Annotated in this window: 50 protein-coding genes and 3 pseudogenes (1 of these 53 running past the window's edge); 27 read left to right on the top strand and 26 right to left on the bottom strand. The window is 60.1% G+C overall.

Annotated features, from left to right (window positions below):
• Positions 1–647 carry the beginning of an AMP-binding protein gene (locus GZ093_RS04800; protein WP_296482829.1) on the bottom strand. It extends 751 nt beyond the left edge of the window, so the window shows 647 of its 1,398 coding nt (coding positions 1–647); its start codon is at positions 645–647; the stop codon falls past the left edge of the window.
• Positions 648–778: 131 nt separating this feature from the next.
• On the opposite strand from GZ093_RS04800, the gene GZ093_RS04795 reads away from it, so the two are divergent.
• From GZ093_RS04795 to GZ093_RS04780, 4 genes are all read left to right on the top strand, one after another.
• The gene (locus GZ093_RS04795; protein ID WP_296482826.1) at positions 779–1,090 is read left to right on the top strand and encodes a DUF883 family protein; all 312 of its coding nucleotides are present in this window, start codon (positions 779–781) and stop codon (positions 1,088–1,090) included.
• A 24-nt stretch (positions 1,091–1,114) separates the two neighbouring features.
• On the top strand, positions 1,115–1,516 hold the full coding sequence (locus tag GZ093_RS04790; protein ID WP_296482823.1) for a phage holin family protein: 402 nt from the start codon (positions 1,115–1,117) through the stop codon (positions 1,514–1,516).
• The gene (locus GZ093_RS04785) at positions 1,503–1,808 is read left to right on the top strand and encodes a YqjK-like family protein (RefSeq protein WP_296482820.1); all 306 of its coding nucleotides are present in this window, start codon (positions 1,503–1,505) and stop codon (positions 1,806–1,808) included. The genes GZ093_RS04790 and GZ093_RS04785 overlap by 14 nt, the downstream gene beginning before the upstream one ends.
• Positions 1,809–1,873: 65 nt before the next feature.
• The gene (locus tag GZ093_RS04780) at positions 1,874–2,737 is read left to right on the top strand and encodes a TIGR00730 family Rossman fold protein (RefSeq protein ID WP_296482817.1); all 864 of its coding nucleotides are present in this window, start codon (positions 1,874–1,876) and stop codon (positions 2,735–2,737) included.
• A 51-nt stretch (positions 2,738–2,788) separates the two neighbouring features.
• Here GZ093_RS04780 and GZ093_RS04775 read toward each other — a convergent pair whose 3' ends face one another.
• The 4 genes from GZ093_RS04775 to GZ093_RS04760 all read right to left on the bottom strand — a co-directional run bounded on the left by GZ093_RS04775 (position 2,789) and on the right by GZ093_RS04760 (position 4,570).
• Positions 2,789–3,148 carry a hypothetical protein gene (locus GZ093_RS04775; protein ID WP_296482814.1) on the bottom strand — a complete coding sequence of 120 codons (360 nt, stop codon included), beginning with the start codon at positions 3,146–3,148 and terminating at the stop codon, positions 2,789–2,791.
• 60 nt (positions 3,149–3,208) lie between these two features.
• Positions 3,209–3,979, bottom strand: a complete 771-nt coding sequence (rlmB, locus tag GZ093_RS04770) for a 23S rRNA (guanosine(2251)-2'-O)-methyltransferase RlmB (RefSeq protein ID WP_296482812.1) — start codon at positions 3,977–3,979, stop codon at positions 3,209–3,211.
• A 107-nt stretch (positions 3,980–4,086) separates the two neighbouring features.
• On the bottom strand, positions 4,087–4,272 hold the full coding sequence (locus GZ093_RS04765; RefSeq protein ID WP_296482809.1) for a hypothetical protein: 186 nt from the start codon (positions 4,270–4,272) through the stop codon (positions 4,087–4,089).
• A gap of 58 nt (positions 4,273–4,330) precedes the next feature.
• A complete protein-coding gene (locus tag GZ093_RS04760; protein WP_296482807.1) occupies positions 4,331–4,570 on the bottom strand; it encodes an L-histidine N(alpha)-methyltransferase in 240 nt (79 codons plus the stop codon).
• 127 nt (positions 4,571–4,697) lie between these two features.
• Here GZ093_RS04760 and GZ093_RS04755 point away from each other — a divergent pair, with 127 nt between their 5' ends.
• The 5 genes and pseudogenes from GZ093_RS04755 (at position 4,698) to GZ093_RS20815 (ending at position 8,817) form a co-directional block, all read left to right on the top strand.
• Positions 4,698–5,564 (top strand): putative selenate ABC transporter substrate-binding protein, encoded by an 867-nt coding sequence (locus GZ093_RS04755; RefSeq protein WP_296482803.1) that lies wholly within the window; start codon positions 4,698–4,700, stop codon positions 5,562–5,564.
• Positions 5,565–5,634: 70 nt separating this feature from the next.
• Positions 5,635–6,465: an ATP-binding cassette domain-containing protein gene (locus GZ093_RS04750; RefSeq protein ID WP_296482799.1), complete on the top strand. Its 831-nt coding sequence runs from the start codon at positions 5,635–5,637 to the stop codon at positions 6,463–6,465.
• Between the two features lie 10 nt (positions 6,466–6,475).
• On the top strand, positions 6,476–7,303 hold the full coding sequence (locus tag GZ093_RS04745; RefSeq protein ID WP_296482796.1) for an ABC transporter permease subunit: 828 nt from the start codon (positions 6,476–6,478) through the stop codon (positions 7,301–7,303).
• A 104-nt stretch (positions 7,304–7,407) separates the two neighbouring features.
• A complete protein-coding gene (gene phnE / locus GZ093_RS04740) occupies positions 7,408–8,187 on the top strand; it encodes a phosphonate ABC transporter, permease protein PhnE (RefSeq protein WP_296482857.1) in 780 nt (259 codons plus the stop codon).
• A 91-nt stretch (positions 8,188–8,278) separates the two neighbouring features.
• Positions 8,279–8,817 (top strand): annotated as a pseudogene (locus GZ093_RS20815) (alpha/beta fold hydrolase).
• 322 nt (positions 8,818–9,139) lie between these two features.
• Here GZ093_RS20815 and asd read toward each other — a convergent pair.
• Both asd and GZ093_RS04725 read right to left on the bottom strand, forming a co-directional pair.
• Positions 9,140–10,003, bottom strand: coding sequence for an archaetidylserine decarboxylase (gene asd, locus GZ093_RS04730; protein ID WP_296482855.1), 864 nt, complete (start codon positions 10,001–10,003; stop codon positions 9,140–9,142).
• A gap of 1 nt (position 10,004) precedes the next feature.
• Positions 10,005–10,466, bottom strand: coding sequence for a hypothetical protein (locus GZ093_RS04725; RefSeq protein WP_296482790.1), 462 nt, complete (start codon positions 10,464–10,466; stop codon positions 10,005–10,007).
• 189 nt (positions 10,467–10,655) lie between these two features.
• Between GZ093_RS04725 and GZ093_RS04720 the strand changes: the two genes are divergently transcribed.
• The 4 genes from GZ093_RS04720 (at position 10,656) to GZ093_RS04705 (ending at position 13,727) form a co-directional block, all read left to right on the top strand.
• A complete protein-coding gene (locus GZ093_RS04720) occupies positions 10,656–11,297 on the top strand; it encodes a peroxiredoxin (RefSeq protein WP_296482787.1) in 642 nt (213 codons plus the stop codon).
• An 84-nt stretch (positions 11,298–11,381) separates the two neighbouring features.
• Positions 11,382–11,891 carry a DUF1269 domain-containing protein gene (locus GZ093_RS04715; protein WP_296482784.1) on the top strand — a complete coding sequence of 170 codons (510 nt, stop codon included), beginning with the start codon at positions 11,382–11,384 and terminating at the stop codon, positions 11,889–11,891.
• A gap of 50 nt (positions 11,892–11,941) precedes the next feature.
• Positions 11,942–12,682, top strand: coding sequence for a ZIP family metal transporter (locus tag GZ093_RS04710; RefSeq protein ID WP_296482780.1), 741 nt, complete (start codon positions 11,942–11,944; stop codon positions 12,680–12,682).
• 49 nt (positions 12,683–12,731) lie between these two features.
• A complete protein-coding gene (locus tag GZ093_RS04705) occupies positions 12,732–13,727 on the top strand; it encodes a glutaredoxin domain-containing protein (protein ID WP_296482777.1) in 996 nt (331 codons plus the stop codon).
• 274 nt (positions 13,728–14,001) lie between these two features.
• Here GZ093_RS04705 and GZ093_RS04700 read toward each other — a convergent pair.
• Positions 14,002–14,577, bottom strand: a pseudogene (locus tag GZ093_RS04700) (FAD-dependent oxidoreductase); the annotation flags it as partial.
• Between the two features lie 59 nt (positions 14,578–14,636).
• On the opposite strand from GZ093_RS04700, the gene GZ093_RS04695 reads away from it, so the two are divergent.
• Together GZ093_RS04695 and GZ093_RS04690 are read left to right on the top strand one after the other, a co-directional pair.
• Positions 14,637–14,942, top strand: a complete 306-nt coding sequence (locus GZ093_RS04695) for a type II toxin-antitoxin system RelE/ParE family toxin (RefSeq protein WP_296482775.1) — start codon at positions 14,637–14,639, stop codon at positions 14,940–14,942.
• Positions 14,926–15,255, top strand: coding sequence for a Fis family transcriptional regulator (locus GZ093_RS04690; protein ID WP_296482773.1), 330 nt, complete (start codon positions 14,926–14,928; stop codon positions 15,253–15,255). Before GZ093_RS04695 ends, GZ093_RS04690 begins: the two co-directional genes overlap by 17 nt.
• 64 nt (positions 15,256–15,319) lie before the next feature.
• Here GZ093_RS04690 and GZ093_RS04685 read toward each other — a convergent pair whose 3' ends face one another.
• The 5 genes and pseudogenes from GZ093_RS04685 to aceE form a co-directional block, all read right to left on the bottom strand.
• Entirely contained in the window at positions 15,320–15,502 is a 183-nt protein-coding gene (locus GZ093_RS04685; protein WP_296482859.1) for a hypothetical protein, read from the bottom strand.
• A gap of 19 nt (positions 15,503–15,521) precedes the next feature.
• Positions 15,522–16,273, bottom strand: a pseudogene (locus tag GZ093_RS04680) (N-6 DNA methylase); the annotation flags it as partial.
• A gap of 141 nt (positions 16,274–16,414) precedes the next feature.
• A complete protein-coding gene (gene lpdA / locus GZ093_RS04675) occupies positions 16,415–18,274 on the bottom strand; it encodes a dihydrolipoyl dehydrogenase (protein WP_296482770.1) in 1,860 nt (619 codons plus the stop codon).
• Between the two features lie 24 nt (positions 18,275–18,298).
• On the bottom strand, positions 18,299–19,984 hold the full coding sequence (gene aceF / locus GZ093_RS04670; RefSeq protein WP_296482768.1) for a dihydrolipoyllysine-residue acetyltransferase: 1,686 nt from the start codon (positions 19,982–19,984) through the stop codon (positions 18,299–18,301).
• Between the two features lie 137 nt (positions 19,985–20,121).
• Entirely contained in the window at positions 20,122–22,833 is a 2,712-nt protein-coding gene (aceE, locus tag GZ093_RS04665) for a pyruvate dehydrogenase (acetyl-transferring), homodimeric type (protein WP_296482765.1), read from the bottom strand.
• A 204-nt stretch (positions 22,834–23,037) separates the two neighbouring features.
• Here aceE and GZ093_RS04660 point away from each other — a divergent pair, with 204 nt between their 5' ends.
• The 5 genes from GZ093_RS04660 to GZ093_RS04640 all read left to right on the top strand — a co-directional run bounded on the left by GZ093_RS04660 (position 23,038) and on the right by GZ093_RS04640 (position 30,001).
• Positions 23,038–25,602 (top strand): PAS domain-containing sensor histidine kinase, encoded by a 2,565-nt coding sequence (locus GZ093_RS04660; protein WP_296482762.1) that lies wholly within the window; start codon positions 23,038–23,040, stop codon positions 25,600–25,602.
• Positions 25,599–26,225, top strand: a complete 627-nt coding sequence (locus GZ093_RS04655) for a response regulator (protein ID WP_296482760.1) — start codon at positions 25,599–25,601, stop codon at positions 26,223–26,225. The genes GZ093_RS04660 and GZ093_RS04655 overlap by 4 nt, the downstream gene beginning before the upstream one ends.
• Positions 26,226–26,300: 75 nt before the next feature.
• Positions 26,301–27,161: a bifunctional methylenetetrahydrofolate dehydrogenase/methenyltetrahydrofolate cyclohydrolase FolD gene (gene folD, locus GZ093_RS04650; protein WP_296482758.1), complete on the top strand. Its 861-nt coding sequence runs from the start codon at positions 26,301–26,303 to the stop codon at positions 27,159–27,161.
• Between the two features lie 126 nt (positions 27,162–27,287).
• Positions 27,288–29,327 carry a M3 family metallopeptidase gene (locus GZ093_RS04645; protein ID WP_296482757.1) on the top strand — a complete coding sequence of 680 codons (2,040 nt, stop codon included), beginning with the start codon at positions 27,288–27,290 and terminating at the stop codon, positions 29,325–29,327.
• A gap of 14 nt (positions 29,328–29,341) precedes the next feature.
• Positions 29,342–30,001: a glutaredoxin family protein gene (locus GZ093_RS04640; protein WP_296482754.1), complete on the top strand. Its 660-nt coding sequence runs from the start codon at positions 29,342–29,344 to the stop codon at positions 29,999–30,001.
• A gap of 46 nt (positions 30,002–30,047) precedes the next feature.
• Here GZ093_RS04640 and rpiA read toward each other — a convergent pair whose 3' ends face one another.
• A complete protein-coding gene (gene rpiA, locus GZ093_RS04635) occupies positions 30,048–30,752 on the bottom strand; it encodes a ribose-5-phosphate isomerase RpiA (protein ID WP_296482751.1) in 705 nt (234 codons plus the stop codon).
• 46 nt (positions 30,753–30,798) lie between these two features.
• Here rpiA and GZ093_RS04630 point away from each other — a divergent pair, with 46 nt between their 5' ends.
• From GZ093_RS04630 to dnaG, 3 genes are all read left to right on the top strand, one after another.
• Positions 30,799–31,872, top strand: a complete 1,074-nt coding sequence (locus GZ093_RS04630) for a quinone-dependent dihydroorotate dehydrogenase (RefSeq protein WP_296482748.1) — start codon at positions 30,799–30,801, stop codon at positions 31,870–31,872.
• 142 nt (positions 31,873–32,014) lie between these two features.
• A complete protein-coding gene (locus tag GZ093_RS04625; protein ID WP_296482747.1) occupies positions 32,015–32,773 on the top strand; it encodes a 3-hydroxyacyl-CoA dehydrogenase in 759 nt (252 codons plus the stop codon).
• A gap of 169 nt (positions 32,774–32,942) precedes the next feature.
• A complete protein-coding gene (dnaG, locus tag GZ093_RS04620; RefSeq protein WP_296482744.1) occupies positions 32,943–34,820 on the top strand; it encodes a DNA primase in 1,878 nt (625 codons plus the stop codon).
• Between the two features lie 32 nt (positions 34,821–34,852).
• Here the strand turns inward: dnaG and def are convergent, their stop codons facing one another.
• From def to smc, 4 genes are read right to left on the bottom strand one after another with little or no spacing between them, the layout of a single operon-like run.
• Entirely contained in the window at positions 34,853–35,413 is a 561-nt protein-coding gene (gene def, locus GZ093_RS04615) for a peptide deformylase (protein WP_296482740.1), read from the bottom strand.
• On the bottom strand, positions 35,400–37,472 hold the full coding sequence (gene ligA, locus GZ093_RS04610) for an NAD-dependent DNA ligase LigA (RefSeq protein ID WP_296482737.1): 2,073 nt from the start codon (positions 37,470–37,472) through the stop codon (positions 35,400–35,402). The genes def and ligA overlap by 14 nt, the downstream gene beginning before the upstream one ends.
• A 27-nt stretch (positions 37,473–37,499) precedes the next feature.
• On the bottom strand, positions 37,500–38,546 hold the full coding sequence (locus tag GZ093_RS04605) for a cell division protein ZipA C-terminal FtsZ-binding domain-containing protein (protein ID WP_296482853.1): 1,047 nt from the start codon (positions 38,544–38,546) through the stop codon (positions 37,500–37,502).
• Positions 38,547–38,551: 5 nt separating this feature from the next.
• Positions 38,552–42,067, bottom strand: coding sequence for a chromosome segregation protein SMC (gene smc, locus GZ093_RS04600; RefSeq protein WP_296482734.1), 3,516 nt, complete (start codon positions 42,065–42,067; stop codon positions 38,552–38,554).
• A gap of 269 nt (positions 42,068–42,336) precedes the next feature.
• Between smc and GZ093_RS04595 the strand changes: the two genes are divergently transcribed.
• Positions 42,337–42,774 (top strand): universal stress protein, encoded by a 438-nt coding sequence (locus tag GZ093_RS04595; RefSeq protein ID WP_296482731.1) that lies wholly within the window; start codon positions 42,337–42,339, stop codon positions 42,772–42,774.
• Positions 42,775–42,824: 50 nt separating this feature from the next.
• Here the strand turns inward: GZ093_RS04595 and GZ093_RS04590 are convergent, their stop codons facing one another.
• The 7 genes from GZ093_RS04590 to ppsA form a co-directional block, all read right to left on the bottom strand.
• Positions 42,825–45,734, bottom strand: coding sequence for an adenosylcobalamin-dependent ribonucleoside-diphosphate reductase (locus GZ093_RS04590; RefSeq protein WP_296482728.1), 2,910 nt, complete (start codon positions 45,732–45,734; stop codon positions 42,825–42,827).
• Between the two features lie 314 nt (positions 45,735–46,048).
• Positions 46,049–46,501, bottom strand: coding sequence for a 50S ribosomal protein L9 (gene rplI, locus GZ093_RS04585; protein ID WP_296482726.1), 453 nt, complete (start codon positions 46,499–46,501; stop codon positions 46,049–46,051).
• Between the two features lie 11 nt (positions 46,502–46,512).
• On the bottom strand, positions 46,513–46,797 hold the full coding sequence (rpsR, locus tag GZ093_RS04580) for a 30S ribosomal protein S18 (protein ID WP_011464487.1): 285 nt from the start codon (positions 46,795–46,797) through the stop codon (positions 46,513–46,515).
• Positions 46,798–46,826: 29 nt separating this feature from the next.
• Complete coding sequence (gene priB / locus GZ093_RS04575; protein ID WP_296482723.1) at positions 46,827–47,126, bottom strand: primosomal replication protein N; 300 nt, start codon at positions 47,124–47,126, stop codon at positions 46,827–46,829.
• A 23-nt stretch (positions 47,127–47,149) separates the two neighbouring features.
• Positions 47,150–47,515: a 30S ribosomal protein S6 gene (gene rpsF, locus GZ093_RS04570; RefSeq protein ID WP_296482719.1), complete on the bottom strand. Its 366-nt coding sequence runs from the start codon at positions 47,513–47,515 to the stop codon at positions 47,150–47,152.
• A 120-nt stretch (positions 47,516–47,635) separates the two neighbouring features.
• Positions 47,636–49,945: a VC_2705 family sodium/solute symporter gene (locus tag GZ093_RS04565; RefSeq protein ID WP_296482718.1), complete on the bottom strand. Its 2,310-nt coding sequence runs from the start codon at positions 49,943–49,945 to the stop codon at positions 47,636–47,638.
• Positions 49,946–49,990: 45 nt separating this feature from the next.
• Entirely contained in the window at positions 49,991–52,384 is a 2,394-nt protein-coding gene (gene ppsA / locus GZ093_RS04560; protein ID WP_296482713.1) for a phosphoenolpyruvate synthase, read from the bottom strand.
• A gap of 220 nt (positions 52,385–52,604) precedes the next feature.
• Between ppsA and GZ093_RS04555 the strand changes: the two genes are divergently transcribed.
• The 3 genes from GZ093_RS04555 to GZ093_RS04545 all read left to right on the top strand — a co-directional run bounded on the left by GZ093_RS04555 (position 52,605) and on the right by GZ093_RS04545 (position 55,646).
• Positions 52,605–53,426, top strand: coding sequence for a pyruvate, water dikinase regulatory protein (locus tag GZ093_RS04555; protein ID WP_296482710.1), 822 nt, complete (start codon positions 52,605–52,607; stop codon positions 53,424–53,426).
• 63 nt (positions 53,427–53,489) lie between these two features.
• Positions 53,490–54,374: an ion transporter gene (locus tag GZ093_RS04550; protein WP_296482707.1), complete on the top strand. Its 885-nt coding sequence runs from the start codon at positions 53,490–53,492 to the stop codon at positions 54,372–54,374.
• Between the two features lie 57 nt (positions 54,375–54,431).
• Complete coding sequence (locus tag GZ093_RS04545; RefSeq protein WP_363260183.1) at positions 54,432–55,646, top strand: serine hydrolase domain-containing protein; 1,215 nt, start codon at positions 54,432–54,434, stop codon at positions 55,644–55,646.
• Positions 55,647–55,838: 192 nt separating this feature from the next.
• Here GZ093_RS04545 and GZ093_RS04540 read toward each other — a convergent pair whose 3' ends face one another.
• Complete coding sequence (locus GZ093_RS04540; protein WP_296482705.1) at positions 55,839–56,891, bottom strand: NADP-dependent oxidoreductase; 1,053 nt, start codon at positions 56,889–56,891, stop codon at positions 55,839–55,841.
• Positions 56,892–57,227: the final 336 nt, after the last annotated feature.

Raw genomic sequence — 57,227 nt, 5'->3', positions numbered from 1 at the left:
ATCACAGTCGGTGCAAACGCATTGAGCTCATCGAGCAAAGCGCTGTTTGACTGCAAAATGGAAAAGCAACGCAAGCTCTGCGCCATGAACGGATTGAGCTGGCGCAGCCGCTGCATGCTCACCATGCTGGCAAAGTGGCCCGTGGTGGCACCCACAAAGGCGATGCGCTCCGCCAGCAACAGAGGATCAAACAAGCGCTGCAATGGCCGCAGCGTGCTGCGCCGCAACGCCTCCAGGGCATCGTAAACCGCCATCGCGCGTGCATCCTGGACGAACATACCCGGTTGATGGCTGGTGCCAGAACTTTCCCAGACCAGGTACTTGCCCAGGTAGGGCTCGCCTATGCGCTTGGCATCGGCGGTGAAGCTGCGAAGCTCCTGCAACTTGAGTTGTGGGTCAGTCACCCAATCCTCAAAGCGCGCCATCAGCTCGGCTCGGCCCAGCACCGGTAGCGCGCTCAGAGGGGTGGCGGGTGGCATGCCTTGCAGGCGCTCCCGGAAGATTCGGGACCCGCGCACAGCGGCATCAAGCAGATGAGCCAGTCTGGACTGTTGGCGCGCGGCGATCGCGTCCGGCGTTGCACGACCACTGGCCAAGACATCGAGCGCCACAGCACTCAAGCGCAAGGGATCAAAAACTGTCCTCATAGGCACAACATGCTAGTGCGACTTCAAAACCTCAAATTTGTGCATGATCAATGCCTGTGATTTTTATCAAGTCATGGCACCGAATCAGTCAGTATTGTTCGATTGGGTTTCAATTCCAATGGAGGTTTGCAATGGATGACATCACGACGGTTCAAAAAGACAAATTAATGAGCGACCTGAACACGGTAATTGCCGACGCTGGAGAGGTGCTGCGCATGACGGCTGACCAAGCAGGTGAAAGCGCCGCCGATCTGCGTGGCCGCGTGCAAGCCCGAATGAACCAGGCCAAGGACGAACTGCGTCATTTACAGGAGGCAACCGTTGCCAAAGCCAAGGCAGCAGGCCACGCTGCTGACGATTTTGTGCATGTCAACCCCTGGAAATCAATCGGTATCGCGGCGGGCATCGGGCTAGTCGTCGGCCTGCTGATCAGTCGTCGTTAAGTCGGCAGCTTTTCTGCCCAATGCATGAGCAACACGGGAAAGAGTAGCGGTCTGTTCGCCTCGGTGCGCCGCCTGCTGGGTACGGTACTTGAGATTGCCCAGGTAAGACTGGAACTGCTGGGCACCGAGCTCGAACTGGAGAAGCGGCGTCTCTTTGACGCCCTGCTCTTCGGCTTGATTGCCCTCCTGGCGGTGGGTGTCGGCGTGGTGTTGTTGTGCGGCTTCATCATCCTGCTGTTTTGGGAGGGTTATCGCCTGCCCGCAGTGGGCGTTCTGACGCTGCTATTTTTCGCTGCCGGCGCCTGGTTGGCGTTCGCGGCGCGAAAACGACTGCAGAGTGCGACGGGCATATTTGAAGCGAGCCTGGCTGAGTTGAAGCTCGATCGCGCTGGCCTTCAAACCTCAGGTTCCCATGAACAACGATGAACTGGTCGTGCGCCAACAGCAGTTGCTGGCGCACAGTGCGCGCTTGCGCCTGGTCCTGGCCGATCAGGCGCAGGTTTTGCAGCGACCTCTGGCCATGATCGACCAGGCACGAGGCGGTCTGCAATGGATTTATCGCAACCCACAGTGGCCGCTCGGCGTTCTGGCACTTTCGGTTCTGGTGCGACCGCGACGTGCGATGGTGTGGGGCGGGCGCCTGTGGTGGGCCTGGAAGGCTTACAGGCAAACACAGCATTGGTTGGCTAAACAACCCATCCGAAGACAGCTTCCTTGAATTAAGTCGATCCGCCGCGGGTTGGCCAGGCGATGTGTCACAGTTTTTCGCACACAATCGCAGCCATGGACACCACTGAAAACCTTTCCGAACCTCGCCTGCCTGATTCCGAAACGGAGTTGAAAAGCCAGGCTGACATCGCCCCTCTGTTGGAGGCAGATGCCTACCGCCTGGCATTTGCCGACCCAGAATTTTTGGTGCGGCGAGAAACACGCGGCATCCGCTTTCAACTTGAAATGCTCAAGCCCGATCTGGACCAGGCCGAGCAAGGTGTCGACAGCACTATTGTGGTTTTTGGCAGCGCCCGCTCGCCCTCGCCCGAGACTGCCCAGGCGAGTCTGCAGCAAGCGCAAGCCAGCGGGGATGCCAACGCGCTGCGTGTCGCCCAGCGACAGATGCGCAACGCCCACTACTACGACCAGGCGCGCCTGTTTGCCCGGCAGGTCGCGGGGTACAGCGCGCACCGACGGCATGAAGAGCGCCTCTTCATTGCCACCGGCGGCGGCCCTGGCATCATGGAGGCCGCTAACCGTGGCTCGCACGAAATGGGCGCCCTGAGCGTGGGCCTGAATATTTCCCTGCTGCACGAGCAGAACCCCAACCCCTACATCACGCCAACCTTGAGCTTCAAGTTTCACTACTTTGCGCTGCGCAAGATGCATTTCATGATGCGGGCCAAGGCCCTGGTGGCGTTCCCCGGCGGCTTTGGCACGCTCGATGAATTGTTTGAAGTAATCACCCTGGTGCAGACCCGCAAGTCCAAACCGGTGCCGATTGTCTTGTTTGGCACCGACTACTGGAAGCGACTGATCAACATGGATCTGATGGTCGAAGAAGGCGTGATCTCGGCGCAGGACCTGGACCTGTTCACTTACGTGGATGATGCCGCTGCGGCATGGGAAGTCATACGCGCCTTTTATGACCTCTAGGTTGGGGCTGGCTTGGACCAGCTCAAAACCAGCGCGTCCAACGCCTTTTGATCAGCGCGGGCTCTCAAAGAACAGGTAGTTGGAGCCGTAGTCGCTGATCTCAAAGTAGACTTTTTTCTCGCCTGGATCCGCGACAAAATTCAAGTTCTCGTCCAGCACGCCATAACCATAGCGATAAGGACGCGGTTTGTTGTCATCCGTGCCCATGCCGGTGCTGAGCTTGTCGATCTTGAGGAAACGACGCATCACCTTGTCGCCCGCATAGACCTCCAGCACGCCGTTGGTTCCGGTCCAGTTCTGGATGTCGCGGCTGATCTTGTTCTGCTGCTCCTGTGTGCAACTTGTAAGAAGAAATAACGCGCTAGCCCCCGCCAATAAAGCATGAGTAGCTCTGAATTTAGTAGTAACCATAAAACCCCCAAGAGGTGGGAAAGACAGACTGAAGTGCAACGCAGCGCCCACGCGCCGTCGTCAATTCAATCGCTGGCGCAGCGCCTCATACAAACACACACCGCTGGCCACCGACACATTGAGGCTCTCAACGGCGCCGCGCATCGGGATGCTCACTAATTCATCACAGGTTTTGGCGGTCAGCGCGCGCATGCCGTCGCCCTCGGCACCCAGCACCAGCGCCACCGGACCTCTGAGGTCGGCCTGGTAAATGGTTTTAGGTGCCACGTCGCTGGTGCCGATGATCCAGATATGGCGTTCCTTGAGCTCATTCAAGGTGCGCGCCAGATTGGTCACCATGAAGTAGGGCACGGTCTCGGCCGCGCCGCTGGCAACCTTGGCCACTGTGGCATTGATGCCGGCGGCGTGGTCTTTGGGGGCGATCACGGCGTGCACGCCAGCGCCGTCGGCCACACGCAGGCAGGCACCCAGGTTGTGGGGATCGGTGACGCCATCGAGCACAAGAATCAACGGTGCTTCACGCTCGGCCACGGGCTTGTCCGCTTGCGCGGCTTCGAGTTGTTCCAGCAATTCGTCCAGCGAGTGAACTTGGGCCAGTTCCTGCACCCGCGCCGCCACGCCCTGGTGACCGTGGCCGCCACACAGCTTGGCCAGACGGATGCCATCGGACTCGATCAGGCGCGCACCGGCCTCATTGGCTTTGTCCAGAAACTGGCGCATGCGCGCATCGCGCCGTGTCGGCTCGAAATAAATCTCGATGATGGATTTGGGCGCAGTTTTGAGACGCACGCCGACGGCATGGAAGCCGAATAAGACTTTGGTTGAAGACATGGCTGAATTATCGTGGCTTGCGCTCTTGGCAAGAGCCACCCACGGCCTATTTATAAAACGGAGTGGCTGGTTTCAACACCGTGCGTCGCCGTTTTGTGTCGTGCGACTCAGGACGACACCGGGCCCTCAGCGCCGGGCTCAGTCGATTGAGCCGCTTCATTTTCATCGGGCACATCGCCTTCAGCACCCTCACCCACCTTGCGATCGGCTTTGTGCTTAAGCTTTTCTTCTTTTTTCTTCTTTTTCGCCAGTTCTTTCTGACGCTTCTCGTATCCGTAATTCGGTGTTGCCAAAGTATTCTTTCAGGTTGTTAGAGGCACTTTACCAGAAGTTTCAATCATCTTCGTCGCGTCAAACTGATCTGCCACCATGAGAAGTTGGGGTATTTTGGTCACCCGTGGGGCAGTACTCGGGAAACTCGGTGATGGCTTCAACCAAGCGCGAACCCAAAGCGTCGTAAGGAAACTTGGGCGAGACGTCTGCACCACCGGGCTGCGGGTCGGCGGTCAACCCTTGAATGAGTTCGTGGCGAATGACCTCGGCGTGGTCATGGTGGTCATGGTGAAGCTGGACAAATTCTGGGGTTTTCATGCGGCGCGGCGACTGGCAAGGGCCTGATCGTGGCGTTTCAGGCCATCAACCCAATTCCCATTAACATTGCGCCCGCCTTGGCGCACCTTTACATGCGCTGGCTAACTCAAACTCTGGAAAGCTCTTAATGCTCAACACCTCACGCCGCTTGACACTTCAAGCACTGATCGCCTGCGCTGCCTTCGGGTTCGCAACCCAAACGCTCGCCGAGCAGGTCTTCAAAATCACCGCCATCCCTGACGAGTCGCCCACCGAACTGGCCCGCAAGGCCGCGCCACTGGTGAAATACCTGGAACAAAGGCTGGGCATAAAGGTCGAGTTCACCCCCGTGTCTGACTACGCCGCCGCGGTGGAAACCCTGGTCAACAAGCAAGTGGACATGGCCTGGTTCGGCGGCTTCACCTTTGTGCAGGCCCATGTCCGCTCCGGGGGCAAGGCCGAGCCGCTGGTGCAGCGCGCGGAGGATGAAAAGTTCAAGTCGATCTTCATCACCTCGAACGCTGACATCCATTCGCTGGCTGACCTGAAAGGCAAAACACTCAGCTTTGGCGCAGCGTCGAGCACGTCCGGGCACCTGATGCCACGCAGTTTCATGCTGGAAGCCAAGGTCGACCCTGACAAAGACCTCAAACGTGTGGCTTTCTCGGGCGCACACGATGCCACCATTGCGGCGGTCGCCGCCGGCAAGGTGGATGCCGGTGCGCTGAACATCTCGGTGTGGGAAAAGTTTGTGGCCGACAAAAAGGTCGACAGCGCCAAGGTCCGGGTGTTCTACACCACACCCGCTTACTTTGACTACAACTGGACGGTGCACGCCGACATGCCCCAAGCCCTGAAGGACAAAGTCACCCGCGCCTTTCTCGACCTGAACAACAGCACGCCAGAGGGCAAGCAACTGTTGGAATTGCAGCGCGCCAGCCGGTTTATTCCGACCCAAGCCGCCAATTACAGGGGCATTGAGACCGCCGCACGCAGTGCAGGTTTGCTCAAGTAACGGCCTGGAGCAATTCCGTTTTGATAGCTACAAGCCCATATGAATCGGGGGCTGCAAGCCATTTTCATCTATGAAAGTGGTGCTGCAGAACTGTTCGGCAAGTCACCCTGCAGCCAAGTCCGCCACCGCCCCTGCTCTGAAGGCACTGAGCTTGCGCGTGGCGTCTGGTGAGCAGCTGGCCATCATCGGTCCTTCTGGCGCCGGTAAAACCACGCTGCTGCAGCTCTTGGCCTGCGCCCTGCCACCAACACAGGGCGACTTGTTGCTGGATCAGCGCAACCCCTGGGCTCTGCGCACGCCTGATCTGCAGCGCCTGCGCGGTCAGTTGTTTCTGGCGCCGCAGGTGCCGCCGCTGCCCCCGCGCCAACGGGTGGTCACCGCTGTGCTGGCGGGCCGGTTGCCTGGCATGGGGCTGTGGGCCAGCTTGAGCAACCTGTTCTACCCTCAACGGCTTGACCTGGCTTATGACGCGCTGGCGCGTTTTGACTTGTCAGAAAAGCTGTTTGACCGCGTCGATCGGCTCTCAGGTGGTGAGCGCCAGCGCGTTGGTTTGGCGCGGCTGGCCGTGTCCAAGGCGACGCTGTTGCTGGTGGATGAGCCCTTGTCGGCGCTGGATCCCGAACGCGCCCGCCAAGCCTGCGAGTCACTGACCGCGGTGGCGCGTGAGCACAAGGCCACGCTGGTTGCCACCTTGCACCACGTGGAAATGGCTTTGCAGCACTTTCCCCGGATCGTGGGGCTGCGCGAAGGCGAGATTGTCTTTGACCTGCCCGCAGACCAAGTAAGCCCCGCGCGGCTGACCGATTTGTACGCCCGCCATCTTGACGAACTGGCTGGCACCGCACCCGTGGTCGAGCTGTCTGCTGCAGCCATGTCAACGCTGGTGGCCACATACCGGTGAAAGACGAACCATGTCGTTGAGGGTCGCCCCGCGCCGCGACCCCGCCTGGATCGGCCGCGTGTTTGCGCTATGGGCGACGCTGGCCGTGGCCTGGCCGCTGCTGGTGCTGGCTGAATTCAAGCCCTGGGCGCTGTTGAGCCCGCAAAGCCTGCAACCCACCTTGCACTTTTTGGGCGACTTTTTTCCGCCCAGGCTGGAGCCTGAATTTTTGTGGATGGTGGCGCGCGAGACCTGGCGCACCGTGGCCATCGCCACCGCAGGCATCACGCTGGCTCTGGGGTGGGCGGTGCCACTGGCGCTGATCGCATCGCGCACCTTGTCGGTGTCGGCACTGGTCGGCCGCATGGCGTTTCTTCCCGCATCTGTCCGCCAAGCCGTGCGCTGGTTGCTGATGCTGCTCAGGAGCGTGCCCGAGCTGATCTGGGCGCTGATCTTTGTGCGTGTGGTGGGGCTGGGACCGACCTCGGGCGTGTTGGCCATTGCGCTCACCTACGCCGGCATGCTAGGCAAGGTGTATGCCGAGATTCTGGAATCGGGCGATGCGCAGCCAACACAGGCACTGCTGCGCAACGGTGCGGGACGACTGCAGGCTTTTTTCTACGCCTTGTTGCCGCAACGCGCCACGGAGCTCACCAGCTACACGATTTACCGCTGGGAGTGCGCCATTCGCTCCTCTGCCGTGCTCGGCTTTGTGGGTGCCGGGGGTTTGGGTCAGCAAATGGACGCGTCCATGAAAATGTTCAACGGCAGTGAGGTCGCCACCATGCTGTTGGTGTTCATGGCACTGGTCTGGTTGGCTGACCGAGTCAGTGCCCTGCTCAGAAGTGCCCTCGCATGATCAAGCCAACGCGCGAACCTGGGCTGCCAGAGCGGGTGTCCGGGCCCACCTGTGAAAGCGCTGGGCAAACAATAACCCGGCCGGCACTGGGACGACCGCCCCCCATTTGGAACCTGCACTGCACAGCGTGCTGGCTGACTCTGGGCTTGGTCATTCTGGTGCTGAGCAGCTTTGCTTCGCTGGACTTGCAATGGCGCAAGTTTTTGTCGGGTGACGCGCTGGCATCCATGGGGCGTTTCATCCAGGAATTGACACAGCCGCAAGCCGACTTGGCCTTTCTGCGCAAAATCTTTTGGGCTAGCCTGGAAACCCTGGCCATGTCAGCGGTGGGCACGGCCCTGGCTGCGCTGGCTGGTCTGGCGCTGGCACTGCCTGCTGCGAAGACCCACCCCGATGACCCGGCCCGCTGGCGTGACCTCACACGGCTGCTGCTCAACGCCCTGCGCAGCGTTCCGGAGCTGGTGTGGGCCGCGCTGTTGTTGATATCTGCGGGTCTGGGCCCCCTGGCCGGCACCCTGGCGCTGGCGCTGCACACCACCGGGGTGCTCGGCCGCTTGTTTGCCGAGAGTTTTGAGAACCAGCCGCAAGGCCCTGCCGAGGCGCTGCGCTTGCGGGGCGTGCGGCCCGCCCAGGTGTTTTGGTACGCCGACCTGCCCCAAGCCCTGCCCCAACTGGTGAGCTACACGCTGTACCGCTGGGAGAACAATATCCGCGCGGCCGCCATTCTGGGCGTGGTCGGCGCGGGTGGCCTGGGGCAAATGCTGGCTTTTCACATGGGCTTGTTCCAGATGATGGAAACCAGTTCGGTGCTCATCGCCACGATGATTCTGGTGGCGCTGGTGGACGGTTTGAGTTATCTCACCCGCCTGGGGCTGCAGCGTTAGGCTTGGGTTGGCATGGTTGGAGTGGATGGTGAATCAGCGGCCCTAAAAGCTGTCATCTGATCTTGATTTCAAATGTTTTTCTCTCAGGCAAATGAATGAAGATTGCAGCAGGAAGATCGAGGCAGCTCGGGCTGTGGCATCGGCGCCCATCCTAATCGCCATTGCCTTTGACACTTGTCAAGCGCAGCCATACGCCAGCAGGTCCAATCGACTCTCCAAACCGGTGCACAAAATGAACTTGGAAGTCCTGTCACAGCAGCCGTTGCGGGAGTCAAGCAAGAGTCCGGTGTTGCTGGTGCACGGCGCTTGGCATGGAGCATGGTGTTGGAAGGTGTATTTTGCGGACTACCTTGCACAGCAGGGGTTCCAGGTGCATGCGATCAGTCTTCGAGGACACGGGAACAGCGAGGGTCGCCGGCGTTTGCGCTGGACCGCTTGGCAGATTATGTGGGCGATGTGGCCCAAGTTGCCCGCCAGTTAAGTGCCGCGCCCATCGTCATCGGCCATTCCATGGGCGGACTGGTGGTTCAAAAGTATCTGCAAATGCATGGTGCACCGGCGGGCGTGCTCATGGCGTCCATACCCCCCACGGGGGTGCTGCGAACCGCTTTGCATCTGGCCCGGCTCTAGCTTGCCACCAACTCAAGCGCTGATCGGCATCAGAATCGGGTGCGGATTGCGCTGCCAGATCCGAATCCTCCCACAGCGGTGGCCCGCGCGCGGCGCTGCAAGGTGCCGGAGTTCGCCAAAGCCATCGGGCACGAAGAAAAAATGGAAACGCCATAGCAACTGCCCATGGCAGTCTGCGTGACGGCAGACCTTTGTTTGCTGCGTTTTATATAGCTACATAACTAATCAACACGCGGTCTACAGTCATATTCTTTACAAATTTTGTGCCATTTTCCTGCAAGCCATGGAACACACTTCGCGCGCCCGATGGCGTGTCAACGGGCTACGCAGGCGCTGTTGACGCTGAAAACATGGCCATGGCCTCACCCATGTGGACGGTGCGCGCCGGCACCCAGTCTGCGCGAAGGTGCAGCATGTTCTTCGGGAACAGCATGACCACCGTGGAGCCGAGAAGAAAGCGGCCCATCTCCTCGCCCTGGCGCAACGAAATGGCCTGCTCGTCGTACTGCCACTCCCGTACCGCAGCCAGGCGCGGCGGGTTCACCACCCCATGCCAGACGGTGGCAATGCTGCCGACGATGGTGGCGCCGACCAAGGTCAGCACGAACGGGCCACGGGCCGAATCGAACACGCAGACCACGCGTTCGTTGCGCGCAAACAGCCCGGGCACGCCGCGCGTCGTGGTCGGGTTGACCGAAAACAGGTGGCCCGGCACATAAATCATCCGCACAAGGCGTCCGTCGCAGGGCATGTGGATGCGGTGGTAGTCCTTCGGGCTCAGGTAAAGGGTCGCAAACTGGCCGTCATCGAACCGGGCTGCGAGTCGGGCGTCGCCGCCGACCAGCGCGCGGGTGCTGTAGCGGTGGCCCTTGGCCTGCAGCAGCTGGTCGCCCTCGATCTGGCCGCACTGGATAATCGCGCCGTCCACCGGGCTGACGAAATCAGCCTGCGCCAGCGGGCGGACCCCGTCGCGCAGCGCGCGCGTGAAGAAGTCGTTGAAGCAGGCGTAGCCACCAGCGCCGGGGTCGGCTGCCTCGGCCATGTTCACGCCGTAGCGCGCAATGAACCAGGGGATCACACTGCGCGTCCACCAGCGTGCATGGGAGGCAGCGCATTTGCCAGCAAAGGCGGTCAACATCCTCTTGGGCAAGAGATACTGCGGCAGCACTGCCAGAAGGTCGAGCAGATCAGACACCTTCGCGATTCCCTGCACCCCGCCCACCGCGGCCAACTCCACCTGCCGCACCGCGCTGCGCGCAACGCTGGAATGCCGCCAAGTGGCGCTGCTGCGACGCCTCCTGCAAATGGCGCAGCACCGTGAGGATGTCGGTGCGCTGGGTCTGCCCCAGCAGCCGCTCGTACATTTCGCCGTTGGCGATCTCGGCAGTCACACCCGCTTCACAGGCTGCTTGCAGGCTGGCGTAGCGCTCAACCTTGCCCGGCCACGGGTTGGCCGGCACGGGCAGCCCGTAGCGCGCGAACAAGTCCAAAAGCGCCTCGATATGGCGCGCCTCGGCCTGGCGGATGTTGATGAACGGCCGGACCTCGCCGAAATCGGCGATCACCTGGTCGTAGATAGCCCAAGCTTGGTACTCGTCATCAAGTGCCTCATGGAGCACGCGGATTTCGAGGCCGGTGAGTTCGTTCATGATCAGTGTCCGGTGCAGAAGAATTTCATCAAAGCAAAAATTAGTCTCAACCATCCCTGCATGTGCACGGTTGCTTTTTGTCAATGAGCGGCAAAGGATTCAACGGGAAAATAATTCACAACCATCAGGAGCGGCACGGGGTTGTGTGTCGCATCAAGCCACACCACACCAAACCCCAAGGAGATCGTCATGTCCGAAATTCTCAGCCAGTTCCCCCATCTCAATGAACCAGCCCCCGGCTTCAAGGCCAAGACCACGCACGGTGATCGCAGCTTGGCAGACTACAAGGGCAAGTGGCTGATTCTGTTCTCCCATCCTGCCGACTTCACGCCCGTATGTACCACCGAGTTCATCGGTTTCGCCAACGCAGCCGACACTTTCAAGAGCATGAACTGCGAGTTGCTCGGCCTGTCGATCGACAGCCTGTTCTCGCACCTGGCCTGGACGCAGAACATCCAAGAGAAGTTTGGTGTGCACATCCCATTCCCGATCATCGAAGACATCAAGATGGAAGTTGCCAGCGCTTATGGCATGGTGCACCCCGGTGCCGCCGACACACAGGCCGTGCGCGCCACCTTCTTCATCGATCCCGACGGTGTGCTGCGCGCGATGGTCTACTACCCGATGAGCAACGGCCGCTCCATCAACGAGTTCATCCGCTTGTTGCAGGCGATGCAGACGAGTGACAAGAATTCCGTGGCGACTCCCGAGGGCTGGACGCCGGGCTGCGACGTCATCGTGCCGCCGCCCAAGACCCCAGAGGCCATCGCCAAGCGCGCAACCGAGGGCTACAAAACGGTCGACTGGTACTACTCAACCAAGAGTCTGTAACGCTCACTGGGGCAACAGGTTGGCGAGCTGTTGCCTGCAGTCGCGAACGATCGACGGGTGGGGGCTTTCATCAGGAGAAGCATGATGCGCAGAATCTATTTCCTTGTCCCGTCGGTCGCGTCAGCGCAAGCAATCGTCGACGAGTTGTTGCTGGCCCGGATTGATGCGAGCCACATTCACATGCTTGCCCGCGAGGACACGCCGCTGGAGGATCTGCCGAGAGCGAGTGTGGCGCAAAGCTCCGATCTCGTGCCGGCCCTGCAGCGCGGTGTTGCTGCAGGAGGCCTGGCCGGCTTGCTCGCCGGCCTGCTCGCCATCACCTTCCCGCCCGCGGGGTTTGTGTTCGGTGGTGGCGCTCTGCTCGGCATGACCGCGTTCGGCGCCGGCTTCGGGGCCTGGATGTCAAGCATGGTTGGCGCCGGACTGCCTAATAGCCGCATCGAGAAATTTGAAAAGGCCATTGCAGAGGGTCAATTATTGATGATGATTGACGTGTCGTCGCCGCGCGTCCAGGAGATCGAGTCACTCGTCACCCGTCACCATGCAGAAGCGGAGCTTGAGGGCGTAGACCCCAACATCCCGATCTTCCCGTGACTGACTACCGCGCGGTGACATTGCGATCCTGATCTTGCCTGCGTCAAGTGTTGTTGCTCTGGATCGTCACCTTCTCGCTTATTGGCAGTGTCGGGGCAGCTGCCGGTGCTGCGCTGTTGCTGGTGTTTCCGCTGGCAGTCCGGGACGCGCTCGTCCCAGCGTTGATCAGCTATGCCGCAGGCGTGCTGCTTGGCGCCGCCTTCCTGGGTATGATTCCAACCGCACTGGTGCGCGGTGACGCCAGACTGATCCTGCCGACGGTGCTGAGTGGGTTGGTCTTGTTTTTCGTGCTGGAGAAGCTTGTGCTGTGGCGCCATTGCCACGACAGGGACTGTCCAGCCCATATTGGCCGCACTGGCGCGCTGATTCTGATCGGTGACGCCTTCCACAACTTCGTCGACGGCGTCGTCATTGCGGCCGCGTTTCTCGTTTCGGTGCCACTGGGCATTGCCACCGCCCTGGCGGTGATCGCCCATGAGGTGCCGCAGGAAGTGGGTGATTTCGCTATCCTGCTCGACAGTGGCTACGGCCGGGCCAAGGCGTTCTGGCTCAACATGCTGTCGGCCAGCGCAACGCTGCCGGGGGCATTAGCTGGTTATTTCTGGCTGGCGCATATACAGGTGGCAATTCCCTACATCCTGGCGCTGTCCGCAGCGAGCTTTATCTACATCGCATTGGCAGACCTCGTCCCGTCGCTGCATCGTCGAACGACATCGTGGCAGTCAGCCCTCCAATTGCTACTGCTGCTGGCCGGCATCGGAACCATCGCCTTCATGCATCACGCGCGCTGACTGGAGTCAACACCATTGCGCTCGTCCCATTCGCACATTGAAGAACGGCATGATTTTCCGAAGTTGGGTGCTGGGCCTGCTTCTGTGGTGTGGACTGCCATGGCTGGCTTTGGCAGAGGCACCCCCGCCGCAGAGCCCTGAGGCCCCGGTGCTGGAAGTGTTCGTGCGCCAGGACTGCCCGCACTGCGCCGAGGCCAAGGCTTACCTGCCCCTATTCGCCCGCGAGCGACCGTGGCTGCGCGTCGTCTATCGTGCGGTGGACGAGGATGCCAACGCCCGTGATGCCCTGGTGCGCATCACCGAGCAGGCGGGTTACTGGCCACCGGGTGTGCCTACCTTTGTGTTTCAGGGCCGGGTGCTGGTGGGTTTTGCCGATGCGCAGCAGTCCGGCCCCGAGTTGGCCGCGTTGGTGGACTGTGCGGCACCGGGCCAGCTGTCCACCCCCGCGTCAACGCCGCCGCCAAACACAATCGACGCTGGCCGGTGGGGCACCCTGACCGTTACCGAACTGGGCTTGCCGCTGTTCACGCTGGCGATCGGCCTGCTTGACGGCTTCAACCCCTGCGCCATGTGGGTGCTGTTGTTTCTACTGTCGCTGCTGGTGCACCTGCACGCTCGCCGGCGCATGGCGCTGATTGCGGGTACCTTTGTGCTGGTCAGCGGCGCTGTCTACTACATCTTCATGGCCGCCTGGCTGAATGTGTTTCTGGCCGTGGGTCTGTCAGATGCGGTACGCATGGGGCTGGCGGTATTGGCGCTGCTCATTGCGGCGGTGAACATCAAGGACTTCGCAGCTGGCCCTCAAGGCCTGTCCCTGTCGATTCCTGCTGCGGCCAAGCCGGGGTTGTACGCCCGCATGCGCCAGGTGGTGCAGGCGCGTTCGCTGCCACTGGCCTTGCTGGGCGCGGCGACCCTGGCCGTGGTGGTGAACTTCATCGAACTGTTGTGCACGGCCGGCTTGCCCGCCATGTACACCGCGATTCTGACGCAACAAGCCCTCGGCCCCGCAACCCACTACTCCAGCCTCACCTCGCCCTCCCATTGACGCGCTGATCGAACTCGTCGTCTGCTGCAGATTGGGCTGCCAGTTCCCATGCTCAGGTCCGACCTGTCACGTTGCAGGATGGGGCGCAGCCTTGGCACAGATAGCACCCACTGGCGCACCGCCAGGCGGGGGCAGAAGTGGGCCGTCAGGTGTGGGCGGTCGCACACCGGCACACTCCTACGGCCTCGGCACCTTTGCTCACGTCATGCGACCAGATAGCAAGAAGCCCGAACCGGCGACGGTTCGGGCTTCTTGCTGGGGAACAAAGCGGGAACTATTTGCGTGCCGGCGGCAGATCCGTACAACTCCCATGCGCCACTTCCGCCGCCATGCCGATGGATTCCCCAAGGGTTGGGTGCGGGTGGATCGCTTTGCCGATGTCGATGGCGTCAGCGCCCATCTCGATCGCCAGCGCAATCTCGCCGATCATGTCGCCGGCATGGGTGCCGACCATGCCGCCGCCCAGGATCTTGCCGTGGCCGTGCGCCTCGTCGCCGTCGTCAAACAGCAGCTTGGTGACGCCTTCGTCGCGGCCGTTGGCAATGGCCCGGCCGGAGGCAGTCCAGGGGAACAGGCCCTTCTTGACCTTAATGCCTTGCGCCTTCGCCTGGTCTTCGGTGAGGCCGACCCAGGCCACTTCGGGGTCGGTGTAGGCCACGCTCGGGATGACACGGGCGTTGAACGCAGCGGCTGCCAGTTCCTTGTTGCCCTGCAACTCGCCAGCAATAACTTCGGCAGCCACATGCGCCTCGTGCACCGCCTTGTGCGCCAGCATCGGCTGGCCGACGATGTCGCCGATGGAAAAGATGTGCGGCACGTTGGTGCGCATCTGGATGTCGACAGTGATGAAGCGGCGAGCGTCAGACAAACTCGAAGTCAATAAAGTACTTTATAAGGTACAATTAACTCATGTCTTCAACGAGAAAAATGCCAGCCATCTTTTATCGTTCTGCCAGTGGCGACGAACCGGTGCGCGAATGGTTGAAGGCATTGGATAAAGTCGATCGACAAGCCATAGTTGATCACCTGCGAGGCTCAATCTGGGAGGTGCGTAGCAAGATTGGCAACCGAATTGCGCGAGTATTGTTCGCTGTGGAGCAGTCAGAAATGATTTTGCTGCACGCCTTTATCAAGAAAACCCAGCAGACGAACCCAACCGATATTGAACTGGCAAGCAAACGCCTGAAGGAGTGGAAAAATGGCCAAAGCGACTAAAGAAAACCCACACGCGGGTAGCAGTTTTGATGATTTTCTCAAAGAGGATGGCATCTTTGAAGAGGTACAGGCCCGCGCCCTCAAACGGGCATTGGCCGAGCAGTTGGACGAAGCCATGCAAAGCGGCAAACTCAGCAAAGTGAATATGGCGCAGCGCATGGCCACCAGCCGCTCCCAACTGGACCGGGTGCTTGACCCAAGCAACCTGTCCATCCAGCTCGATACGTTGATCAAAGCGGCGAGTGCGGTTGGCAGAACCGTAGAAATTCGGCTGAAACGGGATACCAAACGCACGCGGGTTACTGCCGCATAAGAAAGCAGCGCAGCCCTCACGGAATCTGCGCGGCCAGCTACTGATTCAGTAGCGTCTTAGCAATCTACTTGCGCGCCGGCGGCAAGTCCGTGCAGCTGCCGTGCGCTACCTCGGCTGCCATGCCAATTCTCTCGCCCAGCGTCGGATGGGCATGGATGATCTTGCCGATGTACACGGCGTCAGCGCCCGTTGGGCTGGCCCACGATGTCGCCGATGGCGAACTGAGGGGCTTTGGCCATGCGGTCACACCTGTTAGCCAGACCGATTTATGGCAACGGGCTTAGGCCCAGCTCCTTCAGGAATGCATCGTGCTTGTGCTTTGCCGTCGCAATGGCTTTCTCAATCTTGACCAACTCGCCATGCGTCGCTGCCAGGTCAATCTCCGCCTCGCCCACCGCCGTGCTGATGTAGCGGGAGATGTTCAGGTTGTAGTCGTTCTTCTCGATCTCTTCCATCTCCACCCGGCGGGCATAGCGGGGCTCTTCCTTGCGGAACTGGTAGGTCTCGATGATCTTGGCGATGTGCTCATTCGTCAGTTGGTTCTGGCGCTTTCCTTTGACGAAGTGCTCGGCCGCGTTGATGCAGAGCACGTCGTCCGGCCTCTTACATTTCTTGAGCACCAAAATGCAAACCGGGATACCGGTGGAATAAAGAAAAGGTTGGCGGGCAGGCCGATCACGGTGTCGATGTGGCCATCCTTGAGCAGCTTGGTGCGGATGCGTTCCTCGGCACCGCCACGGAAAAGAACCCCATGGGGCAAGATGATGGCCATCACGCCCTCGTCTTTCAGGAAATGAAAGCCGTGCAGCAGAAAGGCAAAGTCCGCCGCAGATTTGGGGGCGAGGCCGTGGTTCTTGAAGCGCACGTCGTCAGCCTGCGCGTCCGTGGGCTCCCAGCGGTAGCTGAAGGGCGGATTGGCGACGATGGCGTCGAACGCGGGTTTCCTGGCGGGGTTCAGCTCGCGCAGGTTGTCCCAGTCGTTCGTCAGCGTGTCGCCGTGGTAGATGTCGAACTCGGTGACGTTATCGACTGACTAAGGGCTGTTCGCTTTATGAATTACCCACGACTGTGACTGCTTGTATGCGGAATCCACCCACCCAGCAAAAGGCCCGAACCGGTGAGGGTTCGGGCCCTTTGCTGGGTAGCTTGGATGCTTGGTCTACTTACGGGCGGGCGGCAAATCAGTACAACTCCCATGCGCCACTTCCGCCGCCATGCCGATGGATTCCCCAAGCGTCGGATGCGGGTGGATGGTTTTGCCGATGTCGATGGCATCGGCGCCCATCTCGATCGCCAGCGCAATCTCGCCGATCATGTCGCCGGCATGGGTGCCGACCATGCCGCCACCCAGTATCTTGCCGTGGCCGTGCGCCTCCTCGCTGTCGTCAAACAGCAGCTTGGTGACCCCTTCATCACGGCCGTTGGCAATGGCGCGACCTGACGCGGTCCAGGGGAACAGGCCCTTTTTGACCTTGATGCCCTGCGCCTTGGCCTGGTCTTCGGTCAGGCCGACCCAGGCCACTTCGGGGTCGGTGTAGGCGACGCTGGGAATGACGCGGGCGTTGAAGGCGGCGCTGGCCAGTTCCTTGTTGCCTTGTAATTCACCTGCGATCACTTCAGCCGCCACATGGGCTTCGTGCACCGCCTTGTGCGCCAGCATCGGCTGGCCCACGATGTCGCCGATGGCGAAGATGTGGGGCACGTTGGTGCGCATCTGAATGTCGACGTTGATAAAGCCACGATCGGTCACTGCTACACCGGCCTTGTCGGCGGCGATCTTCTTGCCGTTGGGCGTGCGGCCCACGGCCTGCAATACCAGGTCGTAGGTCTGCGGCGCCGGGGCGGTGCCGCCCTCCTCCGCTGCGGCAAACGTCACCTCGATACCGGCCGCAGTGGCTTTGGCGCCCACCGTTTTGGTCTTGAGCATGATGTTGTCAAAGCGCGGGGCGTTCATCTTTTGCCAGATCTTGACGAGGTCGCGGTCGGCGCCTTGCATCAGGCCGTCCAGCATTTCGACCACATCCAGGCGGGCGCCGAGCGTGCTGTAGACCGTGCCCATTTCCAGGCCGATGATGCCGCCGCCCAGAATCAGCATGCGCTTGGGTACTGCCTTCAAGGCCAAGGCGCCAGTGCTGTCCACCACGCGCGGATCGTCTGGCATGAAGGGCAAGCGCACGGCCTGGCTGCCCGCGGCGATGATGCACTTCTTGAACGCAATAGTCTGCGTCTTGCCGGTTTTCTCTTGGGATGTGCCGGTGGTTTCTTCGACCGTCAAATGGTTGGCACCGACAAACGCCCCGTAGCCGCGCACCACGGTGACCTTGCGCATCTTGGCCATCGCCGCCAGGCCGCCGGTGAGCTTGGTGACGACTTTCTCTTTGTGGCCGCGCAGGGTGTCCACGTTGATCTTGGGCGCGCCAAAGTCCACGCCCAGCGCGGCCATGTGGCTGACTTCATCGATAACCGCGGCCACGTGCAACAGCGCTTTGGACGGGATGCAGCCGACGTTCAGACAGACACCGCCCAGTTGGGCGTAGCGCTCGACCAGGATGACTTTGAGGCCCAAATCTGCAGCGCGGAAGGCCGCCGAATAGCCGCCAGGGCCGCCGCCGAGCACCAGCAAATCGCAATCCAGATCGACGCCGCCTGCATAGCTGGCGGCAGTAACGGCTGGGATGGGCGCGCTCACAACCGCAGATGCTACTGTTTGTGTAGCTGCCTGTGCAGACGCGACGGGGGCTACAGCCGGATTTGGCTTGGAATCTTGTGAAATGGCCACATCTGCTGCCTCCAGCACCAGCAGCACCGAGCCTTCGGATACCTTGTCGCCCAGCGCCACTTTGAGTTCTTTCACCACGCCCGCGTGGCTGCAGGGAATTTCCATGGACGCCTTGTCGGATTCCACCGTGATCAGGCTTTGCTCGGACCGAACGGTGTCGCCGGGCTTGACCAGCAGCTCGATGACGGTGACTTCGGCGAAGTCGCCAATGTTGGGGACTTTGATGTCGATAAGTGCCATTTGTTGTTCCAGATCGGTGGGGAGTTAAAGCAGCGCCCGGCGGAAGTCGCCGAGGATCTGGCCCAGATAGACGTTGAAGCGGGCCGCAGCGGCGCCGTCAATCACGCGGTGGTCCCAGGTCAAGGAGAGCGGCAACATCAGGCGCGGCTGGAAGACGTTGCCATCCCACACCGGCTGGATGGTGGAGCGGCACACGCCCAGAATCGATACTTCAGGCGCGTTGATGATGGGCGTGAAGTAACGCCCGCCAATGCCGCCCAGACTCGAAATGGTGAAGCTGGCACCGGTCATCTCGGCCGGGCTCAGCTTGCCGTCGCGCGCCTTTTGGGCCAGTTCGCCCATCTCCACCGAGATTTGCATGATGCCTTTTTTGTCCGCGTCCTTGATCACCGGCACCATCAGGCCGTTGGGCGTGTCCGCCGCAAAACCGATGTGGTAGTACTGCTTGTAGATCAGGGCGTCACCATCGAGCGAGCTGTTGAATTCGGGGTATTTCTTGAGCGCGGCCACACAGGCCTTGATCAGGAAGGCCAGCATGGTGACCTTCACGCCCGATTTTTCATTTTCTTTGTTGGTCGAGACCCGGAAGGCTTCCAGGTCGGTGATGTCACAGTCGTCATGGTTGGTCACGGCCGGAATCAGGATCGCGTTGCGCAACAGGTTGGCACCGCTGATCTTCTTGATGCGGCTGAGTTCCTTGCGCTCGACCGGCCCAAACTTGGCAAAGTCCACTTTGGGCCACGGAATCAGGCCCAAGCCCGCACCGTCATTGGTAGTTGCGACGGCGGCCGTTTTGGCTTGTGCCTGGGCAGCCAGCGTTTGAGCCGCGCCGCTCATCACCGAGCGGGTGAAGGCTTGCACGTCGTGGTCGGTGATGCGGCCTTTCAAGCCGCTGCCTTTGACTTCATTCAGGGGCACGCCCAGCTCACGGGCAAACTTGCGAACCGACGGCGACGCGTGGGGCAGGCCCAACGGGGCCAATGTGGGGCTGTGTGCGGGCACGGCCAACACGGCAGCCGCTGGTGCAACAGCCGCCGCGGCGGCCACCGGCGCAGCGGCAAGCGCTGAGGCGGCCGCCGACGGCGCAGCTGCAGCCGTTGCGACCGGCGCGGCACCTTCCAGAATCGCCAGCAAGTCACCCCTATTGATCTTGTCGCCGAGTTTGACCTTGAGCTCCTTGATCACACCCGCCGCGCTGGAAGGTATTTCCATGGACGCTTTGTCAGACTCCACGGTCATCAGGCTTTGCTCAAGCCGGACAGCGTCGCCGACCTTGACCATCACCTCGATCACCGTCACATCCTTGAAGTCACCAATGTCCGGCACGCGCACTTCGATCGGGCCCACGCTGGGTGCGACCGTATTAGTAGCTGATTGCGAAGGAAGGACGGGGGCTGCAGCCTGATTTGTCTTAAATTCCTGGGCCGACGCCGGTGCCGCAGCGGCAGGGCCAGCAGCGGCGCCGGCAGCATCTGCCACTTCCAACAACAAGACCAAGGAGCCTTCCCTGACCTTGTCGCCCAGAGCGACCTTGAGCTCCTTGACCACGCCCGCCGCGGACGATGGAATTTCCATCGACGCCTTGTCGGACTCCACCGTGATCAAGCTTTGTTCGGCGGTGACGGTGTCACCGGGTTTGACCAGCAGTTCAATCACGGCCACTTCATCAAAATCACCGATATCCGGGACTTTTACTTCTACCAATGCCATGTTGTCTCTCCATGCCTATTCAGTTGAGGGCAGCGCTTCGGTTCGCGACAGGCCGCCCCAACGGTTTATCTGATGTCCGTTCGCCCTGAGCGTGGTCGTCGGGTGTCGACCAGCTCAGGGCGAACGGGATTAGGGTTTCAAGCGTACAGCGGATTGACCTTGTCGGTCTTGATGCCGTACTTGGCAATCGCTTCAACCACTTTGGCCACCGGCAGCGTGCCTTCTTCACTCAGCGCCTTCAGCGCTGCCACCACGATGAAATGGCGGTTGACCTCAAAGTGCTCGCGCAATTTGGAGCGGAAGTCGCTGCGGCCAAAGCCGTCGGTTCCCAGCACTTTGTAGGTTCGGCCCTTGGGGATGAAAGAGCGAATCTGCTCGGCATAAGCCTTCATGTAGTCGGTGGATGCCACCACCGGGCCGGTGTGTTTTTCGAGCTGTTGGGCGACAAACGACACGCTGGGCGTTTGCGCCGGATGCAGCAGGTTGTGGCGTTCGCAGGCCTGGCCATCACGCGCCAGCTCATTGAAGCTGGGGCAGCTCCAGACATTGGCGCTGACGCCCCAGTCCTTGGCCAGCAACTCCTGGGCGGCAATCGATTCGCGCAGGATCGTGCCAGAGCCCAGCAACTGCACCGTGGGCTGCTTGGCCGCCGTTGCACCCGCCTTGCACAAGTACATGCCCTTGATGATCTGCTCTTCGGTGCCTGCACTCAAGCCCGGCATCGGGTAGTTCTCATTGAGCAGCGTGATGTAGTAATAGACGTTGTCCTGCTTTTCAACCATGCGCTTCAAGCCGTGGTGCAGGATGACGCCCACCTCATGCGCAAAGGTCGGGTCGTAGCTGATGCAGTTGGGAATGGTGCCGGCCAGAATGTGGCTGTGACCGTCTTCGTGTTGCAGGCCTTCGCCGTTGAGCGTGGTGCGCCCCGAGGTGCCGCCCAGCAGAAAGCCGCGCGCCTGCATGTCGCCGGCCGCCCAGGCCAGGTCGCCGATGCGCTGAAAGCCGAACATCGAGTAGTACACGTAAAACGGCACCATGATGCGGTTGGAGGTCGAGTAGCTGGTGGCCGCCGCGATCCAGCTTGCCATGCCGCCGGCTTCGTTGATACCCTCTTGCAGCATTTGGCCCTTGGCATCTTCCTTGTAGTACATGACCTGGTCTTTGTCGACCGGGGTGTATTTCTGGCCCTCCGGGTTGTAGATGCCGATCTGGCGGAACAGACCTTCCATACCAAAGGTGCGGCCCTCATCCACCAAGATGGGCACGACACGTGGGCCCAGCGCCTGGTCGCGCAGCAACTGGCTGAGAAAACGCACATAGGCCTGGGTGGTCGAAATCTCACGTCCTTCAGCGGTCGGGTCGAGCACGGCTTTGAAGGTTTCCAGCGAGGGCACGGTGAAGCTCTCGTCGGCTTTGGTGCGCCGGTGCGGCAAATAGCCCCCCAAGGCCTTGCGCCGCTCGTGCAGGTAACGCATCTCAGGCGTGTCGTCAGCCGGCTTATAGAACGGCAGCTTGGACAGCTCGCTGTCCGGAATCGGGATGTTGAAACGGTCGCGAAAGATCTTGATGTCTTCATCGGTCAGCTTCTTGGTCTGGTGCACGGCATTTTTGCCCTCACCGCTCTTGCCCATGCCGAAACCCTTGACGGTCTTGATCAACAACACGGTAGGCTGCCCCTGGTGATTGACGGCCTTGTGGTAGGCGGCATAGACCTTTTGCGGGTCATGGCCGCCGCGGCGCAGGTTCCAGATGTCGTCGTCGCTCATCTTGGCCACCATCTCCAGCGTGCGCGGGTCGCGGCCGAAAAAGTGCTTGCGCACATAGGCACCGTCATTGGCCTTGAAGGACTGGTAGTCGCCATCGAGCGTGTCCATCATGAGCTTGCGCAAGGCGCCGTCCTTGTCACGCGCCAGCAACGGGTCCCAGTTGCTGCCCCACAGCAATTTGATGACGTTCCAGCCCGCGCCGCGGAAGGTGCCCTCTAACTCCTGCACGATCTTGCCGTTGCCGCGCACCGGGCCGTCCAGGCGCTGCAGGTTGCAGTTGATGACAAAAATCAGGTTGTCGAGTTTTTCGCGCGCGGCCAGGCCGATAGCACCCAGACTTTCGACCTCGTCCATTTCGCCATCGCCACAAAACACCCAGACCTTGCGGTTCTCGGTGTTGGCAATGCCACGGGCGTGCAGGTATTTCAAAAAGCGCGCCTGGTAAATGGCCATCAGAGGCCCGAGGCCCATCGACACCGTGGGGAACTGCCAGAACTCAGGCATCAGCTTGGGATGCGGGTAGCTGGACAAGCCCTTTCCACCGGTCTCCTGGCGGAAATGCAGCAACTGCTCTTCAGTCAAACGGCCTTCCAGGTAGGCACGGGCATAGACACCGGGTGCGACATGGCCTTGGATATAGAGACAGTCGCCACCATGGTTTTCACTCTCGGCATGCCAGAAATGGTTAAAACCCGCGCCAAACATATGCGCCAGCGAGGCAAACGAACCAATGTGCCCGCCGAGATCGCCACCGTCCACGGGGTGATGCCGGTTGGCTTTAACCACCATCGCCATGGCGTTCCAGCGCATGTAGGCGCGCAGGCGTTCTTCAATTTCGATGTTGCCGGGGCAACGCTCTTCCTGATCGGGCTCCAGGGTGTTGACATAGCCGGTGTTGGCCGAAAACGGCATGTCGATGCTGCTTTGGCGGGCATGCTCAAGCAGCTGCTCCAGCAAAAAATGGGCGCGTTCAGGTCCTTCACTTTGAATGACGGCGCTCAAAGCATCCATCCATTCACGGGTTTCCTGGCTGTCGACGTCAGGCGTGCTCGCGCCCACCAAATTCTCGGGAACTTCTGACATATTTGTCTCCTGGGTGGTCTGTTATTTTGATGTTATTGGTATTCTCCAAAAACGCCAATTTTTTTATTTTGCCATATTTTTTCTATTTTTCAAATCGTGCGAATTGATTTCATATTAAGAAATAATGTTCGGTCAAGATCGCATTGATGCCTCTCGCGACAGGCCATCCATGACTTGAACACAGAGGCCTCTACACTTCGCACTATGCGTTCAAGTTTGCTTTTTCCATTCTCCGGTCCTGAGAATCTGACGCCGCTGGCAAGGTTGAGTCGCTGGTGGCACCGATTGACACCGCAGCGGCAAGACCGCTTTGCCGTGCTGGCGCCACTGGCTGCCGTCGTGTTGTTTCTGGCAGCCATCGTGGCGGCATTTGGCTACTTGCGCCTGGAGGAAATCGACCGGGAGCAAGAAGCGGTCAATCGGGATGTGGAGTACACGCAGCAGCGGCTGCGGCTGCGCTTGCTGGAGCGGCAGGAGCAGCTCATGCGCATCGCCCGTGAGGTTTCGAACCGGGAACTCGACACCGACGAGTTTCAGAGCCGGGCCGAGGCGATCGTTAACCAATACCCCGAGCTGCAAAGCTTGAGCTGGATTGACAGCCGTCGCAACGTCAAGGCCAGTTTCGGCTCCGCCAGTCTGGCGCCGCAGCAAGTCAGAAAGACAGGCAGTGCACTCGAACCGGGCGAATCTGTCAACAGCTACAACCTGGCGCGCGAGCTGCAGCAACCTATTTACGCGATGCGCGCGGCAGGCGCCAACATTCCTGCCGTGCTGCAGTTGCATATCCCGTTCAACGACCGCGCCCGCTTCTTGGGCGTTCTGCTGGCCGAATACTCGATCGATGGCCTGTTTCGTTACGGGGTTCCCGCCGAGGTGTCAGCGCGCTACGCGGTCTCGTTCCGTGATGCCAACGGGACTTTGCTGGCGGGCACCAGCATTGCGCCGCGCAAGCCCGGCGCCCGCCTGCTGCCGTGGGATACCCCGGTCAATGTTTACGAAGTACCGGTGTCCCCGGTCGGCAATGGCCTCATCATCCGGGCCCAGGCGTACCGAACCTCGCTGGGCGTGGTCGGCAGTGGACTGTTCTGGCTGGTCAACGCCCTGAGCCTGATGACGGCCTGGATGCTGATCGCCAACTGGCGCCATACGCGCCGGCGGATGCAGGCGCAGCAGGCGTTGATATCGGAAACCAGCTTTCGCCGCGCCATGGAAAACTCCATGTTGACCGGCATGCGCGCGCTCGATCTGCAAGGCCGCATCACCTATGTCAACCCGGCTTTTTGCCGCATGACCGGCTGGAGTGAATCCGATTTGGTGGGACGAAGCGCGCCATTCCCCTATTGGCCCGATACCGATTTTGATTCGCTGTCTTCACGCTTGCAGGAAGAATTGGCCGGCAAGATTCAGGCCAGCGGCATCCAGTTTCGCGTCAAGCGCCGCGACGGATCGCTGTTCGAGGCGCGCCTCTATGTCTCGCCGCTGATCGATGCCCATGGCATACAAACCGGCTGGATGACCTCCATGACCGACATCAGTGAACCGAACCGGATTCGGGACCAGTTGTCGGCCTCGCACGAACGCTTTACCACGGTGCTTGAAGCGCTGGATGCCTCGATCTCGGTGGCGCCGCTGGGCAGCGATGAGCTGCTTTTTGCCAACAAACTGTACCGGCTGTGGTTCGGCACTGAAGCGGGCGGACATCTGCAGCTGGTCGCTGAGGCCGGTGTGCCGGCAACCGCCACCAGTGATGAATCGCTTGACCAGGTCGACGCCTTTGCCGGCCTGCCCACCGACTCGCTGCACGATAACGAGTCTGAAAGTGCCGAGCTGTATGTGGACGCCTTGGGCAAATGGCTGGAAGTGCGCACCCGTTATCTGAGCTGGGTCGATGGTCGCCTGGCGCAGATGGTGATTGCCACTGACATTACCGCGCGCCGGGTGGCCGAGGAACAATCTGCGGCCCAGATCGAGCGCGCCCAGAGCGCCAGCCGCCTGATCACCATGGGCGAGATGGCCTCCAGCGTTGCCCATGAACTCAACCAGCCGCTCACGGCCATCAACAACTACTGCAACGGCATGGTGTCGCGCATCAAGACACAGCAAATCAGTGAAGTCGAGTTGCTGGGCGCGCTGGAGAAAACGGCCAAGCAGGCGCAGCGCGCCGGCCAGATCATTCATCGCATCCGCTCGTTCGTCAAACGCAGCGAGCCCAACCGCACGCTGGCCAACATTGAGAGCATGGTGGATGAAGCGGTGGAACTGGTAGAAATCGAGATGCGTCGGCGCAACGTGCGCCTGACCCACTATGTCGCGCCGCGCCTGCCTGCCCTGCTGGTGGACCCGATTCTGATTGAGCAGGTGCTGGTCAATTTGCTAAAGAATGCCGCCGAATCGGTGGATGCCGCGCAGCGAGCCACAGCGCGACGCAGCGTGATGCTGCGCGTTGCGCCAACCCAGGTCGACGACAAGCCGGTGATCGAATTCGCCGTGCTGGACTCCGGCCAAGGGCTCGCGCCCGAGGTGATGGCACGGCTGTATGAGGCTTTTCATTCCACCAAAGCGGAAGGCATGGGCATCGGCTTGAGTCTGTGCCGCTCGATTGTGGAATCGCACCAGGGTCGAATGAAAGCCGAGAACCTCTACAATGGCCCCGAGCTGACCGGCTGCTGCTTCTCATTCTGGATCCCGATGATAGAAGTGCCGCCGCTCATGGCAAATCTGCCACCCGGTCAAGCCATAGACAACCAAGGACACCCAAGTAAAACATGAGTTTGATACCAAAAAAGGGCACGGTTTACGTGGTGGACGACGACGAGGCGGTACGCGATTCACTGCAATGGCTGCTCGAAGGCAAAGACTACCGGGTTCGCTGCTTTGAATCCGGCGAATCATTTTTAAGCCGTTACGACGCCCGCGAGGTCGCCTGTTTGATTGTGGACATCCGCATGGGTGGCATGACCGGGCTGGAACTGCAGAGTCGTCTGCTGGAGAGCCACTCGCCGCTTCCCATCGTCTTTATCACCGGCCACGGTGATGTGCCGATGGCGGTGGACACCATGAAAAAAGGGGCGATGGACTTCATCCAGAAACCCTTCAAGGAAGATCAACTGGTGGCACTGGTCGAGCGCATGCTGGAGCAGGCCAAAGACGCTTTTGCCGACCACCAGAGTGCGGCCAGCCGGGACGCCCTGATGGCGCGCCTGACACTGCGCGAAGCGCAAGTGCTGGAGCGCATCGTGGCCGGGCGCCTGAACAAGCAGATTGCCGACGACCTGGGCATCAGCATCAAGACGGTCGAGGCGCACCGCGCCAACATCATGGAAAAGCTCAACGCCAACACCGTGGCCGACCTGCTGAAAATTGCCTTGGGACAAACCCCTGCCAAAGCTTGACACTATTTAATTTATAGCTGCCCGCCCAGCCTCTATAAGGGCTAGCGGGCTTTTTTACTTATAGGAATGAAACTCATGACAACGCAGCAATTCGGTCAAATCATCGACGGTGTCGCCCTCTCTGCCAAGCTGCGTGCCGATGTCGCCACCCGTGTGCTGGCGCTCAAGGCACGCGGCGTGACCCCGGGCCTGGCGGTCATTCTGGTCGGCGAAGACCCCGCCAGCGCCGTCTACGTGCGCAACAAAGTCAAGGCCTGCCTCGATACTGGCGTGCACTCGGTGTTCGAAAAGTACGAAGCAACCATGACCGAAGAAGACCTGCTGGTGCGCATTGCCGCCCTCAATGCCGACCCGACGATCCACGGCATTCTGGTGCAGATGCCGATCCCCAAACACATCAACCCGCACAAGGTGATTGAGGCGATTTCTGTCACCAAAGACGTCGACGGTTACGCCACCTTGAGCGCCGGCGAGTTGATGACCGGCGCGCCTGGTTTTCGGCCCTGCACGCCTTATGGCTGCATGAAGCTGATCGAAACCACCGGCATTGACCTGCGCGGCAAACACGCCGTGGTCATCGGTCGCAGCAACACGGTGGGCAAACCCATGGCGCTGCTGCTGCTGCAGGCCAATGCCACCGTCACCGTGTGCCACAGCGCCACCCTGGATATCGGCTACCACACGCGCCAGGCCGATGTGGTCGTCGCTGCCGTGGGCAAGCGCAATGTGCTGACCGCGGACATGGTGAAGCCCGGCGCGGTCGTGATCGATGTCGGCATGAACCGCACCGAAGAAGGCAAGCTGTGCGGCGACGTGGACTTTGCCGGTGTAAAAGAAGTTGCCGGCTTCATTACCCCGGTGCCCGGTGGGGTTGGCCCCATGACCATTACGATGTTGCTGGTCAACACCCTTGAGGCCGCCGAACGCACCGCTTGATGTGTGGCCCCCACGCTTGTCGCTGCGCGTACTGCGCTGCCCCCCCGAGGGGGCCGCAGACCGACTTGGGGCGGCCCGGCGTCGGTCTCCCTTGAATTGGCGGCTCCAGGCCGCAAAATAGAATTTATGAACAATCCCCTGCTCTCTTTTGACGATTTGCCGCTGTTTGACCAGATCAAGCCGGACCATGTGGCGCCTGCCATCGACCAGTTGCTGGCCACTGCCAGCGCCGCACTTGAAACCGTGACAGCCGCTGACTTTCCGGCCGCTTGGGGCGACATTGCCAGTGTGCTGGATGTCGCCACCGAAAAGTTGGGGCGCGCCTGGGGCGCCGTCAGCCACTTGAACAGCGTGGCCGACACGCCCGAGCTGCGCGCCGCTTACAACGAGGCGCTGCCAAAAATCACCGAGTTTTTTACCCGCCTGGGAGCCGATGAGCGCTTGTATGCCAAATACAAAGCGATTGACCCGACTTCGCTGAATGCAGAGCAGCGCCAGGCTCACAAAAACGCGCTGCGCAATTTTGTGCTGGGTGGCGCGGAACTGGTGGGTGCCGACCGCGAGCGCTTTGCCGCCAACCAGGAGCGCCAGGCCGAGCTGGGGCAAAAGTTCAGCGAGAACGCGCTGGACGCGACCGACGCTTTTGCCTACTACGCTCAGGCGTCCGAACTCGACGGCGTGCCCGATGATGTGCAGCAGGCCGCCTTGGCCGCGGCACAAGCAGAAGGTAAAGAAGGCTATAAGCTGACGCTCAAAATGCCGTGCTACTTGCCGGTGATGCAGTTCGCCCGTAAGAGCGCCCTGCGCGAGAAGCTGTACCGCGCCTATGTCACCCGCGCCTCCGATCAGGCCGACCCGGCCACCCGCCAGTTTGACAACTCGGCGCTGATCAATGAGATGCTGGCCTTGCGCCTGGAAGAAGCCAAGTTACTCGGCTACCGCAGTTTTGGCGAACTCTCGGTCGTACCCAAAATGGCCGAGTCGCCCGAGCATGTCATTGCCTTTTTGCGCGACCTGGCCACCAAGGCGCGGCCGTTCGCCGAGAATGACTTGGGCGATCTGCGCGCGTTCGCCCTACAAGAGCTGAACCTGCCTGACCCGCAGGCCTGGGACTGGCCCTATATCAGCGAAAAGCTGAAAGAAGCGCGCTATGCCTTCAGCGAACAGGAAGTCAAGCAGTACTTCCCGGCACCCAAGGTACTCGCGGGCCTATTCAAAATCGTCGAAACCCTGTTTGATGTCAGCATCGACGAAGACCATGCACCGGTATGGAACGCCGGTGTCAAGTTCTTCCGCATTGAGCGCGCGGGCCAGTTGGTCGGCCAGTTTTATTTGGACCCATCGGCGCGCACCGGCAAACGCGGGGGCGCCTGGATGGACGATGTGCGCTCGCGCTGGCTACGCCCGGACACCCAGCAACTGCAGACGCCGGTGGCGCACTTGGTGTGCAACTTTGCCGACGGCGTGGCGGACAAGCCCGCGCTGCTGACGCACGACGATGTCACCACCCTGTTTCACGAATTTGGGCACGGCCTGCAACACCTGCTGTCGCAGGTCAACGAACGTGACGTGTCGGGTATTAGCGGCGTGGAGTGGGATGCGGTGGAGTTGCCCAGCCAGTTCATGGAAAATTTCTGCTGGGAATGGGACGTGGTGCGCCACATGAGCGCGCATGTTGACACTGCTGAGGCGCTGCCGCGCGCGCTCTTTGACAAGATGCTGGCGGCCAAGAACTTCCAGAGCGGCATGCAAACGCTACGCCAGATCGAGTTTTCGTTGTTTGACATGCTGCTGCACACCGCCCATGACCCCGCATTGGACCTGATGCCCCTTTTGAACCAGGTACGGGCCGAAGTGGCGGTGCTGCAACCACCAGACTGGAGCCGCACGGCGCACACCTTCAGCCATATATTTGCCGGGGGTTACGCCGCCGGTTACTACAGCTACAAATGGGCCGAGGTGCTCAGTGCCGATGCCTATGCGGCCTTTGAAGAAACAGTGGGCCAAGACGGGTTGCCGAATCTTGAGACCGGTCGAAAATACCGACAAGCCATTTTGGAATCCGGTGGCAGCCGCCCGGCCATCGAGTCGTTCAAGGCCTTTCGCGGGCGCGCACCCGAGCTTGAGGCCTTGCTGCGGCATCAAGGCATGTCTGATAAACAGTGAAGCGAGTGTCCCTTATGAAAAACAGTGTTCATCAAACCACCCCTCGGACATGGGGCGCCCCTGCGCTTTGTGCGGCGCTGTTACTCACGCTGAGCCTGGCGCAGGCGCAGACCGTCTATCGCATCGTCGGGCCAGATGGCAAAGTCACGTTTTCTGACAAACCCCCGGTTGCTGCGGTCAATGTGACCACAACCGATGCGGGTGGCAAGGCGATGGGCACCGACGCGCCAACGCTGCCGTTTGAGTTGCGACAAGTGCTCAGCAAGTACCCGGTCACGCTCTACACCTCCAGCAACTGCGCCCCCTGCGGATCAGGTCGCACGCTCCTCAGCGGTCGCGGCATTCCCTTTACCGAGAGAACCGTGACTACCGCCGAAGACGCGGATGCACTGCAACGCATCAGTGGCGAGAACTCGCTGCCGTTTTTGACCATTGGCGGCCAGCAAATCAAGGGTTTCTCTGATTCGGAGTGGACGCAATTTTTGGATGCGGCCGGTTATCCGAAGGCTTCAGTGCTGCCCCCCCAGTACCGCCGGCCGGCCCCCACGCCACTGGTCGCGGTCCAAAAACCGACGCCCGCCGCCACAGTGGTCGAAAACCAGCCCGCAGTGGCTCCTGCCCTACGTGCTGCACCAGTGGACAAGGCCGCCAATCCGGCCGGCATCAAGTTTTAGTCTTTGATCAGTTGAGGACAGCGCTGGATATCTGTTCCGCAACGAATCAAAAGATCAGAGTCTTGACGCCTTGGTCCGTGCCCAAGAGGCAGACCTGGGCCTTCTGAAAAGCAAAAACACCGACCGTCACCACCCCCGGCCACTGGCTAACCAGCGTCTCGAAGGCCAGCGGGTCGGTGATCTGTAAACCGGTGACATCCAGGAGAATCTGACCGTTGTCCGTCACCAGCGGCTGATCGCCCTTGAGACGCACCTGCGCCCGGCCCCCCAGCGCAGCAAACTGTTGTGTGAGCCGCTGTGCCGCCATCGGAATGATTTCAACCGGCAAGGGAAACCTGCCCAGGGTATCAACCAGTTTGGACACATCGGCGATGCAGATAAATTGGTTGGCGAGCGCCGCCACAATCTTCTCGCGCGTGAGCGCGGCGCCACCGCCTTTGATCATGTTGCCGTGGCCGTCGATCTCGTCAGCGCCATCAATGTACACCGACAATGCGCTCACCTCATTGGCGTCAAAAACGGGAATGCCCAAGGCCTTCAGGCGCAGCGTGCTGGCTTCAGAACTGGAGACGGCGCCCTTGATCAGATGCTTCATGCTGGCCAGGGCATCAATGAACTTGTTGACGGTTGAACCGGTGCCCACGCCAACGATTTCGCCCGGCGCCACGTACTGCAGCGCGGCCTGGCCGACCAGGGTTTTGAGTTCGTCTTGCGAAAGCGCGCCGGCAGACTGGGAAACAGGGTTTGTCATCAGTGAAAATCAGGTCAGTTAAAAAATACGATGCAGGAATTATCCAATGGCTCTCATCCCTTACGCCCTCGCCCGCCCTTTTTTATTTAGCCTGGACCCGGAGACCGCCCATGAGTTGACCGTGCAGGCGCTGGCGCTGACCCAAGGAACTCCTTTGCAACTGGCCTATTGCACCAGCCGGGTGAATGACCCGATCACGCTGGCCGGCCTGACTTTTGCGAACCGGGTTGGGCTGGCCGCCGGGCTGGACAAAAATGCCCGCTGCATTGACGGTCTGGGCGCCATGGGTTTCGGCTTTGTCGAGGTCGGCACCGTCACGCCACTGGCCCAGCCTGGCAACCCCAAACCGCGCCTGTTTCGCTTGCCCCAGGCGCGGGCCCTGATCAACCGGTTCGGGTTTAACAACGAGGGCTTGGCCAGCTTTGTGGCGAACGTCAAAAGCTCATCGTTTTATCGCCAGCGTCAAAGCCCCAGCGCGGCAAAAGTGCCACTGCCCATGGTGTTGGGCTTGAACATCGGAAAGAACGCCGCCACACCGATGGAACGCGCCACCGACGACTACCTGACTTGTCTGGACGCGGTCTACCCTTATGCCGACTACGTCGCCGTGAACATATCGAGCCCGAACACCAAAAACCTGCGTGCACTGCAAAGCGATGAAGCGCTTGACAGCCTGCTGGGCGCGATTGCGAAGCGGCGCCAAACCTTGGCTGCGCAACATGGCAAACAGACGCCCATCTTTGTCAAGATTGCCCCCGACCTTGTTGCTTCCCAAGTGGCGGTGATTGCCGCCACCTTGATGCGCCATGGCATGGACGGCGTGATCGCCACCAACACCACCCTCAGTCGGGACGCCGTGCAGGGTCTGGCGCATGCCGATGAAGCGGGTGGCCTGTCCGGGGCGCCGGTGCTGGCGATGAGCAACTGCGTCATTGGGCAACTGCGCGCCGCTTTGGGCCCGGGCTTTCCCATCATTGGCGTCGGTGGCGTGATGACTGCGGCCGACGCCGTGAGCAAGATCAAGGCAGGCGCCGACCTGGTGCAAATTTATACCGGTCTCATTTACCGCGGCCCCGATTTGGTGAAGCAGGCCGCTGCGCTGATCAAGACAAGTTGCTGACATCAGGGCCAACAAGCGAGCGCTTGCTAGTTGGTCCTGAGCCAATTCGCTGCGCCAGAAGTCCCGAGGCAGAAGACATTGACGCCGTTGTCGATGCGTCATAATTGACGTTTACGTTAACGTCAATCACAAGGAGTTTCACATGGACATCGCAGGCAAAGTATTCATCGTCACCGGTGGCGCCTCAGGTTTGGGTGAGGGCACGGCCCGCATGCTGGCGGCCAAGGGCGGCAAAGTGGTCATTGCCGATATGCAGGTTGAAAAAGGCGAAGCCATTGCCAAAGACATTGGCGGCGCTTTCGTCAAGTGCGATGTCAGCCAGGAAGCCGACGGTCAGGCCGTGGTCGCCAAGGCTGTGTCCATGGGCAAGCTCATGGGCCTGGTCAACTGCGCCGGCATTGCTCCGGCCGAGAAGACCGTGAACAAGAATGGCGCGCACAACCTGGGCGTGTTCACCAAGTGCATCACCGTCAATTTGATCGGCAGTTTCAACATGATTCGCCTGGCGGCGGACGCCATGTGCAAGAACGACCCGGAAGCCACCGGCGAGCGCGGCGTGCTGATCTCCACCGCGTCGGTGGCCGCGTATGACGGTCAGATTGGCCAGGCAGCCTACAGCGCGTCCAAAGGAGGCATTGTTGGCATGACGCTGCCGATCGCGCGCGACCTGGCGCGCAACGGCATTCGCAACATGACCATCGCCCCCGGCATTTTTGGCACGCCCATGATGTTTGGCATGCCCCAGGAGGTGCAGGACTCGCTCGCCGCCAGCGTGCCGTTCCCGTCGCGCCTGGGAACGCCGCAGGACTACGCCAAACTGGCGCAGCATATTTTTGAGAATGACATGCTCAATGGTGAAGTGATTCGCCTGGACGGCGCGATTCGCCTGGCACCGCGCTAAATTTCACGCGGCGAAGCGAATTTCCGCCAGCCCTGCGGCGCCGAGGCCCCTCAGCGCGCCGCCCATTGGCTGGTGCCGCTGCCGGTCGAATCCGGGCCGCCCGAGATCCAAAGCAATGTCGATCAGGCCGTAAGCGAGCCTGCGGTCCCCGCCTTCCTACAATCACTGCATGTCCATTCCCCAGACCTTTGTTCAGGAGTTGCTCGCACGCGCTGACGTGGTGGAGATCGTGGGCCGTTATGTGCAGCTCAAAAAGGGCGGCGCCAACTTCATGGGCCTATGCCCGTTTCATGGGGAAAAGTCGCCCTCGTTCTCGGTCAGCCCAAGCAAACAGTTCTACCACTGCTTTGGCTGTGGCAAGAGTGGGGACGCCATCAGTTTCCTGATGGAGCACGCGGGCATGAGCTTTGTCGAGGCGGTGCAAGACCTGGCCCAGCAATACGGACTGCAAGTGCCCGAGGACGACGCCAGCCCGCAAGACCGGGCGCGCGCGCTGGAGCAGCGGCAAAAGCAAAGCACCTTGAACAGCGTGCTCGAAAAAGCGGGCGATGCCTACAAAAAACAGCTGAAAGAGTCCCCTCGGGCGGTGGACTACCTCAAGGGCCGCGGCTTGTCGGGTGAGATTGCCAAGCAGTTTGGCCTGGGTTACGCGCCCGAAGGCTGGCGCAGCCTGGCCAGCGTGTTTGCCAACTATGACGATCCCCTGCTGGTCGAGAGTGGTCTGGTCATTCTGAATGTGGATGAAGCGTCGGGTGAGGAAAAGCGCTACGACCGCTTTCGCGACCGCATCATGTTCCCGATCCGCAACATCAAGGGCGAATGCATTGGTTTTGGTGGCCGGGTGTTGGGCGACGACAAACCCAAGTACCTCAATTCGCCCGAAACCCCGGTTTTCAGCAAGGGGCGTGAACTGTACGGCCTATTTGAAGCGCGCAGCGCGCTGAACGACCAGGGCTACGCGCTCGTGACTGAGGGTTATATGGATGTGGTGGCGCTGGCCCAACTCGGCTTCGCCAATGCCGTCGCAACACTGGGAACAGCCTGCACGGCGGAGCATCTGCACAAGCTGTTTCGCTTCACCGATGCCGTGGTGTTCAGTTTCGATGGCGATGCGGCCGGCCGACGAGCCGCGCGCAAGGCGCTCGATGGCGCCCTGCCCTTTGCCACCGATGTGCGCAGCGTCAAGTTTCTGTTTTTGCCCCCTGAGCACGACCCCGACAGCTTCATCCGCGAGTTTGGCAAGGACGCCTTCGCGCGCTACGTGAGCGAAGCCGTGCCCTTGAGCCGCTTTCTCATCGACGCGGCGCGCGAAGGCTGCGACCTGAACACCGCGGAGGGCCGCGCCCACTTCGCCAGCAATGCCAAACCGCTGTGGCTGCTGCTGCCCGAGGGCGCCCTCAAACTGCAATTGCTGAGCGAAATTGCCGACCTGGTGCAGTTGTCCGCGCGCGAATTGACCGAGGTCTGGCACCCCGCAGTGGCAGGCAAAGGTGGCGCCAAATCAAGAAGTTATGAAAAGCGTAGCGACCTGCCCAATGAATACGGGGGTTACAGCCAGAATTCATCTAAAAAATCTGTGGCGCGCCCGCGGCTGAGTGGGCGGGCGCGGCCCATCAGCCGGGCTGACTACGCCGCCCGCCTGCTGCTGGGCGACATGGCGGCGCTTGAAGTCCTGTCGGCTGAGGACCATAGCCTGCTGTGTGACTTGCCAGAGCCGCACGGACCGCTGTTTGTCTGGCTGGAAAACCAGCTGCACGAACACGGCCCGCAAGCCTGGGTGGCGCTGCGCGAAGGGCTGCGTGGGCAACCGCAGGAAGAGCTCGCCGTTCGACTCATGAGCGATTACGAACTGGCCGACCCGCTGCAGAGCGACGAGGCCAGCAACGAATTGCGTGACCTGCTCAACCGCATGCTGGTTGAAAAGCTCAAAGTGCAGGAAACCGAGGCCATCCAGGCGGCCAAAGCCGACCCGGGCGCACTGCAACGCTACCGCGAGCTGCAGGCCCGTCGCTTCAAACTTGAATCGCTGCCGGTACGCGCTGACTGAACGAGTTGGGCCCGCAGCGGGCGCGCCCCACCTCAGTCGTCGTGGTTTGCGTCCAAGCCCGGGAAAAGAACGTCGGCAAAGCCAAAGTTGCTGAAATCCCGTACCCGCATCGGGTAGAGTTTGCCGATCAGGTGGTCACATTCATGTTGCACGACCCGAGCGTGAAAGCCCTCCACCGTGCGGTCGATCGGGTCACCGTACTGGTCAAAGCCGGTATAGCGAATGCGCGCAAAGCGCGGCACCATGGCACGCAGGCCCGGCACTGACAGGCAGCCCTCCCAGTCCTGCACTTCAAGCAGCGTCGGATCACTTTCAGACCTTGGCAAAGGCGTAATCACCGGGTTTAGCAACACGGTTTTGGGGACGATCGGCGCATCTGGATAACGCGGATTGCGCGCATTGGAACCGAAAATCACCAGTTGCAGATCGACCCCGATCTGCGGCGCCGCCAGCCCGGCGCCATCGGCCGCCCGCATGGTGTCGAGCAGGTCGGAGACCAGCAGATGCAACTCGTCAGAATCGAATTGGGTCACCGGTTGCGCGATACGCAGCAAACGTGGATCGCCCATTTTCAAAATCTCACGCACGGTCATTAAGCAACTCCTTCAATCCGGCTTCATCCAGCACGGCAACGCCCAGTTCCTGCGCTTTGGTGAGCTTGCTGCCCGCCTCGACACCGGCCACGACAAAAGTGGTTTTTTTGCTGACCGAACCGGCCACCTTGCCGCCAGCGGCCTCAATCTGGTCCTTGGCCTCGTCGCGGCTCATCGTGGGCAGGGTGCCGGTCAGGACAAAGGTTTTGCCTGTGAGCGGCGTGGGGGTGACCGGTGCCGGCGGGCCTTCTTGCCATGTCACGCCACAGGCGCGCAGTTGATCCACCACCTCGCGGTTATGCGGCTGATCAAAAAATGTGCGCAAGCTTTGCGCCACGGTCGGGCCCACGTCGCTCACCTGCAGCAACTGCTCCAATGACGCGTCCATGATCGCGTCCAGGCTGCCGAAGTGGCGCGCCAGTTCTTTGGCAGTGGCCTCGCCCACATGGCGAATGCCCAACCCGAACAGGAAGCGCGGCAGCGTGGTTTGCTTTGATTTCTCCAGCGCTTGCAGGATGTTCTGCGCCGACTTGGCGGCCATCCGGTCCAAACTGGCCAACGACGTCAGGCCCAGCCGGTACAGGTCGGGCAGGATGCGAATGACGTTGCCGTCCACCAGCTGATCAACCAGCTTTTCGCCCAGCCCCTCGACCTCGACCGCCCGGCGCTGGGCAAAATGCAGGATCGCCTGCTTGCGTTGGGCGCTGCAGAACAGCCCGCCGGTACAGCGGTAGTCAACCTCACCGTCTTCGCGCACGGCGGCGCTGGCGCACACCGGACACTGGCGCAGCATGGTGAACTCTGTGGCGCCGGGTGGGCGTTTGTCCAGCAACACCGAAACCACTTCGGGAATCACGTCACCGGCACGACGCACGATGACCGTGTCGCCCACCCGCACGTCCTTGCGGCGCGCCTCGTCTTCGTTGTGCAGGGTGGCGTTGGTGACCGTGACACCGCCGACAAACACCGGCACCAGCTTGGCCACCGGCGTCAGCTTGCCGGTGCGCCCCACCTGCACGTCAATGCCCAATACCGTCGTCAACTGCTCCTGGGCGGGGAACTTGTGCGCCACCGCCCAGCGCGGCTCGCGTGTCACAAAACCCATGCGGCGCTGCAGCGCCAGGCTGTTGACCTTGTAGACCACGCCGTCAATGTCAAACGGCAATGGGTCACGTTGCTGGCCGATCAAGTCGTAATACGCTACTAATTCAGGAGCTCCTTGTGCAATACCCACGAGGGCTGAGACCGGAAAACCCCATATTTTCAGGGCCTGCAACAGCTCATAATGTGTGCCAAACGCGGGGCCACCCGTCTGCTCTGGTGTGACCTCACCCAAACCATAGGCAAAGAAGCTCAGCGGACGCTGGGCGGCAATGGCCGGGTCCAACTGGCGCACCGCACCGGCTGCGGCGTTGCGCGGGTTGACGAAGCTTTTCTGGCCGCGCTCGCGCTGCTGTTCGTTCAGCCTCTCAAAATCATCGCGGCGCATGTAAACCTCGCCGCGCACCTCCAGGATCGGCGGCACGTCCTTCGGCAGCCGCAGGGGAATCTGGCCGATGGTCCGGACATTCTGCGTGACATCTTCCCCCGCCTCGCCGTCGCCGCGTGTGGCGGCTTGCACCAGTACCCCGTTTTCATAGCGCAAGTTCATGGCCAGACCGTCAAACTTGGGCTCGGCCACGTACTCCACGGCCGGTGCCGACTCGTCTAGCCCCAGTTCACGCCGCACACGGGCGTCGAAGTTCTGGGCGCCACTGGCATCGGTGTCGGTCTCCGTGCGAATGCTCAGCATGGGCACGGCGTGGCGCACGCTGGCAAATTGGTCGAGCGCACGACCACCGACCCGCTGCGTCGGAGAGTCTGGCGCTACCAGTTCTGGATGCTGTGCCTCAATCGCCTGCAACTCCTGAAACAGGCGGTCGTACTCGGCATCGGGAATAGTCGGCGTGTCCTGCACGTAATAAAGATGCGCGTGCTCGTGCAACAGGCGCCTGAGCTGCGCCACATGGGCAGGATCGGGCGGCAGCGCCTGGGGTGGGAACAAATCGTTCGTGACCATGAAGTGAGCGATCGGGCCGTCAACCGGTCAGGAAAAAAGGCGTCGCGCCAGCGCCGACCCGGCGGACAGATCACGCTGGTCCAGCGTGTCGTACAACTGTTCAAGCTCGGCACCAATCACGTCCATCGCCTCAGGCGCCAGAGGCTGTCCGTTGTCATCGGTCACCACGCCGTCCATGCTGTCTGCCAGGGCCAGGGCGGCCTCGCGCATGCGCTCAAAGGCGCGCTCGCTGCGGTCAACCTGCGCCACATCCAGGCTGATCGCCACATCGCGAAGGGCAGATTGGGCCGGGTCGTCCGCGAGCGCCGCCTGGGTGTCAAAACTCAGACCCAGCACCGGCGGCATTCCGGCCGTGCTGGCGGGCACGACCATGCGCCCGGGGATGGCGCCTGCTACAAAGCCCAGGCGCGCCGCATTTTGTTGCACATAGCCCGGGCTCCAAGCCGCTTGGCGGGCGCGCAACACAAAGCCCAGCTGGGCGTCGTGGTCGCTGGCAAACTGATCGAGTTCACGCGCCCGAGCCACTTCTTCGCGCATCTCGGGAAAGTCGGGCGTGCCATTGATGGCGTCGCAAAAGGCCTGCGTTTTCATCACAAACTCGGAATATTCAATTTCATTGAGCGCGCCGGATCGGTTGGCCAGTTGCACCCCAGCCTGAAACAGGGCATAGCGCTGGCCCGCCATCGGCATCTCCCAGCGCTGCGCCACTTCGTTAAATCCTTCAATGGCAAAGGGCTTGCTGCCAGCCCGGCGCGTCGGCGGCATCGCGGCCAGCGCGGCGTCACCCGACACCATGCCCTCCAGCGCAATCGGCGCGATGACGTCGATCAGGGCGTCCAGGGCCGCTCGCTTTTCCAGTATCGGCAGCGGGAAACTCGCGACGTCAAACGCGGCCACGTCCAGCCCGGGCTCAATCCCGGCCCCCACTTGAGACTGGTTGTTGGGTCCAACAACCGGGTCATTGGGCGCCGCCTGGCGCGGCCGGTTCTTACGGGCGGACCAGGCTGCGTGTGCGGCCATCGCCACCAGCACCAACCCGCCCAGAATAGCCAAACCAATCTGCAAGTTACTCAAGACCATCAAACGACCTCCGCCATCGAGATGGCTGCATCCATATCCACTGCCACGATGCGCGAGACCCCTTGCTCCTGCATCGTGACGCCAATCAGCTGCTTGGCCATTTCCATGGCAATCTTATTGTGGCTGATGAACAAAAACTGGGTCTCCCGGCTCATGCTAACCACCAGTTTGGCATAACGCTCGGTGTTGGCGTCGTCCAAGGGTGCATCAACCTCATCGAGCAAACAGAACGGTGCCGGATTGAGCTGGAAAATCGCAAACACCAGCGCAATAGCCGTCAGCGCCTTTTCACCGCCCGAGAGCAAATGAATGGTCTGGTTCTTCTTGCCTGGCGGCTGGGCAATCACCTGCACGCCCGAGTCCAGAATTTCTTCGCCGGTGATCACCAAGCGCGCGTTGCCACCGCCAAAAAGCTCGGGGAACATGCGGCCAAAGTGCTCGTTGACCGCGTTAAACGTGCCCGAGAGCAATTCGCGGGTCTCAGCGTCAATCTTCTTGATCGCATCTTCCAGCGTCGTCATAGCCTCCACCAAGTCGGCGGTCTGGGCATCCAGAAAATTCTTGCGCTCACTGGCGGCGGCCAACTCATCGAGCGCGGCCAGATTGACGGCACCCAAAGCCGCGATGTCACGATTGAGGCGGTCAATCTCGCCTTGCATACCAGACAGGCGCACATTGCCATCCAACAGGGATCGGGCCACCGCCTCGAGATCGGCCTGCGCATCGGTGAGCAACTGGGTGTATTGCTCAAAGCCCAGCCGCGCTGCTTGTTCCTTGAGTTGAAATTCGGTGATGCGCTGACGCAGCGGATCGAGCTCACGCTCCAGTTGCAGGCGCCGCTCGTCGCTGGCACGCAGTTTGGCGGTCAGGTCGTCGTACTCGCTGCGCCTGGCACCCAGCGCCTGCTCACGATCGAGCTTGACGGCCAAGGCGCTTTGCAGACCACCCTGCGCCGCCGCATCGTTCAAGCGCGCCAATTCTTCCTGGCCTCTTTGGGCTTCAGCCCTCACAGAATCTGCCTGTTGCGCTGCAGTTTCTATAGCACGCGACAGCTCGGCCTTGCGGGCATCGAGGCTGCGCATGGAAAATACCGCCTCCTGGGATTGACGCTCCAGACTGCGCTGCTGCTCGCGACACTCGCTGAGCTTGCGTTCGGCCGCCATCACGCGCTCGTCGAGTTGGGCGTGGCGCTCCTGGGTATCGGCCAGTTGCATGTCCAGCTCTTCAAACCGACCTTCTGCGGTCACGCGGCGTTCTTGCAAGTCCGCCAGTTGGGCATCGACTTCGGCCAGGTCACCGGCAATTTGCGCACTGCGCACCCGGGCCTGCTCGGCCAACTGCGTCAGGCGCAGGGTTTCCACCTGCAGTTCATGGGCCCGGCTTTGGCTCTCGGCCGCTTCCCGGCGCACGGCTACCAGACGTTGCGACGCGTCGGCATAGGCCGCCTCGGCGCGCACCAGGCCTGAGCGTGACTCCTCGCTGATCATGGCCTGCGCCCGCAGCTGCTTCTCCAGGTTTTCAATTTCCTGGGCTCGGGCCAGCAAACCGGCCTGCTCGGAATCGGGCGCGTAAAAACTGACGCTGTAGGCGCCCACGGCATGGCCCGTTTTCACAAAGATCGTCTCGCCCGGCTGCAACTGGTCCCGGGTGGCAAGGGCCTCTTCAAAACTGGGGGCGGTATAGCAGCCTTGCAGCCAGTCCGTCAGCACGGCCTTTTGACCGGCATCGTTGATGCGCAGCAGATCGGACAAGCGCGGTAATGCCGCACTTTTTTCAGGCAGCGCGACCAGTGGCGGGCTGTAAAAAGCCAATTTCGCCGGCGGTGCGTCGTTGCCAAAGGCGCGCACCATGTCCAGCCGCGACACCTCCAAGGCCCCCAGGCGCTCTCGCAACGCTCCTTCCAGCGCGTTTTCCCAACCTTGTTCGATGTGAATGCGGCTCCACAAACCCGGCAAGCTGTCCAGCCCGTGCTTGGCCAGCCAAGGTTGCAGTTTGCCGTCGGTCTTGACCTTTTCCTGCAGCGCTTTCAGCGCCTCCAGCCGGGCTGATAAGTCGGCCAGACGTGCTGATTCGGTGTTGACGGCCTGTTGCTGCTGGCGCCGGTTGTCATCGAGTTGCGGCACGGTCTCCTGCAACTCGTGCAGACGGGCCTCAGCAATGCTGGCGCTCTCCTGGGCCTGTTCCAGCTGGCTTTGAAGATGCAGCAGTCGGGCTTCATCCGGCGCGGCCAATGCGCTGCGGTCCGCGCTCAGGCGTTCGCGGCGTGTGGTGAACTGGCGCGCTTGTTCCTCAATGCTGCGCTGGTCAGCGGCCAGCACCTGAATTTGCTGCTGCACCTGGCCCACGCTGGCGCGCTGCTCGTTGGCGCCTTTTTGCGCCAAGCGCAAGGCCTCTTCCAGGTCGGGCAACTGCTGGGCCTGGTCTTCCACCTGCGCGGCCAGCAGCTCGGTCTTTTCTTCACCGAGCATGGCCAGTTCGAGCAGATTTTCGATCTCTCCCTGCGCGTCATCCCGTCGCGTGGCCCATTGGGCGCTTTGCTCTGCGAGCGTGGCCAGGCGCTGCTCGACGCGGTGGCGGCCTTCCACCACAAAACGGATCTCGGCCTCCAGCCGACCAACCTCGGTACTGGCTTCGTACAACAAACCTTGCGCCTGGTTGACCTGATCGCCCGCCGCGTAGTGGGCTTGACGCACGGTCTCCAGCTCCGCCTCGATGTGGCGCAAATCCGCCACCCGGCTCTCCAGCGCATTGACTGCACCTTGCGACTCCATCCTGACTTTGGTCTGATCCGCCTCGGACTCCGTGCGCTTGAGAAACCAGAGCTGATGCTGCTTGAGCGTCACATCGGCCGTGAGGGCGTTGAACTTTTTGGCAACAATGGCTTGCGCTTCCAGCTTTTCCAGGTTGGCATTGAGCTCGCGCAGGATGTCTTCGACCCGGGTCAGGTTCTCACGCGTGTCCGACAATCGATTTTCGGTCTCGCGACGCCGTTCCTTGTATTTGGAGACCCCGGCGGCCTCTTCCAGGAACAGGCGCAGTTCTTCGGGCTTGGATTCAATGATCCGGCTGATGGTGCCCTGACCAATGATGGCGTACGCTCGCGGCCCCAAGCCAGTGCCCAGAAACACGTCTTGCACGTCGCGCCGACGCACCGGTTGGTTGTTGATGTAATAGCTGCTGGTGCCGTCACGGGTGAGCACGCGTTTGACGGCAATCTCACCGAACTGGCTCCACTGGCCGCCAGCGCGATGGTCCGCATTGTCAAACACCAGTTCCACGCTGGCACGGCTGGCCGGTTTGCGCGTGGTGGTGCCGTTGAAGATGACATCCTGCATCGATTCGCCGCGCAGCTCCGAAGCCTTGCTCTCCCCCAGCACCCAGCGCACCGCATCCATGATGTTGGACTTGCCGCAGCCATTGGGGCCGACCACCCCCACCAGTTGCCCCGGCAACATGAAATTGGTGGGCTCGGCGAAGGACTTGAACCCGGATAATTTGATTGAATTGAGACGCACAGGAATTGCTGACGCTTTGTGGCTTAAATTGAATTGACGGGCAAAGAGTCTAGCCGCCAGGCAGCCCGCTTGAGCCTTACCATGATACCTTGTCGGTTCCCGCAGAAAAATGATGCAACTGACCAGACGGCGCGTTGATCGTGATAGCCTTCATTGGCTTCACCTGCCAGATTGACCAAGGGATCGTCGATCATTTGATTTCGGTCATGGTTTTCAAGGGAAGCGAATAAGACACTCGATCTCATTAATATTAATAAGGAGTTTTCACCATGTTCAAACACATACTGGTCCCAGTGGATGGTTCGCCCACCTCGCAGTTCGCGGTCGAAAAAGCGATCCAACTGGCCAAAGCCTTTGACAGCCGGGTCTCAGCCATTTTTGTCATTGATCCCTATCCATTCACGGGCGTCGGAACCGATTTTGCCTATGGCCAAGCCGAATACCTGAGCGCGGCAACGGCCGAGGCCAATGCGGCCGTCAAGGCCGCAAAGGCCGCATTCACGGAAGCGGGCATCAACGTGGAAGCTTCCGTCATTGAATCTCACAGTGCCTGGCGCGGCGTGGTGCAAGCCGCTGAGTCAATGCAGGCCGATCTGATCGTGATGGGATCCCACGGCCGCAGCGGCCTGGAAAAACTGGTGCTCGGCAGTGTGACGCAAGCGGTGCTGTCACACACCAAGCTCCCCGTATTGGTCGTGCGCGACTGAGGCCGCCAGACAGCTTGAGATGGGGCACTGCTACGCGCCCCCATCAGTCTCTAGCCGCACTGCCCCACATAGCCACACGCGGTGCAAAAATCACAACCATCCTTGTGAATAACGGTGGGATTGCCGCATTCCGGGCAGATTTTGCCTGCCATGGTGCTCGGTGCACCATGGTTTTTTGGAGCATCAAGCACGCCCATGTCACGCAGGGGAAAGCCTTCCTCGTCGAGCACGCCTAGCATGGCATAGCGGTGAATAATCAGTCTCGCAACGTACGCCACGGTGGACGGCCAGGTTTGCTGACGGCGCTCACTACGCGGCAATCCCGGCACAAACGCCATGAAGTGGCCCAGCGGTTCGGCGTAATTCAGCAGCTTGCGCAATTTCATGCCGATCCACGCTGGGTCGATCACGCGCATGTCCAGCGAGAGCAGTCGGGCCAATCCATCGAGTGCCCGGGGATAGTTGCCTGAAAAGCCGACGGCGCAAGGCCGGGTGACAATATTGCCCTCGTGATCTGGCAAGTTCACCTCCTTGAGCGTGACGGTGAAAGCCTCGCCGGTGGCCGGGTTATCCACGTCCACCGACCACGCCAATGTACCGGAGGGACCGGTCTGTGGCTCCCCCCGGCTGAACATGGCATCCATCACCGGTGTTGGCACTTTGGTATCGTGGCCGACCAAGGCCTTGAGCTGGTCGCAGCGCCAGCGAATGACGGCTGCCGTGGCGGCCACCACTCCGGGAAATAGACGGAGTTGACCGTGCGGCGGAAATGGCATCTCAAACGAATGTTCCTCGGCGACCGTGGCCAACGCGTCGAGCTTCAACTGCAACCAGGCCGGATCATTGGCGCGCAAGTCCATGGAAAGCGTCTTGGCGAGTGCGCCCAAGCCGCGCGGTTGCTCAGTGCCATTGACCCACACCTCGAAGGGTTTAGGTGCGCCGCCTTCTTCGGGGGCCAACTCACCAACGAACAAGGCAAAGTCCCCAAAAGGATGATGCACCATGAAGGTCCAAGCCGGATTGCCCGCAGGCAGCTCGGGTCGGCTCGGCCAGCGCAGGGACGACAGCACAGCAGCGGGCAGACGCTCCAATGCTAGACGTTGGTTCGCGCTGTCTATATGCAGGGCTGTCGCCGTTTCGGGCGTGGTTGTGGCACCCGACACGGGCGTCACGCTCAACACAGATCCCAAAACCGAGTTGGGTCGGTAAGTGGCAAGCCCTTTCAAGCCTGACTGCCAGGCCTCCATATAAAGATTCTGAAAATCTGCATAGGGATAGTTGGCTGGCACATTCACCGTTTTGGAAATGGCAGTATCGATGAACGGCGCCACCACAGCCACCATGGCTTCGTGGGCTTGGGCACTCATTTCAAGCGCTGTAACGAAGGCAGAGGTCAGCGGCGCATCCTGCCCATACAAATGGCGATAGAGACGCCAAGCATGGTCTTCAACCGCATACTCTTTGAAGCCGCCGTCCGCCATGCGCTTCTTGCGGGTGTAGCTCCAGCTGAACGCAGGCTCGATGCCGTTGCTGGCATTGTCCGCAAAGGCCAAGCTAATGGTTCCGGTCGGTGCAATTGAGAGCAAGTGCGAATTGCGAAGGCCGTACTTGCGAACGCGCTCCTTTACGGCGGGTGGCAAGCGCGATGCGAACCTTTGACCGGTGAGGTAGAGATCGGCATTGAACAAGGGAAAGGCCCCGCGCTCCTGCGCCAGATCGACCGAGGCATCGTAGGCGGTGTCGCGCATCAACTCAGAAATAGCGCGTGCCATGTCGCGCGCAGCTTGCGTGTCGTAGCGCAGGTTGAGCATCACCAGCGCATCGCCCAGCCCGGTATAACCCAAGCCGACCCGGCGTTTGCTGCGCGCTTCTTCCTGTTGCTGCGGCAGGGGCCAGACCGTGACGTCCAGGACGTTGTCGAGCATGCGGGTGGCGACGCGCGCCACGTCGGAAAAAGCGGCTTTGTCAAAACTGGCGGTTTTTTCGAAGGGCTGTTTGACAAACCGCGTCAGGTCAATCGACCCCAGACAACAGCAACCGTACGGCGGCAAGGGCTGCTCGGCGCAAGGATTGGTGCTGGCAATGGTTTCACAATAGGAGAGGTTGTTGTCGCGATTGATGTGGTCCAGGAAAAGAACACCCGGCTCGGCGTGGTCATAGGTCGAGCGCATGATCTGATCCCACAACTCGCGCGCCTGCAAGGTCCGGTAGACCCAAATACCGTTTTGCGGCAGTTGATGCGCCCCGGCTTCCTTTTGAGCGGCCCCCGGTTCGGCACGATGAACGAGCGTAAACGTCGCGTCTTTTTGCACCGCGAGCATGAATGCATCAGTGACACCCACCGAGATATTGAAATTCTTCAAATCACCGGTGTCCTTGGCATGGATGAACTCTTCGATGTCAGGATGATCACAGCGCAGCACGCCCATTTGTGCGCCGCGCCGGGCTCCGGCCGACTCAACCGTCTCACACGAGCGGTCAAACACGCGCATGTAGCTGACAGGCCCTGAGGCACTACTCTGCGTGCTACCAACCCAGGCGCCGCGCGGGCGGATCCGGGAAAAGTCATAACCCACGCCACCACCACGACGCATGGTTTCGGCCGCCTCGGTCAGCGCGGTATAGATGCCGGGATGGCCATCTTCGACGTGGGCGATCGAGTCGCCCACGGGCTGCACAAAACAGTTGATCAAGGTGGCCGCCAGATCGGTGCCAGCGGCGGATTGAATTCGACCAGCCGGTAAAAACCCGGTTTGCAGGGCCTGCAAAAATTTGGCTTCCCATTCCTTTTGCTGCTCTGGCGCCTCGACCTGAGCCAAAGCACGCGCAACGCGTTGATTGACCTCGAGGATGGTCTTTTCTGAACCCTTGGCGTACTTTTCAATCAGGACTTCTTCACTGATCGGCTGCGGGGCAAGGGCGTGGATTGGCTTTGCTCGAGTGGGCGTTTTTTGCGTCATTGTTTATTCCTAAAAGATCTATGGACTGCCTGATTTCCAAGGTCGTGCGCTTTTGTTAGGGGACTGCCAGGTCTGCGATCTGCGTTGGCAGGGGTGGGGTGGCTATCACATGAAAATTGGACGTTTGTTCGGGAGGAGCCTTCAGTGCCTGCCCAACAGGGTCAGGCAGTTCGAGTCAGCGTCACGCGGGTCATTCTAGCGAATCGATCGTCGGTGGCGGCGAAATAAGCGGCAACCGGCCGCGCTGAAGGCAAAAAAAAGCCCCCTGCTCACTGGCCAGAGGGCTCTTGACTCAAATGGGAGTTTGAGTTGGATTAAGCAGTTTCGCCGTAAACCGAAACCGTAATCTCTACCAGCACATCGGTGTGCAGGGCAATGCTGACTGTGCTGTCGCCGACCACCTTGATCGGGCCATTGGGCATGCGAACCTGCGCCTTGGTCACCTTGAAACCAGACTTGGTCAGTTCTTCAGCGATGTCGGCATTGGTCACAGAACCGAAGAGACGACCATCAACACCGGCCTTTTGAGTCAGCTTGCAGGTGGTGCCTGCAAGTTTCTCACCGACTGTCTGCGATTCAGCCAATTTGGCTGCGGCAGCTTTTTCGAGTTCGGCGCGCTTGGCTTCAAACTCCAGCTTCGCCGTCGCCGTCGCGCGACGAGCGCGACCAGAAGGAATCAGGAAGTTACGGGCGTAGCCGTCTTTGACGCGAACGACCTCACCAAGATTGCCAAGGTTCACAACCTTGTCGAGCAGAATAATTTGCATGATCGTGTTCCTTAAATCTTGTGCTGGTCGCTGTACGGCAGCATCGCGAGGAAACGTGCGCGTTTGATGGCAGTGTTGAGCTGACGCTGAAAAATGGCACGTGTGCCAGTCAGGCGAGCGGGAATGATCTTGCCGTTTTCGGCAATGAAATCGCGCAAGGTGTCAATATCCTTGTAATCGATCTCTTCAACGCCAGTCACGGTAAAGCGGCAAAAGCGCTTGCGCTTGAACAGCAGGTTCTGTGCTGGGCGCTTGGGGCGCTTGTCTTTGTTATTGAAACGTTTTGGTCCGGCCATGATGGACTCCTTAAATATTTATGAATTCGTTAATCTTGCTGAAACTCTTGAATGTGAAACACGACGTGCTTGCCATTGCGAGGGGTCGCCAGAAAACCGTTGAACCGCCAGACACTGCCGATGGCTTGCTTGGCAAGCCCCTCAGCCATTGCGCCAAAGGCAACCGCTTTCAGTGTCGCCTTCACTTGTCTTGTCTGCCCGGCTTCCTGAATCTCAGACTCATGATCGAGTCCGATGTTCAGCGCCGGCAATCCGGCTGGCGTGTAGCGCAGCGAATCAATTCCGGCGATACAGGCAGTCAGAACAAGGTGGTTGGCAACGTGATTCACACCCCTTTCAGGCAAAGTAGCCGTTAAGCCTGGTACTCGGCCTGTTGGGTCTTGCGCGCATCTTCACGTTCGACAGTTTTCATCATCGAAGAAGGGCCGGTGTCGGCTTTCTTGCGCAAAACTGTCAGGTGGCGCAACACGGCATCATTGAACTTGAATGCGTGTTCCAGTTCTGCCATGACCGCTTGGTCGGCTTCGATGTTGACGCAAAGGTAATGGGCTTTGGCAAGCTTGTTGATCATATAGACCAACTGACGACGGCCCCAGTCTTCAACACGGTGCACTTTGCCGCCGCCGGCTGTGATCATGCCCTTGTAACGTTCCAGCATGGCGGGAACCTGCTCGCTCTGATCCGGATGGATCATGAGAATGATTTCATAATGACGCATTGATACTCCTTATGGATGGCCCACATTGGGCAGAAAAAACCACCCTCAGCGTCTAATTGAGGTGTGGCAAGGCGAAGCCCGACATTATATGCCAAGCTCAGGCCATCGACTATAGTGCCATCAGCCTGGCGGCGAGGCATCTTGTTGAGACAGAAGACTGATCAGCACGGTTACCACAAATCCCACCAATACACCAAATACCCCGGCAGAAACAGGCTGGATGTCGAACCACAAACCGGTGCCACTCAAGCCCAGAGCGTGCCTGAGCGCGACGGCATTCACGGCCATGTAGTAAATCGTGAGCCCAAGACCTGCGATCATCCCGGCGACGGCGGCCACGCGTGTTGTGCGGCGCCAGAATATTCCCAACACCATCACCGGCACAAAGGCCGCTCCCGCCAAAGAAAAAGAAGCCGACACAAGGTAAAGAATATCTGCCGGCCGCTGAGCAGCGACATAAGCGGCGATGAGGGCGACCAGCAACAACGCAAATTTGGACAACATCACCCTTCTGACCGCCTCTGACTGACTACTCCCGCTTCGGTAGAAAAAATCATGTGCCAGCGCATTTCCGATTGTCAATAACAGGCCATCCGCGGTCGAGAGCGCAGCAGCCAGCCCACCTGCAGCCACAAGACCCGACACGACATAAGGCAAGCCACCCAACTCGGGCGTAGCCAACATCACGATATCGGCGCCCAGTTTCAGTTCGGCAAATTGGAGAATATGGTCGCCATTGACATCACTGACAGACACCAGCGTTGGGTCGACCTTGGCCCACTGGGCAATCCAAATGGGCAACGAATCAAAGTTCTGCCCGACCAGTTGGCTCATGATTTCAAATTTAACCAACACCGCCAATGCGGGGGCTGACAAATACAACAGCGCGATAAAGAAAAGTGACCAGGCAACAGAGGTCCGCGCCTCGGCCACCGTGCGGGTCGTATAGAAGCGGGTCAGCAAGTGGGGCAAGCCCGCAGTCCCCACCATCAGACAAAACATCAGTGCCAGAAAGTTGCGCCGGGACACATCAAACGCTTTCTGGTCATCGGCGCTTCCCTGCGGATCACCTGCAAACGGCTTGGCGTGCGCCGGCATGCCACCCAGGGGTTGCGCTCGCTCCAGGTTCTCCTGCATCGCGTGCGTCCAGCGCTCGCGCGCGCTGACCGCGTCCTTCGGCAGCGCAGCCAGCTCTCGCCTTGCTGCAACGACCATCGACTCATCAACCTGATGTTCATTCAAGAAACGAATTCTTTTTTTTATCGCATTTCGTTCACTTTCAAGCGAGGCCTCCACGCTTTTGAGCTTGCGCTCATAGTCTTGGGCCCGCCGGGCGAATTCATGAATTACCTGCAACTCGGCCGGCGAATTGACGAGTTGACGCTCCAATTCGGTAATCTTCTTCAATTGCTGACCGTAAACAAACGGCGCCACGGGATTGCCCAGTTGTTTGTAAGCAAGCCATGAGACCGGAATCAAAAAAGCCAGAATCAGTACAACATACTGGGTCACCTGTGTCCAGGTCACCGCCCGCATGCCACCCAAAAACGAGCACACCAGAACCCCGCCTAAACCCAACAAAATACCAATCTCAAACTGCACGCCGGTCAGTCGCGACGTAATCAAACCCACGCCATAAATTTGGGCCACCACATAGGTAAATGAACACAGTACCGCTGCAAACGCCGCAATCATGCGCGGCCAGCGGCCTCCAAAACGGGCTCCAAAGAAATCGGGAATGGTGTACAGGCCCAGTCTTCTCAAGTAAGGAGCAACCAGCAGCGCCACGAGACAGAACCCCCCCGTCCAGCCCAGCACATAAACCAGACCTCCAGGCTGCGTCTGCGTCCCCGAAAATCCCTGCAGGTAGAGCCCGCCAGCCATGCTGATGAACGAGGCCGCACTCATCCAGTCGGCGGCAACCGCCATGCCGTTATAAACAGCCGGGATGCTGCGTCCGGCAACGTAGTACTGCGATGCATCCGAGGTACGCCCGTAAATCCCAATCACCGCGTACAAGGCGACCGTGGCGAACAGGAAGATGGAGCCCACCCACATTTTCTTGAGCCCCAGCCTCTCGGCGACGGCCAGAGCCAGCAGGAACAACAGCAAGCAGGCAACGTAAGTGGCAAATCGTCGATGCAGTCGGCGCTTGTAGGCGGCATATGCGACATCGACCGTCGCAATTTCTCCGTCGCGGCGATTCGCCACCCAAGCGAACACCGCCACGATGGCGATAAAGACGAACACGCTGCCTTGTGCCGCGAACCAGTAGCCCAAGGGCCAGCCAGCGACGATTACCTGCAGGTCGTGCGCGAAGAACACCACGCCGAATGACGCGGCAAACCAGATGGCAAGAAGCCAGCCATGCAAGCGAAAACCGCCTGCCACCGCCGTGAATTCGCCCACCTCCACCGCTGGATTCAACATCGCTGCATCATGACAGCCCGGGAAGTCTCAGGCCATAGGGGTTTGCTATTGCTCGGCCAGCCTCTGCCAGGTCGCGATCACCGAGTCCGGGTTCAGGGAAATCGACGAAATGCCTTCCTTGGCCAGCCACTCGGCAAAGTCAGGGTGGTCACTGGGCCCCTGACCACAAATACCAATGTACTTGCCCTGCGCCTTGCAGGCACTGATAGCCTGGCTGATGAGAGCCGTAACAGCCGGGTCGCGTTCATCAAAGTCAGCTGCCAGCAGCTCCAGACCGGAGTCACGATCCAGCCCTAGAGTCAACTGGGTCAGATCATTTGAGCCAATCGAGAAGCCATCAAAGTATTCAAGAAACTGGCTGGCCAAGATGGCGTTGCTGGGAATCTCGCACATCATGATGATTTTCAGACCGTCTTCACCGCGCTTGAGTCCATGCGCGGCCAATAATTCAGTTACTTTTTTGGCTTGACCCAACGTGCGAACAAAAGGCACCATGACCTGAATGTTGCTCAGCCCCATCTCCTGGCGAACCCTTTTGATCGCCTCGCATTCCATGGCGAAGGCCTCACCGAAATCGGCGCTGACATAACGCACGGCACCACGAAAACCCAGCATCGGGTTCTCTTCTTCGGGTTCGTAACGGCTGCCACCGATCAGTTTTCGGTACTCATTGCTCTTGAAATCAGACAGACGCACGATGACGGGCTTGGGCCAGAACGCGGCACCGATGGTCGCAACTCCTTCGGCGACCCGGTCCACATAAAAGGCGCGTGGCGAGGCATGACCTCTGGCGACAGATTCGACCGCCTTTTTTAGATCCGCGTCAATGTTGGGGTAGTCCAGAATCGCCTTGGGATGCACACCGATGTTGTTGTTGATGATGAACTCAAGGCGCGCCAAACCGACACCTTCATTGGGCAACTGGCAAAAGTCAAACGCCAATTGCGGGTTGCCGACATTCATCATGATCTTGACGGCAATCTTGGGCATTTCGCCGCGCTGAACTTCTGATACCTCGGTTTCGAGCAAGCCATCGTAAATAAAACCGGTGTCACCCTCGGCGCAACTGACCGTCACCAGCATGCCGTCCTTGAGCACTTCGGTCGCATTGCCGCACCCCACCACCGCCGGGATACCCAGCTCGCGCGCGATGATGGCTGCATGACAAGTACGCCCACCCCGATTGGTCACAATCGCCGAGGCCCGCTTCATCACCGGCTCCCAGTTGGGATCGGTCATGTCTGTCACCAGAATATCGCCAGCCTGCACCTTGTCCATCTCGTGGAGGTTGTGCACGATGCGCACCGGGCCTGTGCCGATCTTCTGGCCAATGGCCCGTCCTTCGACGATCACGGCACTCTTGCCCTTGAGCTTGTATCGGTACTCGGCCTTGCCTGCGGCCTGACTTTTGACTGTCTCCGGCCGCGCCTGCAAAATGTAAAGTTCACCGTCCTGGCCATCCTTTCCCCATTCAATGTCCATGGGGCGGCCATAGTGTTCCTCAATCACCAACGCGTACGCAGCCAGCTTTTCAACATCGGCCTCGGTCAACGAATAACGGTTGCGCATTTCAGTGGGCACATCCGTGGTTTTGACCAGCTTGCCCCCGCTGGCCTTTTCCTCGGCAGTTGTGAACTGCATCTGGATCAATTTGGAGCCCAGACTGCGACGGATCACAGCGCGCTTGCCGGCCTTGAGCATCGGCTTGTGCACATAGAACTCATCCGGATTGACGGCGCCCTGCACCACGGTCTCGCCCAGCCCGTAGCTGGAGGTGATGAACACCACATCCTGAAAACCGGACTCGGTGTCAATGGTAAACATGACGCCCGCTGCGCCCAAGTCCGAGCGCACCATGCGCTGAATGCCTGCGCTCAAGGCGACGTGCTCGTGGGCAAATCCCTTGTGCACGCGGTAACTGATGGCACGGTCGTTGTACAAAGAAGCGAAAACTTCCTTGATTTTGTGCAGGATTTCTTCGATGCCAATGACATTCAAAAATGTTTCCTGCTGGCCGGCAAAGGAGGCATCCGGCAGATCTTCGGCCGTGGCAGAGGAACGCACCGCGAAGGTGGCTTGCGGATTGCCGGAAGTGAGCGTGACAAATGCATCGCGAATGGCCTGTTCCAGATCCGCCGGAAAGGGCTGCGCTTCCACCATGGCGCGAATCTCGGCACCCACTTGGGCCAGCGCCCGCACGTCTTCCGTATCCAGGGCACTCAAGCGGGCATTGATCCGGCCACTGAGATCCTCGTAAGCGAGAAAATCGCGAAAAGCATGGGCGGTCGTGGCAAAGCCGGTGGGCACTTTGACGCCGGTTGGTAAATTTGAAATCATTTCGCCGAGACTGGCGTTTTTGCCGCCAACCGATTCGACGTCGGTCATTCTCAGGTTCTCAAACGGAACGACCAGGGCGGTCGGAGTGAAAAGTGCAGACATGGGAAAGCTCCAGAAGTTAAAAACGGATCAATGCACAAGCCCAGGCGCTCTGGTGCGCGGGCCATGCTCATGGCAACAGCTTGACTTTGTCGTTGTTCTAATCGGTCAATGCAGCGCATGGAAGAATTGGGTTGAATTTTTGGCATTGTAGGCGGTGACTCGGCCCAAGATGCAGCTTGCCCGTGCACAATGCTCCAAGACAACTCAATCCCCGAACATCATGTCTCAACGCACTGTATTTTTCATATCCGATGGCACCGGCATCACCGCAGAAACTTTTGGTAACGCCATCCTGGCCCAGTTTGATGCCAAATTTCGTCATGTCAGACTGCCATTTACCGACTCCGTTGACAAGGCGCATCAAGCAGCCCGGGAAATCAACCATGCCCGCATCGTGGACGGCAGCAAACCGATTGTTTTCACGACGCTTGTCAATGCAGAGGTCCTCAAAGTCATTACCGACAACTGCCAGGGCATGCTGCTCGACATGTTTAGCACCTTTGTACATCCGCTTGAATCCGAACTCAATCTCAAGTCCAGCCACCGCATTGGCCGCTTCAGCGATGCCAGCAAAAGCCTGGCCTACCAATCGCGCATCGAGGCCATTAACTTCTCGCTGGCCCACGACGACGGGCAATCCAACACCGATCTGGAACAGTCCGATATCATTTTGGTCGGTGTCAGCCGCAGCGGAAAGACGCCCACCTCTCTCTACCTTGCGATGCAATACGGTCTGAAGGCCTCCAATTACCCCCTGATCCCCGAAGACTTTGAACGCCAACAGTTGCCCCCTGCCCTCAAACCGCATAAAAGCAAACTTTTTGGTCTGACGATCCAGCCCGAACGTCTGAGCGAGATACGCAACGAGCGCCGGCCGAATTCCAAATACGCATCGCTGGAAAACTGCCGCATGGAGGTGAGTGAAGCTGAAGCCATGATGCGCCGAACGGGTATCCGCTGGTTGTCAACCACCACCAAATCGATCGAAGAAATATCAACCACGATCCTGCAAGAGATCCGGCCCGAGCGGCTGGACTATTGATTTCACTCAATCAGGCCTCGCATTTCCACTCGAACCATCTGCATTCAGGGCCACTATCGCACCATGACCGACGCAACTGAGAACAATCTTGGCAAGCCGCTGACCGGCTGGCGCTTGCGGCTGTACACCATCATCTTTGAGGCCGATACGCGCGCCGGGCGCTTGTTCGACCAATGGCTGATCGCGCTCATTCTGATGAGCGTCCTGGTGGTCGTGGTGGAAAGCGTGCAGAGCGCGGACTTGAAACAGCACTTGTTCTTCTTCTGGCTGGAGTGGCTGTTCACGCTTGCTTTCACCATTGAGTACGCGGCCCGATTGGCGTGTGTACGCCACCCTTGGCGATACGTCTTCAGTTTCTACGGCGTGATTGACCTGTTGGCCCTGTTGCCCACCTATGTGGCTTTGCTGGTGCCCGAGGTTCAAGCCCTGATCGACGTGCGGGTGCTGCGTCTGCTGCGTGTGTTTCGGGTCTTCAAGTTGACCGCCTACGTGGTTGAATACCAGTCGTTGGGCCACGCCTTGAGCGCCAGCCGGCGCAAGATTCTGGTTTTCTTGTCAGCGGTCCTGATGATCGTCCTGGTCATGGGCACCCTGATGTATGTCGTCGAAGGCCCCGGCAACGGCTTCACCAACATTCCGACCTCGGTGTACTGGGCCATCACCACGATGACGACTGTCGGTTTTGGCGACATCACGCCCAAGACCGACCTGGGTCGCCTGATCTCATCGGCCATGATGCTATTGGGTTGGGGCACGCTGGCGGTGCCGACCGGCATCGTGACCGCAGAGATGACGGCACGGCGCATTACCACGACACCCACCACGCGCACCTGCCACGAATGTCTGACCGAAGGCCATCTGGCGCAAGCCAGTTTCTGTTTTCATTGCGGCGCTCAATTGCCCAGCTACCTGCGTGACGCCAGCGCCGAAGGGCGCCTGGACGGCTAGAAGTACCAACACTGACCCTGGTGCTTGGCTCTGTCGGACTCTTTTTTGGAGATCAATGTGTTTAAGAACTCTATGCCGGGCAAGACCTGGCCCCATGTGTCGCCCGATCAAGTCGGCTTGTGCCCCCAACGCAGCGCCCGGCTGATGGCGGTGCTGCAGGCCGAGGTCGATCGTCAACGCCTGCCGGGCGCTGTCGTGCTGATTGCCCGCCGCAGCAAGCTGGCCCTGTTTGAGAGTGTTGGCGCGCTGGACCCGGCCGCCCAGTCCCCCATGACGCCGGATGCCATTTTTCGCATCTACTCCATGACCAAGCCGATCGTCTCGGTGGCGGCGATGATGTTGATGGAACAGGGGAAACTGCTGCTTAATGATCCGGTGGCCAAATACCTGCCCGAATACGCCACGCAAAAAGTAGCCAGTCTGGTTGACGGCGCCGTGCAGTTGCAGGCGGTGCGACAAGCGGCCACGCTGCAGGACCTGATGCGCCACACGGCGGGCCTGACCTATGAATTCATGGGCAATGCATCGGTCCAACGGCAGTATGCGCAACTCAGAATTGGCTCGCGCGAGCGCAGCAATGCCGAGTTTTCGCACCAGCTCGCCACCCTGCCTCTGATGTTCGAGCCCGGCACGATGTGGGAATATGGCCGCGCCACCGATGTGCTGGGGCGCGTGCTGGAAGTGGTCAGCGGCCAGACGCTGGGCGCCTACTTGCACGAGCACATCTTCAAGCCGCTGGGCATGATCGACACGGGTTTCTTCGTGCCACCCGAACAGCACGCGCGCATTGCGGAACCCTTTGCCAGCGATCCCGAAGGCGGGGTACAGATGCGTTTGATCGATGTGCGCGAGCAGGCTGCGATGGAGTCCGGTGGGGGCGGCCTGGCCTCGACCGCATTGGATTTCGCGCGCTTCCTGCAGTTCATGCTGAACAAGGGAGAACTCGACGGCGTGCGCCTGTTGGGTCCCAGGACTGTTGATTTCATGACCGCAGACCATCTGGGCGATATTCCGGTGAACCGCGGTGCGTCGCGCGCGCTCTTGCCACCCGGCCATGGCTTCGGGCTGGGTGTTGCGGTGCGAAAAGAGGTGGGTATTGCGACAGTTCCGGGTTCGGTCGGCAGCTATTTCTGGGGCGGCATGGCGGGGACCACGTTCTTTGTGGACCCGGCCGAAGACCTGTTTGCCATTCTGATGCTGCAGGCGCCGAACCAGCGGGAGTACTACCGCATGCTATTCCGCGATCTGGTCTATGCGACGCTGATCGATTGAGCCAGTTATTTCTTAAAATTTATAGAAAATCAGCCTCTAGCCCAGGTGGAATAAGCGCTATACGCTATATAAAGCGTAGCGAAAATCCAAGCTAACTGTCATGCCTCGGCGACCGCCCTGAGTGATGAAACCGTTCGCCCTGAGCCTGTCGAAGGGGTGTTTCGACAAGCTCACCACGAACGGTATTGCACGTTAGTCTTGAGCGACTTGCAGCACCAGCTTGCCAAAATTCTCGCCACTGAAGAGCTTGTTGAGGGCGTCAGGAAAGGCATCGAGTCCCTTGACGACGTCTTCCTTGCTCTTCATGCGCCCGTCCTTGAGGTAGCCCGCCATCTCGGCCACCGCCAGAGGGTAGCGGTCGGCATAGTCAAACACCACAATGCCTTCCATGCGGGCGCGGTTCACCAGCAGGCTCAGGTAGTTTTTGGGACCTTGCACAGCCGTTGTGTTGTTGTACTGGCTGATGGCACCGCAGATGATGATGCGGGCGCCGCGGTTGATGCGGGTCAGCACGGTGTCCAGAATCTCGCCACCGACGTTGTCAAAGTAGATATCGACGCCCGTTGGGCAATGCTGCTTCAAACCGTCCTTGACAGCACCCGGGCCCGCCTTGTAGTCGATACAGGCATCAAAACCCAACTCCTTGACGACCCAGTCGCTTTTGGCGGGACCGCCAGCGATGCCGACCACGCGGCAGCCCTTGATCTTCGCCATCTGGCCGACCGTCTGACCGACCGCACCGGCCGCGCCGGAGACCACGACGGTTTCGCCCGCCTTGGGCTGGCCGACATCCATCAGGCCAAAGTAACCCGTCATGCCTGGCATGCCCAGCACGTTTAGCCACTGTGTCAGCGTGCCCATGCCCAAGTCAATCTTGACCAGGCCGCTGCGTTTGAAGTCCGCTGGGCCCAGCGTCAGGTACTCCTGCACGCCGAAGCCGGCGGACACGTAATCACCGACTGCGAATTCTGGGTTGTTGGACGAGATCACTTTACCCACGCCACCGGCGCGCATCACCTCACCAAGGGCCACGGGCGGGATATAGCTTTTGCCTTCGTTCATCCAGCCGCGCATCGCGGGGTCGAGCGAGAGCGCCAGTGTTTTGAGCAGCACGCCGCCCTCGACCGGCTGCGCCACCGCTTCGGTGGTGCTTTCCCAGTTGGCGCGGGTCGGCAGGCCGACGGGGCGCGCGGCCAGACGAATCTGATGGTTGCTCAGCGCTGGCAATAGTGTGGACGTTGACATGGAAAACTCCGCAATGATAAAAGTCGCCGATGCTAGCCTGGCGCTCAAACTGCTGGGGTAGCGAAAGCGACAGGCAAGATAAAAAGGTGCGCATTGAGTCAATTGGGAACGTGCTGCAGCTCCAGCAATCCGCCTTTTGCGTCTTCGTGGATATTGATCCAGGACAAACTGATAATTTATATCGTGGTGCAAAATTTCGCCAGACGGAATAATGCAGACCGCAAAGTCGCTCTTTTGCATTGCCGCAATTTGAAAGGCCAACGATGTTTCAGGTACGAATTCACGGACGTGGGGGGCAAGGGGTCGTGACCGGCGCAGAAATGCTCTCTATTGCAG

Origin of the sequence: Rhodoferax sp. (assembly GCF_010365055.1) — a bacterium.
Classification (GTDB): Bacteria; Pseudomonadota; Gammaproteobacteria; order Burkholderiales; family Burkholderiaceae_C; genus Rhodoferax.
The sequence above is the reverse complement of the archived record's forward strand: the minus strand, read 5'-3'. Positions and strand labels throughout refer to the sequence as shown.

What these genes read in the sequence shown, in the direction of transcription:
- GZ093_RS04795 (WP_296482826.1), top strand. Translation starts at nt 779, where the DNA reads ATGGATGACATCACGACGGTTCAAAAAGACAAATTAATGAGCGACCTG.
- GZ093_RS04790 (WP_296482823.1), top strand. Translation starts at nt 1,115, where the DNA reads ATGAGCAACACGGGAAAGAGTAGCGGTCTGTTCGCCTCGGTGCGCCGC.
- GZ093_RS04785 (WP_296482820.1), top strand. Translation starts at nt 1,503, where the DNA reads ATGAACAACGATGAACTGGTCGTGCGCCAACAGCAGTTGCTGGCGCAC.
- GZ093_RS04780 (WP_296482817.1), top strand. Translation starts at nt 1,874, where the DNA reads ATGGACACCACTGAAAACCTTTCCGAACCTCGCCTGCCTGATTCCGAA.
- GZ093_RS04775 (WP_296482814.1), bottom strand. Translation starts at nt 3,148, where the DNA reads ATGGTTACTACTAAATTCAGAGCTACTCATGCTTTATTGGCGGGGGCT.
- rlmB (WP_296482812.1), bottom strand. Translation starts at nt 3,979, where the DNA reads ATGTCTTCAACCAAAGTCTTATTCGGCTTCCATGCCGTCGGCGTGCGT.
- GZ093_RS04760 (WP_296482807.1), bottom strand. Translation starts at nt 4,570, where the DNA reads ATGAAAACCCCAGAATTTGTCCAGCTTCACCATGACCACCATGACCAC.
- GZ093_RS04755 (WP_296482803.1), top strand. Translation starts at nt 4,698, where the DNA reads ATGCTCAACACCTCACGCCGCTTGACACTTCAAGCACTGATCGCCTGC.
- GZ093_RS04750 (WP_296482799.1), top strand. Translation starts at nt 5,635, where the DNA reads ATGAAAGTGGTGCTGCAGAACTGTTCGGCAAGTCACCCTGCAGCCAAG.
- GZ093_RS04745 (WP_296482796.1), top strand. Translation starts at nt 6,476, where the DNA reads ATGTCGTTGAGGGTCGCCCCGCGCCGCGACCCCGCCTGGATCGGCCGC.
- GZ093_RS04725 (WP_296482790.1), bottom strand. Translation starts at nt 10,466, where the DNA reads ATGAACGAACTCACCGGCCTCGAAATCCGCGTGCTCCATGAGGCACTT.
- GZ093_RS04720 (WP_296482787.1), top strand. Translation starts at nt 10,656, where the DNA reads ATGTCCGAAATTCTCAGCCAGTTCCCCCATCTCAATGAACCAGCCCCC.
- GZ093_RS04715 (WP_296482784.1), top strand. Translation starts at nt 11,382, where the DNA reads ATGCGCAGAATCTATTTCCTTGTCCCGTCGGTCGCGTCAGCGCAAGCA.
- GZ093_RS04705 (WP_296482777.1), top strand. Translation starts at nt 12,732, where the DNA reads ATGATTTTCCGAAGTTGGGTGCTGGGCCTGCTTCTGTGGTGTGGACTG.
- GZ093_RS04695 (WP_296482775.1), top strand. Translation starts at nt 14,637, where the DNA reads ATGTCTTCAACGAGAAAAATGCCAGCCATCTTTTATCGTTCTGCCAGT.
- GZ093_RS04690 (WP_296482773.1), top strand. Translation starts at nt 14,926, where the DNA reads ATGGCCAAAGCGACTAAAGAAAACCCACACGCGGGTAGCAGTTTTGAT.
- lpdA (WP_296482770.1), bottom strand. Translation starts at nt 18,274, where the DNA reads ATGGCACTTATCGACATCAAAGTCCCCAACATTGGCGACTTCGCCGAA.
- aceF (WP_296482768.1), bottom strand. Translation starts at nt 19,984, where the DNA reads ATGGCATTGGTAGAAGTAAAAGTCCCGGATATCGGTGATTTTGATGAA.
- aceE (WP_296482765.1), bottom strand. Translation starts at nt 22,833, where the DNA reads ATGTCAGAAGTTCCCGAGAATTTGGTGGGCGCGAGCACGCCTGACGTC.
- GZ093_RS04660 (WP_296482762.1), top strand. Translation starts at nt 23,038, where the DNA reads ATGCGTTCAAGTTTGCTTTTTCCATTCTCCGGTCCTGAGAATCTGACG.
- GZ093_RS04655 (WP_296482760.1), top strand. Translation starts at nt 25,599, where the DNA reads ATGAGTTTGATACCAAAAAAGGGCACGGTTTACGTGGTGGACGACGAC.
- folD (WP_296482758.1), top strand. Translation starts at nt 26,301, where the DNA reads ATGACAACGCAGCAATTCGGTCAAATCATCGACGGTGTCGCCCTCTCT.
- GZ093_RS04645 (WP_296482757.1), top strand. Translation starts at nt 27,288, where the DNA reads ATGAACAATCCCCTGCTCTCTTTTGACGATTTGCCGCTGTTTGACCAG.
- GZ093_RS04640 (WP_296482754.1), top strand. Translation starts at nt 29,342, where the DNA reads ATGAAAAACAGTGTTCATCAAACCACCCCTCGGACATGGGGCGCCCCT.
- rpiA (WP_296482751.1), bottom strand. Translation starts at nt 30,752, where the DNA reads ATGACAAACCCTGTTTCCCAGTCTGCCGGCGCGCTTTCGCAAGACGAA.
- GZ093_RS04630 (WP_296482748.1), top strand. Translation starts at nt 30,799, where the DNA reads ATGGCTCTCATCCCTTACGCCCTCGCCCGCCCTTTTTTATTTAGCCTG.
- GZ093_RS04625 (WP_296482747.1), top strand. Translation starts at nt 32,015, where the DNA reads ATGGACATCGCAGGCAAAGTATTCATCGTCACCGGTGGCGCCTCAGGT.
- dnaG (WP_296482744.1), top strand. Translation starts at nt 32,943, where the DNA reads ATGTCCATTCCCCAGACCTTTGTTCAGGAGTTGCTCGCACGCGCTGAC.
- def (WP_296482740.1), bottom strand. Translation starts at nt 35,413, where the DNA reads ATGACCGTGCGTGAGATTTTGAAAATGGGCGATCCACGTTTGCTGCGT.
- ligA (WP_296482737.1), bottom strand. Translation starts at nt 37,472, where the DNA reads ATGGTCACGAACGATTTGTTCCCACCCCAGGCGCTGCCGCCCGATCCT.
- GZ093_RS04595 (WP_296482731.1), top strand. Translation starts at nt 42,337, where the DNA reads ATGTTCAAACACATACTGGTCCCAGTGGATGGTTCGCCCACCTCGCAG.
- GZ093_RS04590 (WP_296482728.1), bottom strand. Translation starts at nt 45,734, where the DNA reads ATGACGCAAAAAACGCCCACTCGAGCAAAGCCAATCCACGCCCTTGCC.
- rplI (WP_296482726.1), bottom strand. Translation starts at nt 46,501, where the DNA reads ATGCAAATTATTCTGCTCGACAAGGTTGTGAACCTTGGCAATCTTGGT.
- rpsR (WP_011464487.1), bottom strand. Translation starts at nt 46,797, where the DNA reads ATGGCCGGACCAAAACGTTTCAATAACAAAGACAAGCGCCCCAAGCGC.
- rpsF (WP_296482719.1), bottom strand. Translation starts at nt 47,515, where the DNA reads ATGCGTCATTATGAAATCATTCTCATGATCCATCCGGATCAGAGCGAG.
- GZ093_RS04565 (WP_296482718.1), bottom strand. Translation starts at nt 49,945, where the DNA reads ATGTTGAATCCAGCGGTGGAGGTGGGCGAATTCACGGCGGTGGCAGGC.
- ppsA (WP_296482713.1), bottom strand. Translation starts at nt 52,384, where the DNA reads ATGTCTGCACTTTTCACTCCGACCGCCCTGGTCGTTCCGTTTGAGAAC.
- GZ093_RS04555 (WP_296482710.1), top strand. Translation starts at nt 52,605, where the DNA reads ATGTCTCAACGCACTGTATTTTTCATATCCGATGGCACCGGCATCACC.
- GZ093_RS04550 (WP_296482707.1), top strand. Translation starts at nt 53,490, where the DNA reads ATGACCGACGCAACTGAGAACAATCTTGGCAAGCCGCTGACCGGCTGG.
- GZ093_RS04540 (WP_296482705.1), bottom strand. Translation starts at nt 56,891, where the DNA reads ATGTCAACGTCCACACTATTGCCAGCGCTGAGCAACCATCAGATTCGT.